32 protein-coding genes are annotated in these 42007 nt (G+C 54.8%); 13 read left to right on the top strand and 19 right to left on the bottom strand.

Annotated elements, in window-relative coordinates:
* Nucleotides 1-76: 76 nt before the first annotated feature.
* The 10 genes from alr to plsY form a co-directional block, all read right to left on the bottom strand.
* Nucleotides 77-1150, bottom strand: a complete 1074-nt coding sequence (gene alr, locus HQL76_07645) for an alanine racemase (protein ID MBF0109030.1) — start codon at nt 1148-1150, stop codon at nt 77-79.
* Nucleotides 1147-2496 carry a replicative DNA helicase gene (dnaB, locus tag HQL76_07650; protein ID MBF0109031.1) on the bottom strand — a complete coding sequence of 450 codons (1350 nt, stop codon included), beginning with the start codon at nt 2494-2496 and terminating at the stop codon, nt 1147-1149. Before dnaB ends, alr begins: the two co-directional genes overlap by 4 nt.
* 6 nt (nt 2497-2502) lie before the next feature.
* Complete coding sequence (locus HQL76_07655) at nt 2503-3576, bottom strand: ParB/RepB/Spo0J family partition protein (protein MBF0109032.1); 1074 nt, start codon at nt 3574-3576, stop codon at nt 2503-2505.
* Nucleotides 3577-3578: 2 nt separating this feature from the next.
* Complete coding sequence (locus HQL76_07660; GenBank protein MBF0109033.1) at nt 3579-4343, bottom strand: ParA family protein; 765 nt, start codon at nt 4341-4343, stop codon at nt 3579-3581.
* On the bottom strand, nt 4340-4969 hold the full coding sequence (gene rsmG, locus HQL76_07665) for a 16S rRNA (guanine(527)-N(7))-methyltransferase RsmG (GenBank protein MBF0109034.1): 630 nt from the start codon (nt 4967-4969) through the stop codon (nt 4340-4342). Before rsmG ends, HQL76_07660 begins: the two co-directional genes overlap by 4 nt.
* A gap of 101 nt (nt 4970-5070) precedes the next feature.
* On the bottom strand, nt 5071-6894 hold the full coding sequence (mnmG, locus tag HQL76_07670) for a tRNA uridine-5-carboxymethylaminomethyl(34) synthesis enzyme MnmG (protein MBF0109035.1): 1824 nt from the start codon (nt 6892-6894) through the stop codon (nt 5071-5073).
* A gap of 197 nt (nt 6895-7091) precedes the next feature.
* On the bottom strand, nt 7092-9455 hold the full coding sequence (gene topA, locus HQL76_07675; protein ID MBF0109036.1) for a type I DNA topoisomerase: 2364 nt from the start codon (nt 9453-9455) through the stop codon (nt 7092-7094).
* A gap of 68 nt (nt 9456-9523) precedes the next feature.
* The gene (gene dprA, locus HQL76_07680; GenBank protein MBF0109037.1) at nt 9524-10657 is read right to left on the bottom strand and encodes a DNA-protecting protein DprA; all 1134 of its coding nucleotides are present in this window, start codon (nt 10655-10657) and stop codon (nt 9524-9526) included.
* Entirely contained in the window at nt 10644-11588 is a 945-nt protein-coding gene (locus HQL76_07685; protein ID MBF0109038.1) for a hypothetical protein, read from the bottom strand. Before HQL76_07685 ends, dprA begins: the two co-directional genes overlap by 14 nt.
* Nucleotides 11585-12193, bottom strand: a complete 609-nt coding sequence (gene plsY / locus HQL76_07690) for a glycerol-3-phosphate 1-O-acyltransferase PlsY (protein MBF0109039.1) — start codon at nt 12191-12193, stop codon at nt 11585-11587. The genes HQL76_07685 and plsY overlap by 4 nt, the downstream gene beginning before the upstream one ends.
* 204 nt (nt 12194-12397) lie before the next feature.
* On the opposite strand from plsY, the gene HQL76_07695 reads away from it, so the two are divergent.
* Complete coding sequence (locus HQL76_07695; protein ID MBF0109040.1) at nt 12398-13000, top strand: single-stranded DNA-binding protein; 603 nt, start codon at nt 12398-12400, stop codon at nt 12998-13000.
* A gap of 36 nt (nt 13001-13036) precedes the next feature.
* Here HQL76_07695 and HQL76_07700 read toward each other — a convergent pair whose 3' ends face one another.
* On the bottom strand, nt 13037-13717 hold the full coding sequence (locus HQL76_07700; protein ID MBF0109041.1) for a phosphoribosylglycinamide formyltransferase: 681 nt from the start codon (nt 13715-13717) through the stop codon (nt 13037-13039).
* Nucleotides 13710-14744: a phosphoribosylformylglycinamidine cyclo-ligase gene (locus HQL76_07705; protein ID MBF0109042.1), complete on the bottom strand. Its 1035-nt coding sequence runs from the start codon at nt 14742-14744 to the stop codon at nt 13710-13712. Before HQL76_07705 ends, HQL76_07700 begins: the two co-directional genes overlap by 8 nt.
* Nucleotides 14745-14866: 122 nt before the next feature.
* On the opposite strand from HQL76_07705, the gene HQL76_07710 reads away from it, so the two are divergent.
* The 4 genes from HQL76_07710 to radC are packed head-to-tail and all read left to right on the top strand — an operon-like array spanning nt 14867 to nt 18109.
* The gene (locus HQL76_07710) at nt 14867-16012 is read left to right on the top strand and encodes a DUF2066 domain-containing protein (protein ID MBF0109043.1); all 1146 of its coding nucleotides are present in this window, start codon (nt 14867-14869) and stop codon (nt 16010-16012) included.
* A gap of 38 nt (nt 16013-16050) precedes the next feature.
* Nucleotides 16051-16548, top strand: a complete 498-nt coding sequence (locus HQL76_07715; protein MBF0109044.1) for a CDP-alcohol phosphatidyltransferase family protein — start codon at nt 16051-16053, stop codon at nt 16546-16548.
* Between the two features lie 42 nt (nt 16549-16590).
* A complete protein-coding gene (locus HQL76_07720) occupies nt 16591-17328 on the top strand; it encodes a hypothetical protein (GenBank protein MBF0109045.1) in 738 nt (245 codons plus the stop codon).
* 46 nt (nt 17329-17374) lie between these two features.
* Nucleotides 17375-18109 carry a DNA repair protein RadC gene (gene radC, locus HQL76_07725; GenBank protein MBF0109046.1) on the top strand — a complete coding sequence of 245 codons (735 nt, stop codon included), beginning with the start codon at nt 17375-17377 and terminating at the stop codon, nt 18107-18109.
* A gap of 715 nt (nt 18110-18824) precedes the next feature.
* Here radC and HQL76_07730 read toward each other — a convergent pair.
* From HQL76_07730 to HQL76_07745, 4 genes are all read right to left on the bottom strand, one after another.
* On the bottom strand, nt 18825-20042 hold the full coding sequence (locus HQL76_07730) for a DUF4340 domain-containing protein (protein ID MBF0109047.1): 1218 nt from the start codon (nt 20040-20042) through the stop codon (nt 18825-18827).
* Between the two features lie 3 nt (nt 20043-20045).
* Nucleotides 20046-22955: a Gldg family protein gene (locus HQL76_07735; protein MBF0109048.1), complete on the bottom strand. Its 2910-nt coding sequence runs from the start codon at nt 22953-22955 to the stop codon at nt 20046-20048.
* Nucleotides 22952-23881 carry an ABC transporter ATP-binding protein gene (locus tag HQL76_07740; protein MBF0109049.1) on the bottom strand — a complete coding sequence of 310 codons (930 nt, stop codon included), beginning with the start codon at nt 23879-23881 and terminating at the stop codon, nt 22952-22954. The genes HQL76_07735 and HQL76_07740 overlap by 4 nt, the downstream gene beginning before the upstream one ends.
* A gap of 230 nt (nt 23882-24111) precedes the next feature.
* Nucleotides 24112-25161: an IS110 family transposase gene (locus HQL76_07745; protein ID MBF0109050.1), complete on the bottom strand. Its 1050-nt coding sequence runs from the start codon at nt 25159-25161 to the stop codon at nt 24112-24114.
* Between the two features lie 357 nt (nt 25162-25518).
* Between HQL76_07745 and HQL76_07750 the strand changes: the two genes are divergently transcribed.
* Together HQL76_07750 and HQL76_07755 are read left to right on the top strand one after the other, a co-directional pair.
* On the top strand, nt 25519-26364 hold the full coding sequence (locus HQL76_07750) for an ABC transporter ATP-binding protein (protein MBF0109051.1): 846 nt from the start codon (nt 25519-25521) through the stop codon (nt 26362-26364).
* Nucleotides 26365-26372: 8 nt separating this feature from the next.
* Entirely contained in the window at nt 26373-27065 is a 693-nt protein-coding gene (locus tag HQL76_07755) for a hypothetical protein (protein MBF0109052.1), read from the top strand.
* A gap of 70 nt (nt 27066-27135) precedes the next feature.
* Here HQL76_07755 and HQL76_07760 read toward each other — a convergent pair whose 3' ends face one another.
* Together HQL76_07760 and HQL76_07765 are read right to left on the bottom strand one after the other, a co-directional pair.
* Nucleotides 27136-28143 (bottom strand): radical SAM protein, encoded by a 1008-nt coding sequence (locus HQL76_07760; protein ID MBF0109053.1) that lies wholly within the window; start codon nt 28141-28143, stop codon nt 27136-27138.
* A 388-nt stretch (nt 28144-28531) separates the two neighbouring features.
* Nucleotides 28532-30856, bottom strand: a complete 2325-nt coding sequence (locus HQL76_07765) for a methyl-accepting chemotaxis protein (GenBank protein MBF0109054.1) — start codon at nt 30854-30856, stop codon at nt 28532-28534.
* Nucleotides 30857-31167: 311 nt separating this feature from the next.
* Here HQL76_07765 and HQL76_07770 point away from each other — a divergent pair, with 311 nt between their 5' ends.
* A complete protein-coding gene (locus tag HQL76_07770; protein MBF0109055.1) occupies nt 31168-33789 on the top strand; it encodes a bacteriohemerythrin in 2622 nt (873 codons plus the stop codon).
* 57 nt (nt 33790-33846) lie between these two features.
* Here HQL76_07770 and HQL76_07775 read toward each other — a convergent pair whose 3' ends face one another.
* Nucleotides 33847-36465: a leucine--tRNA ligase gene (locus HQL76_07775; protein MBF0109056.1), complete on the bottom strand. Its 2619-nt coding sequence runs from the start codon at nt 36463-36465 to the stop codon at nt 33847-33849.
* Between the two features lie 586 nt (nt 36466-37051).
* On the opposite strand from HQL76_07775, the gene HQL76_07780 reads away from it, so the two are divergent.
* The 5 genes from HQL76_07780 to HQL76_07800 all read left to right on the top strand — a co-directional run.
* Complete coding sequence (locus tag HQL76_07780) at nt 37052-38752, top strand: FAD-binding protein (protein ID MBF0109057.1); 1701 nt, start codon at nt 37052-37054, stop codon at nt 38750-38752.
* Nucleotides 38753-38828: 76 nt separating this feature from the next.
* Complete coding sequence (locus HQL76_07785) at nt 38829-39815, top strand: 4Fe-4S dicluster domain-containing protein (GenBank protein ID MBF0109058.1); 987 nt, start codon at nt 38829-38831, stop codon at nt 39813-39815.
* A gap of 25 nt (nt 39816-39840) precedes the next feature.
* Nucleotides 39841-40725 carry a CoB--CoM heterodisulfide reductase iron-sulfur subunit B family protein gene (locus HQL76_07790; GenBank protein ID MBF0109059.1) on the top strand — a complete coding sequence of 295 codons (885 nt, stop codon included), beginning with the start codon at nt 39841-39843 and terminating at the stop codon, nt 40723-40725.
* 144 nt (nt 40726-40869) lie between these two features.
* A complete protein-coding gene (locus HQL76_07795; protein ID MBF0109060.1) occupies nt 40870-41064 on the top strand; it encodes a hypothetical protein in 195 nt (64 codons plus the stop codon).
* Between the two features lie 97 nt (nt 41065-41161).
* On the top strand, nt 41162-42007 hold an 846-nt coding region (locus HQL76_07800; GenBank protein MBF0109061.1), incomplete at its 3' end, for an Rpn family recombination-promoting nuclease/putative transposase.

The following is a 42007-nucleotide window of genomic DNA, read 5'->3' on the forward strand; positions in this document are numbered from 1 at the left end:
CCATCTTGGCCCATTTCGAGGCCGTTGGGAACGGGGCGGACCATACCATTAGACCCCTTTTTTCTTTCAATAATTTTTATTTTTTTCTATAGCGGCGCCTGATTCTGTTTCCCAGATTGCAAAGAATTTCATAGTTGCTTTTTTCACTCCAACAAGCGACATCTTCCGCCAAAATTTCTTCATCGCCGCAGCGACCGATCAGAATCACCCGATCCCCCACCCGCACATCTGGAATGCCCGTGACATCCACCGTCGTCATGTCCATGCTGACCCGTCCAACAATGGGGGCGCGCTGTCCCTTGATCAGGACATACCCGCGGTTGGACATCCGGGTGGAAAGGCCATCGGCATACCCCATGGCGATCACGGCGATGTGCATGCCCGCCTCGCTGCGAAAAGTCCGGGAATAACCGACCGCTTCCCCCTTCCCGATCTTCTTGACCTGAATGATCCGACTCGACAGACGCAAGGCGGGAATCAAATCCTTGTCCGTTTCCCGAAAAGGGGTTACCCCCAACAATGCCAATCCCGGACGAACCATGGCACAATGACTGTCGGAAAAAATCATGGTGGCGGCACTGTTGGCCATGGACACCTCATGACAATCCGCCACCTCCTTGACCCGCCGCAATTGCCGATCCATCTCCTCCTCGTCCTCGTCGTTGGCGGAACTGAAATGGCTGAAAACCCCCCTGAGACGAATGTTCCCGGCCTCGCGCAATTGCCGAAGTATTTTTTTTCGTTTTTTGTTGATCCCCAGACGATTCATTCCGGTATCGATCTTGAGATAACAATCGAGTTTTCCCTTCCATTGCAACAGATGGGGAATGATCGTCGGTTCGAAGACCACCGGGGTCAACCGATGGTCCTGAATATCTTTCAAGGCTTCGACACACAATCCGGAAAGCAGTATGATTTCAATGGACCCATTCAGGCGGCGCAACGCCAGACCTTCCTCGACGCTCGCCACACAAACCGTCCGCAATCCCGGAAGGACCTTCACGATCGCCTCGATCCCCAGACCATAGGCATCCGCCTTCAAGACCGGGGCGATTCGCACCCCCTCCCCGGCCCGATGTTGCAGCAGCAGATAATTTTGCCTGATGGCATCCAGATCGATCCGCAGACAGGCACGACGATAATTTTTCATGGATTGAATTCCCTGTCTTCCAGGTTGTCGAAACGGGTAAATTTGTTGACAAACGCCAACTTGACGATTCCAACCGGTCCGTTGCGATGTTTGGCGATGATCACTTCTCCCAATCCCTGAAGACTGGGATCATCTTTTTTGTAGTATTCCTCGCGATGGATGAACATGACCACGTCGGCATCCTGTTCGATGGAACCCGATTCGCGCAAATCCGACAGGATTGGTTTTTTATCGGGACGGTCCTCGACCTTGCGCGACAATTGCGACAGGGCGAGTACGGGAATATTGATTTCCTTGGCGATCCGTTTCAATCCCTGGGAAATGTTCGTGATCTCCTGCACCCGGTTTTCCATCCCCTCCTCGCCGCGCATCAATTGCAGATAATCCAGGACGATCAATTGAATGTTGCGTTCTTTTTTCAGTCGGCGCGCCCGCGCCAACAGGGCATGGATCGACAGGGCGGGTGTATCGTCGATGTAGATGGCGGTTTTGGACAGACGATCGGCGGTGGAAGTCAGTTTTTCGTACTCTTCATCCCTGAGCATGCCCGAACGCAGATTGTGGGCATCGATGCGACCGACCGACGAGATCATCCGCGAGACAATCTGTTCCCGGGACATCTCCAGCGAGAAGATCCCCACCGGACAGTCCCCCGACATGGCGGCATTGACGGCAATATTGATGGCAAAGGCCGTTTTTCCCATCGAAGGGCGACCCGCCAGGATCAACAGATCCGAGGGTTGCATCCCCGAGAGCATCTGATCCAGACGGGTAAACCCCGTGGTCACCCCGGTGACCCCCTTGCGCTCCGACATCAGCCGTTCCACCTTGGCGATGAACGGCATGAGGATCGATTTCATGGTGCCGTAGCTGGATTGCCTTGACTTGAACTGATCACCGACATTGAAGACACGGCCCTCGACTTCATCGAGAAACGAATTGATGTCAACCTTTTCGGCAAGAATTTTTTCGTTGATCTCCTTGAGTTCGTCGGTCAGAAAACGAAGAATTCTTTTTTCTTTCAGGATTTTGATATAGGAACCGATATTGTACGAGGAGGGGGCCGATTCGATCAGGCTCAGGATGTAGAGTTTCAGTTCTTTTTCCGCCTCCCCGGTGCGTCCCATTCGCGCCACGAGGGTCACCGCATCGACAAAACTTTCCTTTTCGATGGCCTGAAATATTTCCCGATAGAGTTCCTGGTTCAAGGGGACGAAAAAGTCGTCAGCGGTCAATTCGCCGGTGATGGTGTCAAAATTGGTGTTGTCCATCAGCAACGAACCGAGCACCGATTTTTCGACACTCAGCGAAAACAGGCGTTCCAGCCGCGCATCCTGTTCATCCATGGTTCATCATCCGGAAATGGTCACATTTTGCAGCGCATCGACGAGGCGTTGCAGGGTTTCATCGTCGTCGCACTCGAAAACGACCCTCCGTTTTCCTCCCGACCTTTGGAACGTCATCCGTATGCCAAACCGGCGACCAAGATGATCCAACGATGCGACATAGGGAGGTGGTGACGTCATGGCATCGGCATCCGGCAGTTGCAATGGAGGTAGTTCCTCGACGACGGATGCTGGTGGTGCAATGGTTGCCTGTTCCAGGGGTTTATGATCGGAAGATTCCGGATCGGAGGATTCGGAAACGAAAGATTCAAGGTCGGGAGTGTCGGAACCGGAACCTTCAGGATCGGGGGGGGATGCGGCGGAAATGATCGCCCCATCGGCAACGGGCGCCAATGATTCCGTCGTTTTGCCACCCATCAATCGTTCGACCTCGCGTACCGAAAGATTTTCCCGAATGATTCTGGCGACGGTTTCTTCGAGAAACGGTTCGTCATCGATCCGGGCGATCAAGGCCCGGGCGTGTCCGGCGCTGATCCGCCCCTCTTCAAGATGTTGCAGAATCGAGGGTGGAAGTTTCAAAATACGCAGAATGTTGCTTACCGCCATACGGCTTTTTCCCACCGAATCACCGATCTGCTTGTGGGAATAATTGTATTCGTTGACCAGGCGTTCAAAAGCGCGGGCCAATTCCACCGGGTTGAGGTCTTCCCGTTGTATGTTTTCCAGCAGGGAGATTTCCAGGGTTTCGGCATCGTTCAAATCCTTCTCGATGACGGGAATCTCGCGCAGGCCGGCGATCCGGGCGGCACGCCAGCGGCGTTCGCCGGCGATGATCTGATGGGTCCCGTCCGCCAGTTTGCGCACGAGTACCGGTTGCAACATCCCTTTTTCCTTCAGGGAGTTGGCCAGTTCGAGCAATTTTTCTTCATCGAAAAAGCGGCGCGGTTGATTCATGTTGGGACTGATGCGGTCGATGGGAAGGGTTGATGGTTCCCGCGTCCGTCCAAGCCCCATTCCCATCCCTTCCTCTCCCAGAAGGGAACCCAAACCACGTCCCAATCGACTTGAAGGTGCCGTCATCGTCATCCCCTGTTCGTCGCGATCAGATGCAACGCGATGTCCTTGAACTGTCTGGAGGCCACCCCCCAGGGGTTGTAACAAACCCCCGGTTTGAAATGGCTCGGCGCCATGTTGACCTGATGATCATAATCGATGGTCCAGGCAGCCACGGGTTGCGCCAGCCGATTCTTGAATTCCGTGATGAACGCTTTTTTTTCCTCGGATCCATCAAACATGTTGAACAAAATGGCCTCCAGGGAAATGGTTTTGCCAAAATGATGGTTGATCCGTTCGATGGTATCCCGGGTTTGGACAAAACCTTCGATGGAAAAAAATTCGCATTGCACGGGAACGATCACCCCGTCGCAGGCGACGAGGGCATTGAGGGTCAGGAGTCCCAGGGAGGGGGGACAGTCGAACAAAACAAACTCGAACCCATCCCTATGGGACGCCAGGGCCTGTTGCAACACCTGTTCGCGACGCGGGTGGCCGACCAGTTCGATTTCCGCCCCCACCAGATCGGTGTCGGCCATGATGAACTGGAACCAGGGGACATGAATCGTCCGCAAGACCGAGGGGAAGGATTGCGCTCCCGACAACAGGTGATAGATGGTCCCAAGGCCCTGATCCTTGCCGACTCCGAGGGTGGTGGTGGCATTGCCCTGGGGATCCAGGTCCACCAACAATGTTTTGGCTCCCGCCGCCGCCAGGCAGACGGCAAGATTGACGGCGCAGGTCGTTTTTCCGACCCCCCCTTTGCGATTGATCACCGCAAGCGTTCGGCTCAAGGGCATTTCCCCTTTTTTCTGGTCAAGGCGATGATTCGATTGCCCGTCATGACCTCCTCGTACAGGATTTTCGGTGGTTCATAGGAGGCGGAGATTTGATCCTGCAAAAATTTCTCCTGTTCCAGGGCATGATTTTTTCCCTTGAAGGTCAGATAGGTCCCTCCAGGGGCCAACAAGGGGAGCGCCTCGTTCGCACCAAGGATCAAATCGCCAAGACCGCGACTGATGACGGTATCGAATTCCATCGGGATCACCCGGGCCGCCTGGCCGGCCGTTCCGTGAAAGGTCGCAACATTTTTCAATCCGATCAGGGCGATGACATGGTTGAGAAATCGTATCCGCTTCTTGCGGGGTTCGATCAGACGAAGATGTTCGATTCCCTGGGCCAACAGGGCCACCACCATTCCCGGCAAACCTGCTCCCGAGCCGATGTCGGCCAGGTATTTTGTGGCATGAAGATGCTCCAGGAGGAGTGCGCCATCGCGAAAGTGCCGGTCATAAAGGGTTTCCCGGGTGCATGGGCCGATCAGGTTATAGGTTTTCGACCATTGCAGCAACTCCCCGGCATAAAGGTCCAAACGCCTGCACGTTTCGGGGTCAAAACGATGATGAGGAAATCTTTCCATGGCGTGGGAAACAATATTCAAAACCAAAACCCTGGGGGCAATCCCCCGTCATTCCCTGCTACGGCGGGAACCCCTTTTTTTTCAATAACTATTCATGAGTTTCAACGTTTCAGGCGCAAATGGATCAACAGATTGGAGATGGCGGCACTCGTCATTCCGGGAATTCGTTCCGCCTGTCCCAAGGTTTCCGGTTGAACCCGGTTCAATTTTTCCCGGACTTCCGTGGACAATCCCGCCACCTGCCACCAATCCATGCCCCTGGGTATCCGAATCGCATCCAGACGCCGATCCTGCCGCAAACTTTCCTTCACTTTTTCCCAATAGCCACCATAATGACAATCATTCATCACAAACGCCCGCACGTCGCCTGGAATATCTCCCAAACCGAATTCTTCCAGCAGCGATTCCTTGTCGCAATCCGCCACCGCCAACCATTGCAGTCCTGTCTTGCGCCCTCCTCCCGCCACCGGGCGTTCCGACAGTGTTTCCAGGCGTTGTCGTACCTTTTGAATCATTTCCTGTTTGGCATTGAAGCGTTGCCAACGCTCTTCATCCACCAGACCCAAACGTCGCCCCAGGGGGGTCAAACGCTCATCGGCATTGTCAGGCCGCAACAGGATGCGCGCTTCGGCGCGGGAAGTAAACATGCGGTAGGGTTCGTCCACGCCGCGCGTGACAAGATCATCGATCATCACGCCGATGTAGGAGGATTTGCGATCGAGCACCACCGGATCGCGACCACCCAGCCTGAGCCAGGCATTGATGCCCGCCATCAATCCCTGGGCTGCCGCCTCCTCATAACCGGTTGTACCGTTGATTTGTCCCGCGGTAAACAATCCGCCGATCCCCTTGACCTCCAACGACGGATAAAGGCTCATGGGATTGAGGGCGTCGTACTCGATCGCATAGCCAGGACGGGTAAAGCGTGCCTGTTCCAAACCGGGAATGGAATGAACCACGGCCTTTTGAACTGCCAGGGGGAGGCTCGTGGAAATACCGTTGGGGTAGATTTCCGGGGAATCCAATCCTTCGGGTTCGAGGAACAGGGTATGTTCCGACCGATCGGGAAATTTGTTGATCTTGTCTTCGATCGAAGGGCAATAGCGCGGGCCGATTCCCTGGATCTGACCGTTGAACAATGGCGCCTGATCGATATTGTCGCGAATGATCCGTGCCGTTTGCGCCGTCGTCCGCGTCAGATGGCACCGGGTCTGTGGCAAAAAAGGGACCTTGTGCAGAAACGAAAACATTTCCGGCAAATGGTCGCCCTCCTGCGGTTCGGTCCGGGTCCAGTCGATGGAGGCGGCATGCAACCGGGGTGGGGTTCCGGTTTTCAGCCGCATCATATCCAGACCCATGGCGCGAAGATGTTGGCTCAGGGCATTGCTTGGGGCGTCCCCCAGGCGACCGCTGTCAAACTGGTGGCTTCCGATATGGGCCTTGCCTGCCAGAAACGTCCCGGTTGTCAGAACCACTGCCCGGGCCGTGAATTCCAATCCCTGGGTCAAGGCGACTCCGGCAACTTCTCCACCCTGACCCGGAAGAATTCGCGCCACCTCTCCCTGAAACAGGGAAAGCCATTGAAGTTTTCCCAGTATTCCCAGGGCGTTGCGACGATAGAATCCCTTGTCCATCTGGCCGCGGTGTCCACGCACCGCCGGTCCTTTGCGCCGGTTCAGGAGACGAAAATGGATTGCCGAGCGATCGGCGATGGTGGCCATGATCCCTCCCATGGCGTCGATTTCGCGGACGATATGTCCCTTGCCGATGCCACCGATGGCGGGATTGCAGGAGAGGGCGCCGATGGTATCGATGTTTTGGGTGATCAGCAGGGTATGGGCGCCAAGACGGGCAGCGGCATGTGCCGCCTCGATTCCCGCGTGACCGCCGCCGACCACAATGATTTCAAAATCACCGAAGCTCATGGTTCATCGAAGTACGGGTTCAATGATTGAAAGAAAAAAGGGGTCTAATGGTATGGTCCGCCCCGTTCCCAACGGCCTCGAAATGGGCCAAGATGGATTTCAGTCAACCATCAAACAGAGAACGGAGCGAACCATACCATTAGACCCCTTTTTTCTTTCAATAGTCTCGATCCGGGGAAGTACCTTTTTTCTTTCACTTATGAAAGCTCGGAATCACTCTCCGGAGTTTCCTGTTTTTCCCGATAATCACACCCTTCACGAACACACAAATGTTCGACACCCCAACGTTTGGTGATTTTCTCGGTCACGAATGGAGCGGCACATCTGGGACAGGGAATGGCGATCGGCTTGTTCCACAAGGCATTTTTGCATTCCGGATAGGCGGAACAGGAATAAAAAATCTTGCCACGGCGCGATTTTTTCTCCAGAAACTGCCCCTTTCCACACAAAGGACAGGTCACCCCGGTAGATTTTGGTTTTTCCAGCGGCTGGTTGTTGCGACACTCGGGATAGCCGCTGCACGCCAGAAACTTGCCGAACCGCCCCTCCTTGATCAACATGGGTTTGCCGCATTTTTCACATTTTTCCTGCGAAACCTCCGGCTCCGCCCGAACCTCGTCGCTGGCGCCGTCTTTTTTGATGTTGCGCGTAAAACGACACTCGGGATAATTGGAGCAGGCGAAAAACTTGCCAAACCGCCCCAGTTTGATCAACAAAGGCTGGGAACACTCAGGACAGGTTTCATTGGTGGTCTCCGAGGTGAAATCGGCACGGCTGGTGGTTTTTTCCTTGTCCTGAACCTGGACGATGAACGGATTCCAAAAACTTTTAAGAAGTGGCACCCACTCCTTTTCGCCCCTGGAGATGGCATCCAGATCGTCTTCAAGATGGGCCGTGAAATGAAAATCGACATAGCGGTTGAAATGTTCCACCAGAAACCGATTGACCACCATGCCGACATCCTCGGGAAAAAACTTTTTGCTCTCCAAACGGACATAACCGCGATCCTGAAGCGTCGTCATGGTCGGAGCATAGGTCGAGGGACGCCCAATGCCATAGCTTTCCAGGGCCTTGACGAGGGTCGCTTCGGTATAGCGTGGCGGGGGTTCGGTGAAGTGTTGCAGGGGTTCGATGCGCTGCATCGACAAGGTTTCCCCTTTTTCGAGGGGCGGCAACATGCCCCGGTCCTCTTCCTCCTCGTTGCGGTCCTGGGCCGACACTTCATCGCGTCCCTCCAGGTAGACCTTCATGTACCCGGGAAAACGAACCGAGGAACCGGTAGCGCGAAACCGATACGGGGCCTCGGGAGAGGAAGAACCAACCGACAGGGTTGCCGCGACATTGTCGATTTCAGCATCGGCCATCTGACAGGCCACGGTCCGTTTCCAGATCAATTCGTAGAGACGAAACAGATCTTTTTCCAGTGAATGACGCAGCTTGTCCGGAGACAGGGCAGGATTGGTAGGCCGGATCGCTTCATGGGCCTCCTGGGCATTTTTTGTCGAAGATTTGAATTTTCGTTCCGACTTGGGAAGAAATTCGCGACCAAAACGTTTTCCGACCACCTCGCGAAGCGCAGTCACCGCCTCCTGGGCCAGATTGACCGAATCGGTCCTCATGTAGGTAATCAGGCCGTAGGTATCGGCAACGCCAAGCGATTCTTCCTTGATCTCGACTCCCTCGTACAATTTTTGCGCACAGACCATTGTTTTTTTCGCCGAAAACCCGAGCTTGCGTGACGCTTCCTGTTGCAGGGTCGAAGTGATGAAGGGGGGAGAAGGTTTGCGACGGGATTGCTTCTTTTCCAGTTCCGCGACCGTCACATCCTGTCCGGCGATGGCCCGGACAATCGCTTCGGCCTGTTCCTTGTCGGCGATGTCGAACTTGTCAAGTTTGATCCCCTGAGCCACCTGCAATCGGGCGGGAAAGGGATGGACATCCCGGGTCCCCTTTTTGGCGACCTGTGCCTCGATGCTCCAGTATTCCCGCGTTTGAAATGCCTGAATTTCCGCTTCACGCTCGCAAACCAGGCGCAGGGCAACCGATTGCACCCGTCCCGCCGACAGGCCACGGCGCACCTTTTTCCACAAGAGGGGACTCAGATTGAACCCGACCAGATAATCCAAGGCCCGACGCGCCTGCTGGGCATTGACCAGATTCATGTCCACGTCGCGGGCATTGGCGATCGCTTCTTCGATGGCCCGCCGGGTGATTTCATGAAAGACGACCCGCTTGACCGCCTTGTTTTTCAAGCCGATCTTTTTTTCCCTGAAGACCTCGAGGACATGCCACGAAATGGCCTCTCCTTCGCGATCAGGGTCGGTGGCCAGCAATATTTCCTCGGCATCCTTGACCTCCTTGACCAGGGCGGTCACATGCTTGCCCGATTGCTTGACGACCTCGTAATGCATGAAAAAATCGTTTTCCGGATCCACCGAACCGGTTTTCCTGGGCAGATCGCGGATATGGCCGTAGGTTGCGACCACGGAATAATCCTGTCCCAGGAATTTGTTGATGGTTTTGGCCTTGGCAGGCGATTCGACAATGACTACGGAACGCATGGTACAATCGACTCGAACCGATTGGTTGAAGGTTGACGGGTGATCACTCTCAAGCGGATCGGACCCGTTCAGGACGTTGTGTCATGCGTTGCGGTATTTTGCAAGGCGAACCAGTTTCCCGGAAGGCGAATCACGATTCCCGCCAGTTCCAGTTGCAAAAGGATGCTGGATAGCGCCGCGACTGTCAAATGACTCTTTCGGGCCAGTTCATCCGCCTGAACCGGTCCGGCGCTCAGACTTTGGAGCAATCGGCCCATGGAACCGTCCGGATCCAGTGTCATGGGATGTTGCGGTTCCCCGCCGCTTGCCGCAACCGGCCATTTCATTTCCAGGAGGATGTCCCTGGCATCCTCGACCAGGCCGGCGCCTTCGCGCAGAAGACGGTTGCTCCCCTTGCAGCGCCAATCCCCTGCCACCCCGGGAATGGCGAACACTTCCCGTCCCTGTTCCAATGCCAGACGGGAGGTGATCAACGCCCCCGATTTTTCACCCGCTTCCACAACGACGACGCCATGTGTCAGACCACTGATGATTCGATTGCGCGCGGGAAAGCGAAAAGGTTCGGGTTTGGTACCCAGAGGCGCCTCGGTGATGAGGGCCCCCTGGGCGATGATGGTCTGGGCCAGTTGATGATTGGCCGCGGGATAACAGATATCGAGCCCGACCGCGGTCACGGCGATGGTCGTTCCCCCGCCATCGAGCGCCCCGCGATGGGCAGCGGAATCGACCCCCAACGCCAGGCCGCTGACAATGGCAACCCCGGCCTGCGCCAGGGACCGGGATAACCGGTAGGCCATGTCCAAGGCCTGGGGGCTTGCCCGGCGGGATCCGACCACAGCCATCATGCGCGGCGCGATCAGGGTTGACGGATCGCCACGTATGTAGAGAACAGGGGGTGGGTCGTGAATCTGGGCCAACAGGTGGGGATAATCGTCATCACCCAGGGTTGTGATTCTGGCCCCGATCCGCTGCAACCAGTGCAGTTGATCGGCGACCGGTTCGGCGGGAATCTTCCGGCGAAAGCCAAGAAGGTTCTCCAGCAAATGCGGTTTGATCCCCGGTATGGCGCGATATTCCGGTTCGCTGGCCTGGACCACCGCCTGGGGATGACCAAAATAACCCAATAATTTTCTGATGCCTACCGGCCCCAGACCGGGAATCTGGATCAAACGCAACCAATCGATCAGATCATGGGTTTTCATGCCATTCCCGCGACACGAACCGCGTCCCGACCCGGTCACCTTTTTCGACAACATCATTGGAACGGATGATCAAGGCCAGAGAGACCTGGGCAGCGATACGAAAAAGAACAACCTCGGCCACCGGACGCGAATCGATGCGAAAATCCTGAACGGCGGAATCGTGCTCCGTTTCATGCAACGACATCGATGGCCGTGTTCGATGAACCGGGAGGATCAATCCGGGAAAAACCCGGTCTTTCGTCCCCAATCCGACCGCCACGACCTGGCCCTCTCCTCCAATATTCAAGTTATTTTCAATATGAAGGATGGGTCCCGATCCATTGAAACCAGGATCCGATTCAAGTTTCAGGGAAGTTTTTTCGTTGAGAAAGGAATCGACCCGGTCACCAGCCATTATTTCCTTGAAGGCCCTGACCACGACCGCGATCGATCCCTCCGGGCCCGTTTCGATGATTTCGACGATTCCCAACGTTTCCGAAATCCGTCCCAGAATTCGCCCATCTTCGGGATCGCGCAGGATCTCTCCCGGTCGATGGACCGTCAGCAGATCGCCACTCCGAAACCGGTCCGAGGCCTCGATGACCAGACGTTGACCGACCGAAGCGGTTTCCTTTTCGACGATGCCGACGATCCGATGATTCTTCGGGGCTGGTTCATCCAGGATCCAGTTTCCCTTGAAAAGCTGGAGTTCGAGGGCGGATTGGATCGTTTGCAGCTGGGGGTCGGGATCGACGACCGCGGGGCGCGTGACGATTTCCGGTTTCAAGACGACACGCGGCAAATTTTTTCCGGGATGTCTCGTTCCGTCGGCCCCGGAAGTGATTCCCGGCAGGACGAAAAGGACAAGGAAACCAAGAAAGGCACATCCTTTGAAGTGTCCCGTGGCGCGACCGACCGGGAACATGGAACACCAGTTCTTGCGGTCACTCATGAAGTTTGCCCTTTTTTTCCGATCCGGGGTTCGGTTCCATGGAGCAATCGGCTTATATTTTCCCGATGGCGCCAAAAAATCGCCGGCGTCACGATCAGAGATACCATCAAAGCCTCGGGTTTGTCCAAAACATATTCCAGGATGGGGAGGACCATGAAAGCGATCAGGGCGGCGAGCGAGGAAAATTTCATGACTGCCGCCACCACCAACCAGGTCAAGAGGATGCTCACACCCGCCACGGGAGTCCATGCCAGAAAAATTCCCAATGCCGTGGCAACCCCCTTGCCTCCGGAAAACCCCAGATAGATTGGATAAAGATGTCCCGCGAATGCAGCCAGAGCCAATGCGGGGACCAGGCCTGGAATTGGCGGAAAAAGATGAATGCCGATCGCCACCGCCACGCCCCCCTTGGCCATGTCCAGGAGCAATGCCAGAAAGGCCGCCTTTTTTCCGGTGGTACGCAGCACATTGGTGGCGCCAATGTTGCCGCTACCCTGTTTGCGAATGTCTCCCGAGCCGAACAACCATCCCATCAACAGTCCAAACGGGATGGAACCCAACAGGTACGCACTTGCAACAAGCATTCCATGGGGCCAGATATTCATGAAAATCCTGATCGGTTGGTGTTTTTCTCGATACTTCCGGGAATGCGTCACCACGGATGGAGACGGGCATGGTGAAAGATGCAATGTGCCGTCAAGGCTTCTTTTTCTTCTTGTTGTTTTCTGTTACAAGGAGATGGTTCGGGTTTGCTCGTCGCACGCCAGGTCTCATGGCACACCCAATCACCCCTTGATGAGGATTTTGGCATGTCTCGATCCTTAAACAGAGTCCAATTGATCGGTCATCTGGGCGCCGATCCCGAAATGCGTGCCACCCAGGATGGAAAAGCGGTTGCCAATCTGAGAATTGCCACCTCGGATACCTGGAATGATGTCCAAGGTCAAAGGCAGGAACGGACTGAATGGCATCGTGTGGTTGTCTTCGGTCGAACCGCCGAAGTGGTCCAGCAATATTTGCGCAAGGGTTCACAAGTTTTCATTGAAGGAAAGCTGCAAACACGCAAATGGACCGACAAACAGGGGATGGAACGTTATACCACGGAAATCGTCGCCGGGAACCTTGGCAGTCAGATGATCATGTTGGGTGGTGGTGGCAATCGCGGTCAAGGTTCCTATTCGTCGGGATATTCCAACGCCCCCGCGCCGCAGGATCCTTTTGCGGGTGGCCCTGCCCCGTTCGATGCGAATGATTTTGGCCCTCCACCTGGAGGTTTTGGCGCGGCGCCATCTTCCGAACCAATTCCTGCCCGCGCCCCGTCTTTTGGAACCTCCGTGGGAAAATCGAGCGCCCCTGTCCAAAGTCCCGCAGCAGGAAACATTCCCAGTTTCGACGACGACATTCCCTTTTGATCGTTGTAGAAGCGAAAATTCGTCCAATATAACCGATCAGGCGGGTGGTGGATGAATCCACCCCTTCTCGCCTGCCAGGACCATTTCCCGATCCTGTTCCGGACCCGGGGTCATTTCCACCCTGCCATCGATCAACCGTAATTTTTTCTGGGCAAACCAGCGCACTGCAAGGGGATAGATGCGGTGTTCCTGCCTCAGGATTCGGTCCGACAGGGTGTTTACATCATCGTCGGGAAGAATGGGCACCACCGCCTGGATCACGATGGGACCGGTATCGACGCCATCATCGACAAAGTGAACGGTGGCCCCGGAAAATCGGGTGCCCGATTCCAAAGCCCTTTTTTGTACGTGCAAGCCGGGAAAGGCGGGCAGGAGGGCGGGATGGATGTTGAGAACGCGCCCTGAAAACTGGTGTACAAACCATGGGGAAAGAATGCGCATGAATCCGGCGAGACAGACCAGTCCGACGGCGTGTCGTGTCAAGAGTTCCGCCAGGGTTTTTTCAAAGGATTCCCGTCCACCGAATTGATCATGATCGACCACAAAAGCGGGGATCCCGGCCTTGCGTGCCCGTTCCAAGGCATGGACCTCTTTTTTGTTGCTGACGACGACCGCAACCCGCGCCGGAATGAATCCGCTGGCACAACCATCGATAATGGCTTGCAGGTTGGATCCACCACCCGAAACCAGGACTCCGATATTCAATAAATCAGTCAAGGAACACCACCCTTTCCATCCCCTCCCCTGTCGATGGTTCGATGGTACCGATTTTCCAGCAGGTTTCGCCCATCCCGTGCAACAGAGTCACCGTCCTTGACGAAAATTCCGGAGCGACTGCCAGGATCATGCCGACGCCACAATTGAAGGTGTGCAACATTTCCGCCTCGGCAATATGGCCCAATTGCTGCAGGTAGTTAAAGATTCCTGGCCGCGACCAGGATTTTTTATCGATGAAGGCGGTGACACCTGGTGGCAGGATTCGGGGAATGTTTTCCTGAAATCCTCCTCCGGTAACATGGACGATCCCTTTGACGGGGACTTCTTTCAACAATTGCAGCAGAGGTTTGACGTATATTCGGGTTGGCGTCATCAATACCTTGGCCAAAGTCTGTCCTTCGAACGAGGCATCCAATCCAGGGCCGTTTTCGGACAGAATCAGGCGGCGAATCAAGGAGTAACCATTGGAATGAGGTCCCGAAGAGGCCAAGGCGACCAGGTGGTCTCCGGGTCGTATGTCATGACCATCGATGATGGCATCTTTTTCCACCATGCCAACGGCAAATCCGGCAAGATCAAATTCACCATCGGGATAGAAATCGGGCATTTCCGCGGTTTCACCGCCGATCAAGGCGCAACCCGCCATGAGGCATCCCTTGGCGATTCCTTCGATCACGGTGGCTGCTTTTTCCGGTTCCAGTTTTCCTGTAGCGAAATAATCGAGAAAAAACCAAGGTTCTGCCCCCTGGACGATCAGATCGTTGACCGACATTGCGACCAGATCGATACCCACGGTATCCAAAGCGCCCGTAAGAAAGGCAAGTTTCAATTTGGTTCCGACGCCATCGGTGGAAGAAACCAATACCGGATCACGATAGCGCGACCATTGAGGGTGAAACAGGGCGCCAAATCCACCCAGATCGGAGCGAACCTCGGGACGTCTTGTTGCCGTGACCGCCTTGCGAATCAGGGAGACGACGCGGTTTCCCGCATCGATATCGACGCCGGCATCTTTATAGGTGGTCATAAGGGATCGCTTTCGCAGGTTTTCATGTGATCGCAGGGAAAAAATTTGGTAGCTTTCAAGCCATGTCACATTAAACGTTCAACGGATTGGATCGGCATTGGAACCGGAAGGGAATATACCCCATGGCTTGTCACGTCAAGTTTTTGAATTATCGGAATGTTTGTTTCCTTGTCCTCTTTTTTTCGGGATTGTTCCTGTTTCCCGTTTCCACGATTTTCGCCCAGAATGGAGATTCATTTTATGTAGTCAAGGGAATCATTGTACATGTTCCCCAGGGAAACGATCCGGCGAAAAACAGCAGTGCCATCGGCTTGCTGGAAGCGCAAAAAATTGCCTTCAAACTTTTGCTGGAAAAAATGTTGTCGGCTCGGGAGCGCAAGGATCGCCATTTATTTATCAAGGAAGTTCAGCGAAACATCAAGGATTTGCTTTCACGATCGATCATTGTGTCGGAGCGCCGTACCACCCGCGACCTGGAATTGACGGTCACGATTCATTTTGATGAAAAGAAGATTCGAGAAGTATTTTCGACTGCGGGTGTTTCGATCTGTCAAACCTCCTATCCATCCACGTTATTGTTGTTCGAGGAAAGGTCCATTGCTGCACCGTATTACAAATCGTTGACACAGGCTTTTGAAAGGGCTGGCCATCAGTATGGCATTGAAATGGTGCAACCTTTGCGAGATGTCGAAGACCTGGCGACCCTTGCCTTGTCGGAAAATCCCGCGCACTTCAATGAATTCAATCGTTGGGCCAGTGGAAGGTACAAAACGGTCAAAACCTGGAAGATTTCCGTGGAAGAGGAAGATGGTTCGGAATCGCGGAAAGGTGAGAATGGTCCATGGATCCGGCTGAAGGTGGTGGAAATTGGTGATGATGAAGTAACATATTATTTTACAAGGTTTACTGAACCGAAGAATGATGAAAAAAATTCCGTGAAGGGAAAAAAATGGAATGAGAAGATTTTGCTCCTGGCGCAACGGATCATTGATCCGTGGATTGTATCCCATATCATGGAGCCTGGAGACAATGATCATATTGACATTTCGGTCATCAATTCCAACAATCTGGATACCCTGGATGAATTGATCGAACGAATGAAATCACTTTCGGGGGTGGACAGTGTATCGTTTCTGGAAATGAGCAGCACCGATGTCAAACTCAGGTTGGAATATCAAGGAAGTGAAGCGGAGGTCAAAAAAGGGTTGGAAGCCCTTGGAGCCAGTGATCAAGGTGAGGGATTGGACATGATCATCAATCTGCCATGAATCTACCGAACATACTTTCATTCATCCGAATTTTTTCCGTGCCCCTGTTTATTTGGTTGGTACTCAACAATCAAATACACTGGGGTCTTTTTTTATTTGTCATGGCGGGAGTCACCGATGCCCTGGATGGATACATCGCCAAAAAATATGGAAAAATAACCGAACTTGGAAAAATTCTTGACCCATTGGCGGATAAAATTCTGTTGACTTCAAGTTTTGTGACCTTGAATGTCACTGGTTTGATTCCATTATGGCTTACCTTGATTGTCGTCACCAGGGATTTGTTGATCATTGCCGGGGCGATGGTATTTCAAGTTTTGACTGGATCTTTAAAAATGGAACCATTGACGATCAGCAAGGTCAATACGGTCATGCAGATTATTCTCATTGCCGTTGTCATGGGAAACGAAATCATTCCTGTCTGGACAGGTATCAGGAATTTTCTCTTCCTGACCGTCATGGTAACAACCATTTCCTCCGGATTCATTTACATTTTCCTTTGGACGAGGAAAGCTGTCGAGAGGGAAAATTCTTGAATTTAGACAGACGACAAAGAATTCATTGATAAAGAAACGGCCATGTTTGATACTGAAGGTGAGCAGCTCTTTCTTTTGTTCAACTTTATTCCGGATGATCATTTTGGAAATTTTCTTGTGGAAGGCAAAAACAAAGTCGCTCTTGATTCTGTAATTCAATTTATCGATGATACGGACAATCCAGGTGCAATGGTTGTGGTTGGTGAAACAGGGACTGGGAAGACGCATTTATTACGTGCGGCGATTCGTCGATGGAATGACCGTTCAGAAAATGGAATCTGTTTTCATTGTTCCGAATTGATTGAAAAAATGGCTGTCCGTCAAGAAAAGGAAATTGATTTTGGAAGGCTGAATCAATTATTGAATCATCGCATGATTTCCCTGGATGGTTTGGAGGAATTGGATCAAAACGAATTGGGTCAGGAAATGATTCTTTATTTTTTCAATCTTTTTCTTGACCATGGGGGCAAGCTGTTATTCGCATCGCGAATTCATCCTGTTTCCATGAAAAGGTTGCGACCTGAATTGCGCAGCAGACTGCTTTGGGGAAATATTGTTGAATTGTCACCGATTAATGATCAATTTCTTGGGCGAATCATGAAAAAAATTGGCCTTGATCGAAGTATTGATCTTTCTGACGATCTGGTCAACTATCTTGTATTAAGGTTGCCGCGATCGGTTGCAGCTTATGCCAAGGCTATTGAAGTTTTAGACTGGCAAAGTTCGAAAATGTCGCGCAATATTTCCATTCCACTGGCAAAGGAACTGTTCCAACTGTGATTAATTTATTTGATGCACCTTTTGGAAGGCTCATGAGGTGTTTCACGTGAAACCTCCTTCCCCTCCTTTTTCCGACAAACCAGCACCTTTTGACAGCTCTCTCCATGAAGGCCATCGCCAGCGTCTTTTGAATCGCTTGGTCAATGAAGGAATTGAAAGTTTTCACGATCATGAGGTTTTGGAACTGTTACTCTTTTTTTCCATTCCAAGGAAAGACACGAATAAAATCGCCCATTTGCTTATTAATCGCTATGGCAGTCTTTCCCATGTTCTTGATGCCGATTTTGCTTTATTGAAACAAGAATATGGCATTGGTGAAAAAAGTGCCTATCTACTCTCCGCTTTGCCCCCTATTTTCCGAAGATATTCTTTGGATAAGCTGAACAAGTCAAATGCGCCACTTCGAGACCCTGAATCTTCAGTCCGTTTTGTCCAGCCCATTCTTGCAACTCGATCCGAAGAGGTATTTTTACTTGTCGCTTTGGATAATCAATGTCGGGTTCTTTCAAGCAACATTGTTTCCGAAGGGACGGTCAAACAGGCGTTCGTTTACCCCAGACATGTTGTCAAGGAGGCGTTGAAGGTCAATGCCAGCAATGTTATTTTTGCCCACAACCACCCTTCGGGAAATGCCAATCCTTCCAAAGCGGATGTCAAATTGACTGATTTACTGGTTACGGTTTTTCATGCGATGGACATTAAAGTTCTGGATCACATCATTGTCGCCAAGGATGAACATTTCAGTTTTGCCAAGGAAGGGATGCTCGCTTCTTCTTCTTGACTGGGGATTCATCATTTTTCATTTATAGGGAATTATAGAAGAAGAAGTGTCTGTGAATTGTGGATTTTTTTCGTATTATGTTGATTATAAATGTAAATTTCATTCAATCTCGTTTGGAGAAACATTGAATCATTTTTTTGACAGGATCAATCTTTCAACTTTTTCCCTGATCCTTGTTCAATTTTGTACAAATTGTTGAAAAAAGGTAACTGCCCAGGTACTCTCTTGGTTCAATTATTGAAAGAAAAAAGGGGTCTGGGGGATTGCCCCCAGGGTTTTGATTTTGTTTTTGACTTTGTTTTGGACTTTGTTTTTTACGCGCTATTTCACCCGAAGCGGTTTCTCGCATGGTTTTTGCGAGAAACCGCGCAGGCGCGCGCTTTGGTCTGTCTTTCTTCGCGTTTTTTGCGAAGAAGGACAGACGCATTGCCGGTTGTAAGGCCTGAAAACTTGCAATGCGTCCCGATCTTTTCGCAAAAACCGCGAAAAGATCGGGACCAAGGCGCGCGCCTACGCAAGATTCCCGCAAAAACCACGCGGGAATCTTGCTTCGGGTGAAAGGGCGCGTGGAAAAACAAAATCAAAAACAAAGTCAAAACCCTGGGGGCAATCCCCCAGACCCCTTTTTTCTTTCAATAATTGAACCCAGAGGGTACCTGGGCCGTTACCTGTTTTGTAATGAACCTATGCGCCCATGCGGACGATTCCACGCCGTTCATCGTGTTGGTGTCTCGGATCCCTTTTCGGGCGAGATGGCGGGGGGAGAACCATCCGGCGCAACACTCGTGGAAGCCCCTGAGGTCGTGGACGGATCCGGGGTAGGAGCGGGTGAAGATTCACCGGAGTGGGCAGGACCTTTTTCATCATTTTGTGCCGCGTCAGGGACCGTCATATGTTGGGGATTGGCGGCGGATCCGGCCTCGGGCGGTGTCGCGGCGGCAGGTCGGTTCGGAGATGTGATCAGGGTTTCCTTGAGCGGTTTTTTCAGAAACAGTTCGCCTACGTATCCCGCGATACGAAAAACTTCCTCCCTCGTCGTGGATTGAATCAGGTACAGGTTTTTCTTTTCGACCCGCGCCACCTTGAGGACCGTCTTCGATCCATTTTTCCGCTTGATGGATAATTCCAGCGTCGATTGTTTCAGTGCCTCTTTTCCTTCGGGGTCGAGCGTTTCCAGACCATCGATGCGCAACTGGGCGAGTGTGCGCGCCAGGCGTGCCAGTTCTTCCTGGTTGGGGGTCTCTCCCTGTCCGAGTGGCGCGATGTTCCATGAAATTTCTTTTTTCTGGCCTTCTTCCTTCTTTTCTCCGGCCTTGCCGTCCTTGTTCGCGGTTTCCGCCGCGGCCACGGGGGTGATGGTCCGTCCAGCCACTTCGATGGTTTCGATCTCCTCCGTGGTTATGGCCAGAATATCCTTGTCGATCCAGTCATCGATCTTGACCGGGGCCTGATGATTGGCGAAAGCGACCGTCCGGATGGCGTCGGATCCTTCCACCCGGGCCTGGACCAGTCTCATGCCTGGGGAGGTCCCGAAATAGAGGGTCGCCTTGGGTTGGCCCTTTTGCGAAAGGACAATCTTGCGCTCAAATTCCTTCTCGGCCACCTTGAACCGTCCCTGGGCCGTGGCCGAGGTGGCCACGGGCAATCCCTGTTTCAATGCTCCCAGGCTTTCAAGGAGGTTTTCGACCAGGTGTGCGTTGGCCGGGAAATCCTTTTGCTCCGGAAGAACCCAACGTCCCTCCTTTTGCGCCAGAACGACCGTTTCCCCTTCGCCGCCCTGAATGGAGACGCCATCGATTTCGCTCTTCTTGAAGGAAGCGAACGGCATATCGGGGGTCTGGTTTTCCAGATCGGGGCCTGAAAAGGCCAGGGCAATGGCCAGAGCCAGTTGCAGGCCAAGAAGGATGGACAACAGACGAATGATCTTTTCCATGGCTCACACCTCCGCCAGCAGCGACTGGTAACGTGATTGTTCCCTCATCCTGGCCCCGCGCCGCCAGAACCAGACAATCGCCAGTCCGAGAAAGGCCAGGCCATAATGGACATATTCAAGAACCATCCGTTCCGACTCCTCCATCTGTTCCAGGGTCCGGCTGAAGTGTCCCCGGGAACGAATGCCGAGCAGATCGCGGTCCTCCAGGGACCAGTCAACTGCATTTTGTATCAGTTCCAAAGGTTTGGAATAGATCGTCCCCATCCCCTGGGAGGCCAGATCCAGGATGTTGTCCTCGGCGAATCCCTGACTCGAAATCAGGATGATGCGCGCCGACTCCCCCGACTTTTCGATGACTCCGGAAAATCTTTGTTTCTCGTCTTCTTTTTTCTCATCCGGTTTTTTCTCGGCAGTGGCCGGATCCAGGGTGGCGTTCGGGTTTGTCGGGTCCTTGGCCGGGTTCTCTTTCTTCAGGAGGGGGGATGGCTTGCCCTTGAAAAAGGAGTCGAAGCGCCCTTCGACGAGGGTGGCGATGACCCGGGATTTGGGTTCATCGGTAGTGGAGAAACCCAATTCGGGAAACATCTTGTAGTTGGGGATGACCTCCAGGGAATCGGAGGTCCATGAATGAGGTGAGGTCTTGAGCAGTTCGATCACCGAACGATTCTTGTTCTTTTCCGGATCGACAAGGATGGGTGCGGGCCAGTTGACCGTCAATTGTCCCAGACCGGAGGTGATGGGGGTGTGTTCGTTGAGTCCTCCCCGGCGAATGTCGGCAAAATAGCCGTAGGGCATCATCCGGACCTCCTGGACGGTGATTGGTCCCAGTTGGCGTTGCACCGGGATGGGCAGGGCATCGTTCTGGGCATCGAGGATCATCGTTTCTTCCAGGGTGATCCCGTGGTGGGCCAGCCAATCCTTGAGACCGGTATCGACCTTGGAAGCGGTCAGGGTTCGTCCGACATCGACATCGAAGGGAGCGGCAGTCATGATGACGCTTCCGCCCCGCATCAGGAACTGGTCGATGGCAAATACCTGTTCTTCCTTGAGGGCGCTGGGCGCGAGGACCATCAGCAGGTCGGTATCCTCGGGCACCGCGCCTGTGGTCAGGTCGTTTTCGACCACCCGGGCATTTTCGCCGAGAAACTCCTTGATGCGCGTGTATTCCTTGCCCGGCATTCCCGGATTGAAGGATCGTTCGGGCACCACGAGGGTTACCGTCTTGAGAAATCCGGGGGCGAGTCGTTTGATGGCCGCCTCGATCGATTTTTCGATGGCCTGCCGGGTCAACTCCTGCGGCAGCGGGACCGGAATGGCCTCCGTTCCCGCTTCGATGACCATGTAGAACCAAAACGGTTTGGGATCCAGAAGGCTTGCGATCTGAGGTCCGAAACCAAACCGTTTTTCCAGTTCCTGGCCCAACCGTCCACCATCCGCTTCGGGATTTTTGAATTGGCTCGAAAACCGTTTGCCCGATTTTTTTTCGAGTTCTTCCAGAACGTTTGTCAATACCGCCTTGAATTCGATCAGGCTTTTCGGCAGTCCCGCATCATCGGACATGTACCCCGAGAAGGTGATGTCGCGATTGATCGATTCAAAGGGATTGCCCCCTCCCTGGAAGGCGGTCATCGTTTTGCGAATGGCCCCGGTGATGGCGTACTCCGGGTTTTTCAAATCGACATCGAGGTCCTGTTCGTTGCCCGCCTTGATTTCGATGAGGTCGCGATAACCGAGGACTTCATACTGGTCGCCATAGGCGATGACGATGTCGAAATAGGCGTTGACCACCGACGCCTGATGGCGATTGGCCATCTGGAAGGGAACGGGACGGATGCCATAACGGGAAGCGGCCTCTTCCTCCAGTGCCGAATCCTCCTGGGGATCGACGAATTCGACCCGAATCCGGTTGTTTCCCGCCACGGCGTATTCTTCGAGAAGGTCCTTGAGTCTTGGGACCAGGGGGGCGAGAAGCGGATGGGTCTTGGCGGAAAAATAACCGCGAATCAGGAGGGGTTCGTGCAACCGTTGCAGATAGCTGCCCGTGGCGGGGGAAAGGGAGTAGATGGATCCCTGGGTGATGTCGGCGCGGGCCCAGCCGATGGAGGTCAACCACAGATTGCCCGCGATCAGATTGGCCAGTGCCAGGAGGGTCGCCAGACCCCAATGGCGATGGCGGATTGTCGGTGGATTTCCCGCCCAGCGAAGTTTTTCGAGGGAATACAGATTCAGGATCAGAAAGACGCCGACGATCGAAAGGTAATAGTACAGATCGCGAAAATCCAGAACGCCGCGGGTGATGGATTCGAACCGCGATCCGGTCCCGAGGAGGACCAGGATGTTGGCGATGGAATGACCGAAAAGATTGGTCAGGGTCGGCGAGCCGATAAAATAGAACGCGCTGCACATAAGCATCGTCATGATGAGGGCGACGATGGGATTGTCGGTGCGGGTGCTCATGTACAGGCCGATGCTGACGTAGGCGGAGGCGAGAAACAGAGTGGCCAGATAACCGCCCAGGACTGGACCCGGATCCAGGGGACCGATGAGGGCGATCGTCAGGGGAAGCGGCAGGGTCAGGGCCAGGGCGACGCCGACCAGTCCCATCGCCGCGGCGAATTTACCCAGGATCAGGGAAATCGGAGCGGTGGGGCTGGTCAGGAGGGTTTCCAGGGAACCGGAGCGCCGCTCTTCCGACCAGGAACGCATGGTCAGGGCGGCAACGAGAAAAATCAGCAGAATGGGCATCCAGGAGAACAGGGGACGGACATCGGCGATGTTGCGGGCAAAAAAGGTTTCCACCCAGAAAAAGACGAACAGCGTGATGGCAAGAAAGGCCCCCAGAAAGAGCAGTGCCGCCGGAGAGGCGAAGAACAGGGAAAATTCCTTGCGTGCGATCCGTTGAAATTCCTTCATTTCATCCCTCCCGCCGTTTCGCGAATGGCATTGGCCTCGGCAAACACCGTTTCCAGGTCCCGACGTTGTGGTTGCAGGGCATACAGGGGAATATTGTTTTCGGCCAGGGTCCGGGCCACTCTGGGGGCGGTGTCGAAGGAGGCATCGAGGATGTAGCTTGAACGTTCCCCGGTGGGGGTGGCGATTCGTTCGACCGAGGTGACTCCAGGGATGGCGCCGAGAAGCGACTGTCCTTCCCGGTCGATGGTGACCAGGAGTCGGGATTCGGACTCCAGGGCATCGAGGCGGGCATCGACGGCCAGGCGTCCCGAACGAAGAATCAGCACCCGGGCGCAAACGGCCTGAACCTCCTGGAGAATGTGGGTCGAAACGATGATGGTCGCCTCCCGGGCCAACTCGCCGATGAGGGTGCGCATTTGGCGAATCTGGGTCGGATCGAGGCCATTGGTTGGTTCGTCGAGGATGATGATTCGGGGATGGTGGAGAATCGCCTGGGCGACGCCGACCCTTTGACGATACCCTCGGGAGAGGGTGTGAATCGGGGCGAGCGCCTTTTCCTTGAGACCGGTGCGGGCGATGGTCTCTCGCAACGCCCTGGGGCGATCATCGTCGGCGAGGCCGTGGAGCGTCGCCTGGAAGTCGAGAAAATCGATGACCGTCATCTCGGGCCAGATGGGACAGTTTTCGGGCAGATAACCGATCCTTTTCTGGATTTCCCGTGTCGATGGCCCGATTTCCAGGCCGTCGATGACGATGCGGCCCGACGTCGGTTCGAGAAAACCGGTGATCATCCGCATGATGGTCGTTTTTCCCGCCCCGTTGTGTCCCAGGAGACCGACCACCTCGCCGCGCTCAATATGAAAGGATACGTCATCCACCACGGCCAGCTCGCCGTAGCGTCGGGTCAACCCTTTGACATCGATCACGTTGCCTCCTCCCTTGTCTTGACTGAAAATGAAGAAATGCACAACCCTTCCCGCGCCCGAACCGGTCGAGAGTTAAACATTCGATCGTCTCTGCGCAAGGGGTCAGGGAAAGATTTTTGGTAACGATTCCGGTTCCCCGAGTTTGGTTTCAAATTATTGAAAGAAAAAAAGGGGGTCCCGCGCGGGAATGACGGGGGATTGCCCAAGGGTTTTTATTCGCAAGAGTCCGTTCATGATTCCTCTGCCTCCGCAACCTTGAAGGTTTCCCCTTTGGCCAGCAACGCCCAAACGATGCGTGCGTTTTTCGCTGCCAACGCCACGGTTGCGACATTCCAACCCCGACGTTTTTCCAACTTTGTGACCCATCGGCTGAGTCGATCTTTCTTTTCCCTGGCCTGGATCAGTGCCGACCGGGCCCCATGAAGCAACAACATTTTCAGGTAGGCGTCTCCTTGATTCCCGATCCTCGCCAGACAGGTTCCTTCTTCCGTGGAATGTTGTCGCGGAACCAATCCAAGCCACGCTGCCATTGCCCGACCGTTTTTGAATACGCTCACATCCCCGATCGCGGCAATCAGCGCCGTGGATGTCAGTGGATCGATACCGGGAATCGTCTCCAACATCCGACAGGATTGGTTTTCTCTGCTGATGTCCTTGATTTGACCATCAAAACCGTGTATTCGCCTGTCAAAGTGCAACAATTGATCGTTCAATTGCCTCAGTTCATCACGAAACCACTCCGTCAAGCCGTTTCCGGTATCATTCAAAATTTTTGGAATCAGGCTCCGGACCTGGTCTGGTCCAGTCGGTATGACGACTCCATAGTCCATGAGGAGTTTATAAATCATGTTGTTCAAGGCCGTTCGATGGGAAATCGTCTTGTTTCGCATCCGATGCAGACTTTTGATATCCTGTTGTTCGAGCGATTTTATCGTCACAAATCGCATCATGGGCTGTTGAACCGCTTCACAAATTGCCGCGGAATCCAACCTGTTGTTTTTCTTGTTCTTGACGTAAGGTTTGACACGCTGTGCGACCATCATTCGGACGTCATGGCCCATGTTTTTCAACTCCCTGGCCACATGGTGCGCACCGGGGCACGCTTCGATGCCTACCAGACAGGGCTTCAAGTTGGCCATGAATTCAAGCATTTTCGCACGGGAATAATGCTCTCGAAAAACCGGGTTCCCCTTGGCATCGACCCCATGCAGGTGGAATGAATTTTCTCTGGTGTCGATGCCAAGGACCTTGATTTCTTTTCTTGTGCTATTTTTGCCCATGGTGCGCTCTGTTTTCCGTTCGGATTTTCAGGGTTCGAAATTGGCAACGTTTGGCGGTTGCACGCCTCAATCCTTGAATCGCTTCTCTCCCTTGCCTTGACTGAAATGAAGAAATCCATGATCCTTCCCCATGCCTGAACCGGTCGAGGATCATACATTCGACCGTCTCCACGCAAGGGGCCAGTGAAAAAATTCTGGAAACCAGGTTGGGTGGTTCTGATGGTACGATTCGCTTCTTCAAGTGGGCTTGAAAATGTGCCAGGATAAAATTCAATCGAACCATCCGAGCTTCCAAAAGCGAGAGAAAATAAAACATAAGGTTCTTAATGTTGCGATAGATATTTGTACAATAAATAGATGATCATGGTAAACGGTCACGGTATCGACGGCAAAGATCGGCAAATGACGGGCCAAGGTTCATATATTTTGGCCACGGAAGGTCTGACCGTTAAATTTCGCTCGGAATCGGGATGGTTTTCGGCTGTTGATGATCTTTCATTCAAATTGTGTCAAGGGGAGGTTCTTGGCGTCGTCGGTGAGTCGGGTTGCGGGAAGAGCGTAACCTGTAAAGCGCTTATGCGGCTTCATGATGATGGAGTCCAAAGTGGTAAGATTTTTTTGGACAACATCGATATAGCTACATTAGACGAGCGGTCACTGAGTCGAATACGCGGCAGACGTATTGCCATGATATTCCAAAACCCGATGTCGTCTCTCAATCCGGTTCTCTCGATCGGACGACAGATGACCGAGATCATTCGGCACCATAAAGGGATGAGCAAGGAGGAGTCCCGGAAGGACGCTACGAACTTGTTGGTTCGCATGGGCGTTTCCAATGCCGAAGATCGGCTTTCACAATATCCCCATCAACAGAGCGGGGGCATCAATCAGCGTATCGCCATTGCCATGGCGCTTTCATGCAACCCAGATGTGTTGCTTGCCGATGAGCCGACGGCATCGTTGGATCCGACCATCCAACTACAGATTCAGGATCTTTTTCGAGAGCTGAAGGGACGATTGAGCATTCTGCTGGTCAGCCATAATCTTGGAACAATCCACGACCTGGCCGATCGGGTGATCGTAATGTACAAGGGTATGATCGTTGAAGAGCAGTTTGCCGGGGAATTTTTCGAATCACCGAAGCATCCATATTCGAAGGCATTGCTGTCGGCTATTCCGTTCTTGAATCGCGGGGGCAGTTGAATTTTCTCATGCTCAATTTGGCGTCCCTCCCAGACAAAAAGGTCAGATCTGCAATTTCGGCAGTCGTTGATCGCAATGGATTGCAAACCCTGTTGGGTTTGCAAGGTAATGTGACGACAGACATTTATCCTCCGGCACTGTTTCCGAAATTGTCTCGTCGCCAGGAAATCTCTGAACAACGGCATGATGACGATAAATCGCTTCGCACAACGCCGCTCCGGTTGGTTGCATTCGAAGACGTATTGTCTCGTGCCATCGCAGAGCAGGTTGCAAGGGATGCAAGGCGTGTGGGCCTTCCGATTGAAATCCAGTCAGTCCCCTTTCCAGTACTCGTCGATCGGCTGAATAAGGGTGATTACGACCTGCTCCAGCTGTACTGGGGACCGTTCTATGCCGACCTCCGCCACTTTCTCGCACCGTTTCTAAGCAAATCATTTCCGCCATCAGGAAACAACTTCAACCGTTACAGAAATCCCGCAGTGGATTTACTTGTCGATGCCAGTCAGGCCCTGGCAGACCATGACGCTGATTGTTTGTTTTCCAGCGTGCGCGACATGATCCTCCGCGACGCCCCGATCATCCCACTTTATTTCGGGAATCTGGTCCGTGCATCGAACGGAACATTTGCCATGCCCCTTCATCCTCTCGGCTACCGTCCATACAAATTGGCCGTACCCATCAATGAGAAACCGAAAGGCTGAATCACCTGCGGAAACTCAATAATCCGTCATATCACATCGTTTTCAGAGTTGATCAGCACGGCCAACAGTGTCAGGCGGCAAGGTCCATTCGTGTTTTTCGCAGAATATCACCGATCCCTGTTTGACGCACATGACCGATTGCTCGTGACGCGGCATCGGCATGAAACATGTCGGCGCAACGGACGACATAGCCATCGTGGGTTATGCGAATGGCGTTGACGAATGAAGGATCACAAGGCTGATAATTAAAGAACACGACATTGTTGCGAGGCAGGGAATGCTCGGTGACCAACACCCCATAATCATCCACCAGCAGCCTGTCGATGTCGATCAATCCAGCCCGTGTCAGTTCGCGAGCAAACTCTGGAGTCGTTGTCACGTCGCTCTTTACATAGACATGGACCCCGCTACAGGAGGCAAGAGGGGTTTTTGATTTTTGGACCAGCTCGGCGGCAATTTCCACCTGCTTCGCGACAGGCAGGTACAGGTCATTGCCAAATGTGGGTCCCACGTAGGGGGAAATCAAAAGCCGCCCAAATTTGAGACGCCCCATCATCTGCAAGAGATCAGGCAGGCAAGATGCGTTGTGCGCACCGAGGGTAAAGCTGATGAAAACCCGTTGTCGCAATTCGTCGGAAAGACGCTCAAGGTTGGCCACCGTCCTGTCATACGTTCCTTTCCCGCGGAGGGCATCGTGGACGTCGCGATTACCGTCGATACTTACGTCCATGTAGTCCGGCATCAGATCGTCCAGATCGCGACCGATCTCTGGAGTCAGCCTGGTTAAATTGGTTACCAATCCAAAGCGCAGGTTTGCAACCGCATGCCGGCGATCCCGAAGATGACGCAAAACCACCTGTGTCTTCGTCCAGCCAACCAACGGTTCCTTGCCGACAGCACCGAAGGTCAGCGCACCAAGACCGATGAGATCATCGAACACGTTGGACCATAGTTCTTCGCTCAATCCCCGGCCAACCGTGTCATATCCAACATAGCAATGTCGGCAACCAAGGTCGCAGGCATTGTTGACAAAATACGAGACATCAAGCGGAACACTTCTGGAGCGATAGAAGTCCATCGACAAAGCCGTGTCCAAATGGAAAGGTCGCAAATTTTGCGATAATCCGCCATTGCTTCCAGATATTCCAAGTGCCATTATCGCACTCCTAGGATGTTATGGTATTGATTAGGCTAACGTAGTCCCTAACTGAACGTCTGTCTTCCTTCGCAAAAAACGCGAAGAAGGACAGGCCAAGGGGCGCGTCTTACGCGAATTTCCGCAAAAACCGCGGGAATTCGCTTCGGGTGAAATGGCGCGTGGAAAAACAAAATCAAAACCCTGGGGGCAATCCCCCAGACCCCTTTTTTTTCAATAGTCCCAAACCGGGGAGGTCCCTGGGCAGTTACGGATTTTTGAATCCGCCGAAAAACGATGATGGCGTTGGGGACACGGGCTGTCGCACGCCTCAAACCTTGAATCGCCGCAGTTCCTGATCCAGCATTCCGGCGATCCGTTGGGCGTCGATGGCGCCGTCGGTGACGGTGGCGCTCAAGGCGAACATTCGTTCCGCCGCCTTGAGGACCTCGCCCATGTGGTTGGTCAGTTCCACGGCCTGGAAAACGGTTTCGGCGACGGCATGGGTGATCTTTTCACCATGGTCCGAGGTTTTCTCCACCGAGTGGGTCATCCCTTCCACCCCCAGGGAGGCGGAGGAGACGTTCCGGGTGACCTCGTTGATGCCCAGGGCGATTTCCTGAACGCTGCGTCCGACCTCGTTGACTTCGTTGGTGATGTCTCCCATCAGGTGCGACACCGATTCGGTTTCCCGGGCGACCTCACCCATGGAACGGGTGATTTCGTTGACCGAATTGGATTGTTCGAGCATGGCATCCAGAATGTCGCCATTGGCCTGACGGATCCGTTTGACCCTTTGATTCATCCCTTCCATGGCGTTGTTGACGCTGTTGGTATGATCCTGGATGAGTTGAATCTTGTTCTGGATCTGTTGGGTCGCATCCCCGGTTTGCCGGGCGAGGTCCTTGACCTCGTTGGCCACCACCGCGAATCCCTTGCCCGCATCACCCGCGCCCGCGGCCTCGATGGCGGCATTCAGGGCCAGCATGTTGGTCTGCTCGGCGATGTCGCGGATCAACCCGACCACCATCATGATTTCCTGGGCCGATTGTGCCAGCTTGGTCATCACTTCGCCATTGGATTCGACGGCGCGATTGGCCTCGTCCGATTCGGCGGCGGCGATGGCGCACCGTTCCTTGACGCCGTTGAGCGAGGCGTTCATCTGTTCCACCGCCGAGGCGATGGTGCCGATGTTTTCGCTGGAGCGCTCGGTGGCCTCGCGTACCTTGATCATCCCCTCGGACTGATTGCCGGCGGCATTGGCGACGGTGCCCAGATTGGCGGAGGCCTCCTCGGCGGCGGCAGAGATGGTGGCCATGTTATGGTTGATGTCCTGGGCCGACTTGAGCACTTCGGTCATGTATCCGGACATCGCCTGGACCGCCTCCTCGACCCCGGTCATGTTGTGGTTGAGGTTCCCGGCGATGGTGTTGACCGTTTCCCCCTTTTGACGCAGTTCACCCGCCCCCGCTGAAAGCTCGGCGGCAACCTGGTTCAATTCATTGGAACTTGTCGTCAACGGACCCGAATTCCCGACGATCCCCGCGATCAGATGCCGCAGATTGCCGACCATGGTCGCCATCGCCCCGATCAAAATGCCAAACTCGTCTTCCCGATGTTTCGCTTCCATGGCAATGGTCAGATTGCCCTGGGCAAGATGTTCGGTCGTGGCGACGATCGCGTGCATCGGTTTCAGGATCAGCCGTTGCAGCAGCGAAAACAGGCCGATACCGACGATGCAAACCAATATGCCGATGAAAATGATTTTGTGGACGATCCGTTGCCGGGCATCCGCCAACAGATGGGTCACATCGTTGAAGACCCGGATTTCACCGATTTCCTGATTGCTGAAGTCGCTGATCGGAAAACGGGAGGCCATCCATGTCTTCCCATCGATCGTCATGGGGGTTTCCAGGGCCTGCTCCCTGGTCAATAACAGCAGGGGGCGGACATAAGGTTCGGAAAAACTGTAGAAAAGGGTATCGCCGATCACTTCATCCGATTTGCTGTCGGCGAAGCGTTTGGCGGCGTTGAACACCGATTCCTTGATGCCGATGGCAAAATCAAGTTTTGTCGTCTCCCGGGCGACCGAAAAGACCTCCGCCAGGCTGCCGCCGAGTTCCATCGAACCAAGGTGACGATCCCCCTGAAACACCGGATACACCACCCTGAGACCAGGACCCCCACGTCCCACCTCCAGGCCGACGACCGGTTTTTTGGACTGGTTCGTCACGATGACCGTCTTGCGAAAGGAAGAAAGGTCGTCGCCGAATTTGGCCGGTTCGTGAACGCGCAGAAAACTGATCGCCGGCGGCAGATGAAACTGGAATTGGTTCATCTTGTACTGGGGCAGCATCCGGTCCTTGAAGAAGGGAAGGGTCATGTCCAGGAGGGACTTGCGATCCTGGGCGGCGAAGGCGGCGATGATCCCCTTGTCGTTGAGCAGGGATTCGATGACCAGGGATTGATCCTTGCCACGGACATTGATCTGGCTGTGGATGATTTCACGGAATACATGGGCCGTCTCCATCGTCTGACGCTGAATCGACTGTTGCGCTTCCTGATGGCTCTGATAACTGAAGACGAACCCCATGAACGTCAGGGACACGAGGATGACCAGAACGACCTTGAATCGTAAACCGTGATGCCATTTCATGAATCGAAACCCTCATTCGAGAAACGTGGTCGGAATTGCTCCCCCCTGAAGCGAACACATCCGCTTCCCCGAATCATCATCCGTGCAAGTCGGCTTATTGATGGACGCGAATTTGATAAACTTCAAGAAAAAAAATAACACTGTCGGATCGAATGACAGTGCGGGCGCCCGTCGATCTTGCCTGGATATCACCCTCCTGATATGTTGGAGGCGGATTTCGAGAAAGGTATTGCGCGTTATTTTCTCGGTTTGTTTTTGTTCGCGACATCATTCCTCCTTGGATTGATTCAACAAAGGAAAACATGAAGGGAATGGACAAGATCATAAAAACGGGCATCACCAGGGGGATGTTCTGGATCGAAGTGCCCGAGGCGGGACTGCGCGTTCTCTGCGGCTGTCCGGGAGACAGCGTCAAGCATTTGATCAAGCGGGGGCTGATCGTTACCAAGGAAAAAAACGGGGTCGTCTTCGAGACCGGTCCCAACGCCATCCTTCTTTCCGACGTCATGGTGCAAAATGGCGAATTTTCCAATCTGGCCGAATTTCCCGTATTGCAGATGCTCTACAAGCAGGGGCTGATCCTGCCGAATCATCCCAACAATTCCGGGGAAAAACCCCTGTTGATCGGGATGCCGGAACAGGTCACTGCCCAGCTGCAATACATTTACCGCGGCAATTACGGTCTGGTTTCCCGGGAAGAAATCATGAAGACCGGCATGGATCGGGTGCGGGCCGACGAGATCATGCGCATGAAGCTCCGTTTCGCCTTTGGCCGGATCCTGCCGACATCGGCGTTTCTCGATACCCGCCTCCTGGCCGGAGAACATGAGCCGGTGGCGATTCGCAACGGGGTATCCATCAAGAGGAAATCGACCAACATTTTCGAATTCGAATATCGCGGTGAAACCGTCGCGGTCGATCTCAACCTGAAGGAGGGGGACCGGTATCCACCACCCTATCCCCTGGGATTCCAGAAAATAAAGCGGGAATATTTCGGCGTGATCCATTCGGGGGACGGGGATGGATGGGATACCAATCGACCCGGCATGTCGAGCATTCTCATGTTCCAGGGGCGTCTGTTCCTGATCGACGCCGGTCCCAACCTGGCCATCAATCTTGCCGCCCTGGGGATCGGCCTGGAAGAGATCGAGGGGGTGTTTCTGACCCACATTCACGATGATCATTTCGCCGGGATCACGACTTTGTTGCGGGCGGGTCACAAGATCAAATTCTATTCCACCCGGCTGGTGCGGGCGACGGCGGAAAAAAAAGTGGCCGCCCTTCTGTCGATGGAGGAAGAACGGTTTCGGGATTATTTCGAGATTCACGATCTGGCCCTGGATGCCTGGAACAATGTCGATGGCCTCGAAGTCAAACCAATCCTGTCGCCGCATCCGGTGGAAACCACCATTCTGCTGTTCCGGGCGTTGTGGGTCGGGGGACACAAAACCTATGCCCATTATGCCGACATCGTTTCCCTCGATATCCTCGAAGGGATGGTGACGGAGGACGACAGCAAAAACGGGGTGACCCGGGCCTTGTTCGAGCAGGTCCGGGCCGAATATCTGCAACCGGTCGATATCAAGAAAATCGATATTGGCGGGGGAATGATCCATGGCGTCGCCCGGGATTTTCTGGGAGACCGATCGGGCAAACTGCTCCTGTCCCATACATCCCAGGAGCCGACCGCGGAAGAAAAAAGGATCGGTTCGAGCGCTTCCCACGGGACTGCCGATATACTCATCCCCGCCGCCACCGATTTTTCACGGCACAGCGCGTTTGGCCATCTGCGCTCCTACCTTCCCGATGCCCCGTTCGATCAGATTCGCATCCTTCTCAATTGCCGCCCGGTATTTTTCAATCCCGGAGAAATCATCCTCAAGGAAGGGGAGGTTCCGGCCCATATTCTCCTCATCCTTTCGGGCATGGTCGAAAGCATCCATGCCACCGAAAACACGATCAGCCAGCTTTCGGTCGGCACCCTCGTCGGCGAGATGGTGGCCATGCACCATCTTCCGGTCGAGTCAACCATCCGCGCCTCCGGGTATGTGCAGGCCCTGGAAATTCCGTCCCAGCTTTACATCGAACTGATCGAACGAAACGATCTTTTCCGCAAGTTGGAGCGGACCTGGGACCTTCGTTCGTTTCTTCTTTCCACGAGTCTGTTCGGCGAAGGGGTGTCCCATCCGGTATTGGGCCGGATCGTGGATACTCTGGAAATACGGCGCTGCCAAGCGGGGGATTTGTTCACCTGCCGCGATCTGGGAGCCCTCAACATGGTCCGCTCGGGGCGTTTCGCCCGGTTGGTGGGCGGGGAAACCATCGACATCCTTGGCGAAGGTGACTTCTTCGGCGAGGAGGGGGCGGTGTTCAACATTCCCTGCCTGTTTCGCGTTCAGGCGATCGAAGCGGCGGAAACGTTGCAAATATCCGGCGAACTCGTCAAGGATATTCCGATCGTTCGCTGGAAACTTTTCGAGTCCTACCTGAAAAGGGCGCAACGAATCGTCTATTCCGGCAAGGGCTCCGCCCGGCTCGCCTGGAAGGATGAGTTTGGCATCCATAACGCCCAGATGGATACACACCATAAGAAACTGGTGGAAATCGCCAACAGCATCATCGAGATCGTCCACTCGTCACAGGACAGAAACTCCCTGGAACGCGCCTTCGAGGGATTGGTGGATTATACCCACTACCATTTCGCCTCCGAGGAAAACCTTATGGAAGAATATGGCTACCCGGAATTGGAACGACATCGCGCCATTCACCGCGCCCTGGTCTCCCGGGTCCTGGACTACAGGGAAGAAATCGCGTCCAGGGAGACCCTGGACGGGGTCGATTTTGAATCATTCTTCCGCGATTGGATCGTGGGGCACATCCTGAACGAAGATCGCAAATACTCGGTGTTTCTCAACGAACGGTGCGTTTTTTGATCCGTTTCATTTCGATGCGCCAGGGGGCCAGGATCATGTCTCCGGCCCCCTGCGCCATCATTTGGCGACAATGTTGACCAATCGACCGGGAACGACGATGGTTTTCACAACGGTCTTTCCCTGAAGATGGTGACGAACGGTGGCCTCGCCATGGGCCGCTGATTCCACGACGGCCTGGGACGCATCGGCAGGCACGGTGATCTTCGCCCGCAGTTTGCCGTTGACCTGGACGACGATGGTCACTTCCTCGCGGACCAGGGCCTGGGGATCGGGCCGGGGCCAGGGGTGATGGGCCAGGGAATCGGTGTGTCCCAGGCTTTCCCAGAGTTCCTCGGTGATGTGTGGCACCAGGGGATGGAGGAGCAGGATGGCACTCTCGGCCAGTTCCCTGAAGAGGCCCAGGTCCCGGGGATCGGTCCGGGTCAGGGGGCGCTCCGCCAGATGCCGGGTCCCGGCATTGACCAGTTCCATCACCGCGGCGATGGCGGTGTTGAACTGGAATCGTTCCAGATCGCGGCTGACCTTTTCGATGGTTTCATGGATTCGGGTGCGCAATCCCTTGAGTTCGGCATCCTCCGTCGTGGGGACCGCGGCCTGGGTGTCGCGGACCATGGGGGCGATCTCGCGGACCATCCTCCAGAGACGGTTGAGAAAACGCCAGGCCCCGTCCACGCCCGAGTCGCTCCACTCCAGGTCCTGCTGCGGCGGCGCGGCGAACAGCATGAAAAGACGTGCAGTGTCCGCGCCATATCCCTGGATCAATTCCGCCGGATCGACGACGTTGTGCTTGCTCTTGGACATCTTTTCGTTGCGCCCGACGACGATGGCCTGGCGGCATTCGTGACAGACCGGTCCGCCGTCGTCCCCGGTGACGACCTCCGTGGGATAGCGCCAGCCATGGGTGGGACAGCGCAATGTGTCCTTGCGGACCATCCCCTGGGTCAGGAGCCGGCGAAAGGGTTCGTCCACCGCCACCCATCCCTCGTCCCGCAACGCCTTGTGGAAGAACCGGGCGTAGAGCAGGTGCAAGACGGCGTGTTCGATGCCGCCGATGTATTGATCGACCGGCATCCAGTAATCGACCCGTTTCCGGTCCAGGGGTCCTTCCCGATGGTCGCGGCAACAATAGCGCAGAAAATACCAGGATGATTCCATGAACGTATCCATGGTATCGGTTTCGCGTCGGGCCGCGCCATGGCATCGGGGACAGGAAACACGGGTGAAGGATTCCAGATGGTCGAGCGGATTTCCCTGGACGGCCAGATCGACCTGTTGCGGCAGACGGACGGGAAGATCCTCCTCGGGGACCGGGACAACCCCGCATGCCGGGCAGTGGATCATCGGGATGGGATTGCCCCAGTAGCGTTGTCGGGAAATTCCCCAGTCGCGCAGGCGGTAGTTGGTCTGACGTTTTCCCAGCCCCAGACGCTCGAATTCCTCGATGACCCGTATTTTGCCGCTTTCGTTGTCCAGGCCGTCGAAGGGGGAAGAATGGACCATGGTTCCGGGGCCGGTCCATGCCTCTTTCAGTCGAGCGGCCTCCAGGGGCGGACCCGGAGGTTGAATGACGACGCGGACCGGCAATCCGTGGGCCCGGGCAAACTCGAAATCCCTCTGGTCATGGGCCGGCACCGCCATGACCGCTCCGGTCCCATAATTCATGAGGACAAAATTGGCGATGTAAACCGGTATCCGTTCCCCGGTCAGGGGATGAATCGCCCGGTATCCGGTATCGAACCCTTTTTTTTCCAACCGTTCGAGCAGTTCCTCGCTGGTACCCGTTTTCTGGCATTCGCGGATGAACGCCGCGGCCTCGGGATTCTCCAGGGCCAGCCGCCGGGCCAGGGGATGCTCGGCGGCGATGGAACAGAAGGTGACCCCCATGAGGGTGTCGGGACGGGTGGTATAAACGGGCAGGGTTTCGCCGAGACCTTCGATGCGAAAGGAAAACTCCAAGCCCTGGCTGCGTCCGATCCAGTTGGCCTGCATTGTGCGGACGGTGGCGGGCCAATCGGGAAGGTGTTCCAGGCTTTCGAGAAGTTCGTCGGCATAGGCGGTGATCCGGAGAAACCATTGTGACAATTCCCGTCGTTCGACCAGGGCGCCGCTGCGCCATCCACGGCCCTCGATGACCTGTTCGTTGGCCAGGACCGTCCGATCCACCGGGTCCCAGTTGACCAGCGATTCCTTGCGGTAGACCAGTCCCCGCTCGTGGAGCTTGAGAAAGATCGCCTGTTCCCAGTGGGCGTAGTCGGGATCGCAGGTGGCGAGTTCCCGGTCCCAATCGTAGGAAAGTCCCATGGATTTCAATTCATTGCGCATGACGGCAATGTTGCCATGGGTCCAGGTGGCGGGGTGGGAGTTTTCCTTGCGCGCCGCGTTCTCGGCGGGCATGCCGAAGGCATCCCAACCCATGGGATTGAGGACGTTTTTGCCCAGCATCCGTTGATGACGGGCGATGACATCACCAATGGCATAGTTGCGGACATGCCCCATGTGAATACGCCCCGAGGGGTAGGGAAACATCACCAGGCAATAGAATTTTTCCCGGTCGGCCCGTTCGATCGCCCGAAAGGTCTTGTCCCGCTCCCATCGTTGCTGCCATTTGGCTTCGATGGTCTGGGGATTGTAACGGAGTTCGGCGTTGTCACTGGGATTACGGTCATCGGCGATCATGGCGGCCTGGGGGTGCGGGTTGAGAGAAAATGTGAACCGGGCGCTCGTGATCCCGATTCCCAAGGATCTGGATGAACAGAGCTTATTGATTAACACAGGCAAGCCGATCAGGCAATCGAGGATAATACGGCTTGGGTCCTGTTGAAAAAAGGCGCTCGCCTCTCCCGGAGCGTTTTGACATGGGGATCGGTCGTTGCTATAGTCTGTTCGATGACGGCATCACGAGATTCCATGGCGGTTGCGGCCACACGGGTGTGGGAGGGGGGCCATGTGAATTTTTTACAATCAAAATATTTTCAGCAGCCAAAATTTTTTAATCGTTATTGTCGTTTCCAGCGCGGATGGAGTATGGTGGGTCCCGACTTGGTCGTGGCTGGGGGCTTCAAGGGCCCTCATGAAGGGAATCAAGTACATCGCAATCGAGGGAAATAAACGCGATGCGCCTTCACGGGTCTGGCCATGAGGCGTGGCCAATGGACGAGAAAAGGGATCGAGGCATTTATTGGGTTCGCCGTCGTGAACCCGGATTTTGGGTCGGTCTTTGGAGAAATGTGGCTCTCCGAAAGACGCAATGTTGGGAGGAACTATGAATAGCCATGACCTGGTCATTGTCGGGGCCGGATTGTCGGGCATGCGAGCCGCCCTGGAAGGGGCGAAAGCGGGAATCGACGTGGCGATCATCAGCAAGATTCACCCTTTGCGCAGTCATTCCTGCGCCGCTCAGGGTGGAATCAACGCCGCCATCAATCCAGAGGATTCACGGGAATCGCATGCGTTCGATACGGTCAAGGGGGCGGATTACATCGGTGACGAAGACGCCATCGACCTGATGTGTCAGGAGGCTCCGGAATGTATCCTCGAAATGGATGCGATGGGGACCCCCTTTTCCCGTTTCGAGGGGGGCATCATCGCGCAGAGGGCGTTTGGCGGGGCCAGTTTTGATCGGACCTGCTATGCCGCCGACCGCACCGGTCAGGTGCTGCTGCACACCCTTTGGGAACAGTTGGTGAAGGCGGGGGTGAAGGTTTACGAGGAGGTCAGCATTTTCAAGGTGGCCGCGGACAAGGAAGGTCACATTGTCGGCGTTGTCTGCTACGACATGAAGACGGGCGAGGTGTTTCCCGTTCGCAGCCGCGGACTGCTGATGGCGACCGGAGGTTATGGCCGGGTCTACATTTCCAACACCAATGCCACCACCAATACCGGTGACGGCATGGCCTTGGCGATGAGGGCCGGGGCGCCGCTGTCCGACATGGAGTTCGTTCAGTTCCATCCGACGGGACTTCTGACGACCGGGGTTTTGGTGACCGAAGGGGCCCGTGGCGAAGGTGGCATTCTCATCAACTCGGAAGGGGAGCGGTTCATGGGGCGGTACGCCCCCAAGAAGAAGGAACTGGCCTCCCGTGACGTGGTCGCCCGGGCGGAACAGACCGAGATCATGGAGGGCCGTGGCGTCAACGGGGCCATTCTTCTCGACCTGCGCCATCTTGGTGCGGAAAAGATCATGGATCGTCTGCCGCAGATTCGCGAGCTGGCCATGGATCTGGAAGGGGTCGATCCGATTCACGCGCCGATTCCGATCCGTCCGACGGTCCATTATTCGATGGGGGGCATCCGGACCGACAAGTGGGGTGAAGCCCCGGTGCCGGGTCTGTATTCCGCGGGAGAGGCAGCGTGTGTGTCGGTCCATGGGGCCAACCGCCTCGGCGGCAATTCGCTGTTGGACACCATCGTTTTCGGCAAGATCACCGGCCACTATGCGAGCACCGCCCTGGCCAAGGAAAAAGGAAAGGCCTTCCGCGATTTCCCCATGGAGGCAGTGGAAGAGGTGAAAGGGGAGATCGAAGCGCTCAAGAAGCGGAAGAATTCCGGACTGCGCCCCTCGCAGTTGCACGAGAAGATGGCCACCGCCATGAATCTGCACTGCGCCGTTTTCCGGACGCCCGAATCGCTCAAGGCGATCGAAGCGATGATCCCGGAATGGCGCGAGGGCTACGAGAAGGTCCATCTGGACGACAAATCCACCGTGTTCAACGTCGATCTGTTGCGTGCCTGGGAGCTGCGCAACCTGATCGATCTGGCGGAATGTATCGTTCGCGGTGCCGTTGTTCGCACGGAGTCGCGGGGCGCCCATTTCCGGACCGATTTCAAGGAACGTGACGACGTCAATTGGCGCAAGCACACCATCAGCAAGTGGGATGCCGCCAACAAGAAGGTTGTGTTGAGCTATGAGAATGTCCGCACCGTGGGAAATCCCAAATACGAGCCCATGGCCCGGACCTACTGACATGGATCAGGGACGTGTCGCCCGAGGGGATTGCTGATCGGGGCACGACCTTCCGCAAGACCATTTGGAGTCGGTTATGGCTGAGAAGACCTATACGTTTCGAGTTCAGCGCAACAAGGTCACGAGCGACGGCAAAGTGGAGTCGCGGTGGCAGGATTTCAAGTTGTCGGCCGAACCCACCACCACGGTTCTGATCTGCTTGGAGCAGATCAAGGGCCATCAGGATGGTACCCTGACCTATCGCATGTCCTGCCGTTCGGCGATCTGTGGCTCCTGCGCCATGAAGATCAGCGGTCGCACCCGCCTGGCATGCAAAACCCATGTGGAAAAAGTGGCGGACGCCGACGGGGTGATCCGGGTTTCTCCGATGACTAACCAGCCGATCCTCAAGGATATGGTGGTGGACATCCGCCCGTTCTATCGCCATGTTCACAAGATCAAGCCCTATCTCCAGGAAGGAACGGAGAAGGATACCAACGTGGGACGGTCTTCCTATGACCAGGTGAACCACGTGACCCAGTGTATCATGTGTGGCAGTTGTTATTCCGACTGCACCATGGCGGAAGTGAGCGACAAGTTTGTCGGGCCGGCGGCGTTGGCCAAGGCGTTCCGCTTCGTCTCCGATCCCCGGGAAGGGAAGAAGACCGCAAGGTTGCGGGAGCTTTCCGAAGAAAACCAGATGTGGAGCTGTTGTCGTTGCGCCCAGTGTGTCGAGACTTGTCCCAAGGATGTCAAACCCATGGAGGCCATCGTCAAGCTGCGGGCGCGTGGCATGCAGAAGGGGTTTGTCGATGGGCCGGGGCCAAGGCATGCCCTGGCGTTCCACGGGGATATCCAGAAGACGGGTGATCTCAATGAGTTCACCCTGATGCAACGGACCATCGGGTTCGTTGGCACTCTGGGTGAGATGGGGATGGCGTTGCATTTGATGAAGAAGGGGAAGATTCCCTCGCCGTTTCCGCACAAAATCGAAGGTGTGGAAGAGTTGCGTACTATCTACAGGATTCTCGAAGAGAACCCCTTGGATGTCGAAACCAAGGCCAAAGAGGTGGCTCCCGAATAGGGGCCGGTGTCTGGGAGAATAAAACATGTCTCTGGAATTTTCCTTTTATCCTGGTTGCGCCGGCAAACAGGTGCAAAAAGAGGCCAAAAGCGCGGCTCATGCGGTGGCGCGTGAGTTGGGGATCACCCTGCATCCCATGCCTCGGGCTTCATGTTGCGGCGCGGTGAGTCTGCGGGAATCGAAGCTGGCCTTTTCGCTGGCGGTCGCCGCTCGTATTCTTTCGGAGGCGGAAGCGGCGGGGCGCAATCTTTGTACCATCTGCAACACCTGCCTCCAGACCCTCAGTCATGCCAACTTTCGCTTCAAGCGGGAACCGGATGTCCTGGAGAAGATCAACGGTGTCCTCAAGAAGGCGGGGGTTCGTCCTTATGGGGCCACCATCAAGGTGCAGCATCTTCTCTGGGTGGTGACCGATCAGGTGGATCCGAAACTCTTGAAAAGCAAGATCACCCGTCCGTTGAAAGGGCTCAAGGTGGCTCCGTTCTACGGTTGTCACAACCTGCGCCCTTCGGAAATCTACGAATCCAAGGCGGGGGATGAGGCGGATCATCTGGACCGGTTGATCACGACCTTGGGCGGAAGCCCGGTTTCCTATTCCGGTTCCAGGAAGTGTTGCGGGTTTCATGTCATGCTTTCCGACCCGACCGAAATGCGGTCCATGGTGGCGAAAAACTGCCTGGATGCCAAGGGGGAGGGGGCGGAATTGATGATCAGTCCGTGTACCCTGTGCGACATGTCCCTGAATGCCTATCAGATGCCGGCGGAAAAGGTGGTCGGCAAAAAGATTGACATGCCGGAGATGAACTTTGCGCAACTTCTCGGCACCTCCATGGGACTCGACCCTGCGGAATTGGGGATGGAACGCCTTCATGTCGATCCGCGGCCTGTCCTTCAGAGCAAGGGGGTTTGAGGACGGATCGTGACTGCCAGGGGGATGATGGCCTCTGGTTGAAGTGGTACCACTCGTTCGGCCATTTGGGAGGGTGATCCTTTCGAATGGCCGAACCCGTTTTCAGGACAATGTTGTTGTTCCGGGAACATGAAGGAGACCCTCATGCAATGGACCAGGGAAAAACCCAAGGAACCGGGATGGTATTGGTGGCAACCGATTCCCAACTATACCGAAGCGGTTCTGGTCAAACAGGGATTTGCCTATCAGGTTGGCGTGGAACAGGGAAAACAGGTTGGATTGATGGCTGGGCATTGGTGGGGTCCATTGCAGGCTCCGCCACGTCGGTTGGGCGATTGATCAGGAGACAAACTATTGAAAAAAATGGGTTTCAATGGATTTTTCTCAGGGTTTTTATTTTTCCTTTTTTTGAAAATGCTGCTTCGATGGGTTGACCATGACGAATATCAGTCACCCGCACGACCGGTTTTTAAAGGTTCTGCTTTCCAATCCTAAGATGGCGGGAACTCTGCTGCGTGAGCGCTTGCCAAAGGAAGTGGTGGCGGTGTTGTCCGATGATCCGCCAGAATTGGTGGAGGGTTCGTTCGTCGATGAGGCGTTGCGTGCCCATTTGACGGATCGGCTCTACCGGGTCAAGACGGTTACTGGTCGGGTGGCTTTGCTGTACGTGCTGATCGAACACAAAAGCTTTCCCGACGTGCGTATCAGTTGGCAATTGTTAAACTACATGATCGAGGCGTTGAAACAATGGGAACGCGAGCATCCAGAATGGGAGCGACTTCCGGCCATCGTCCCCTTCGTGTTTTACCATGGCGCGACAGCATGGCGCGTGCCGGACGAGTTCCTGGCTTTGGTGGATGCCGAAGAAGACTGGCGTTCCTACCTGCTGAACTTCCGTTTCACGGTTTTGGATCTGGGCCAGATCGACGATCGTTCGATCTCCCGCCAGCCGGTTTTGCGTGCCTGGCTGCTGGCGGCAAAATACGCAACTCGCGATGGCCAGCAGATTCAGGTAAAAGAGTTGCTGGTCGAAGCGCTGATTCAAATCCCGAATGAAGATTTCCGATTTCTGATGCGCTATGTGGTCGAAACCTACCGCAGCTACGACGAGCCGACGGTGCGTGAAATCATTCGCAGGGTACATCCCGAGGAGGAAGTCAATATGATGTCCCTATTTGCACAGGAAATGATTACAAAAGGGGAACAGAAGGGACGACGGGAGGGACGACGGGAGGGACGACAGGAAGGACGACAGGAGGGACGACAGGAGGGACGACAGGAA

It is taken from the genome of Magnetococcales bacterium (genome assembly GCA_015228815.1).
GTDB lineage: Bacteria > Pseudomonadota > Magnetococcia > Magnetococcales > UBA8363 > UBA8363.

Bases quoted from the DNA above. Each gene is read 5' to 3' on its own strand.
- alr (MBF0109030.1), bottom strand. From the start codon at position 1,150: ATGAAAAATTATCGTCGTGCCTGTCTGCGGATCGATCTGGATGCCATC.
- dnaB (MBF0109031.1), bottom strand. From the start codon at position 2,496: ATGGATGAACAGGATGCGCGGCTGGAACGCCTGTTTTCGCTGAGTGTC.
- HQL76_07655 (MBF0109032.1), bottom strand. From the start codon at position 3,576: ATGACGGCACCTTCAAGTCGATTGGGACGTGGTTTGGGTTCCCTTCTG.
- rsmG (MBF0109034.1), bottom strand. From the start codon at position 4,969: ATGGAAAGATTTCCTCATCATCGTTTTGACCCCGAAACGTGCAGGCGT.
- mnmG (MBF0109035.1), bottom strand. From the start codon at position 6,894: ATGAGCTTCGGTGATTTTGAAATCATTGTGGTCGGCGGCGGTCACGCG.
- topA (MBF0109036.1), bottom strand. From the start codon at position 9,455: ATGCGTTCCGTAGTCATTGTCGAATCGCCTGCCAAGGCCAAAACCATC.
- dprA (MBF0109037.1), bottom strand. From the start codon at position 10,657: ATGAAAACCCATGATCTGATCGATTGGTTGCGTTTGATCCAGATTCCC.
- HQL76_07685 (MBF0109038.1), bottom strand. From the start codon at position 11,588: ATGAGTGACCGCAAGAACTGGTGTTCCATGTTCCCGGTCGGTCGCGCC.
- plsY (MBF0109039.1), bottom strand. From the start codon at position 12,193: ATGAATATCTGGCCCCATGGAATGCTTGTTGCAAGTGCGTACCTGTTG.
- HQL76_07695 (MBF0109040.1), top strand. From the start codon at position 12,398: ATGTCTCGATCCTTAAACAGAGTCCAATTGATCGGTCATCTGGGCGCC.
- HQL76_07705 (MBF0109042.1), bottom strand. From the start codon at position 14,744: ATGACCACCTATAAAGATGCCGGCGTCGATATCGATGCGGGAAACCGC.
- HQL76_07710 (MBF0109043.1), top strand. From the start codon at position 14,867: ATGGCTTGTCACGTCAAGTTTTTGAATTATCGGAATGTTTGTTTCCTT.
- HQL76_07720 (MBF0109045.1), top strand. From the start codon at position 16,591: ATGTTTGATACTGAAGGTGAGCAGCTCTTTCTTTTGTTCAACTTTATT.
- HQL76_07730 (MBF0109047.1), bottom strand. From the start codon at position 20,042: ATGGAAAAGATCATTCGTCTGTTGTCCATCCTTCTTGGCCTGCAACTG.
- HQL76_07735 (MBF0109048.1), bottom strand. From the start codon at position 22,955: ATGAAGGAATTTCAACGGATCGCACGCAAGGAATTTTCCCTGTTCTTC.
- HQL76_07745 (MBF0109050.1), bottom strand. From the start codon at position 25,161: ATGGGCAAAAATAGCACAAGAAAAGAAATCAAGGTCCTTGGCATCGAC.
- HQL76_07750 (MBF0109051.1), top strand. From the start codon at position 25,519: ATGATCATGGTAAACGGTCACGGTATCGACGGCAAAGATCGGCAAATG.
- HQL76_07755 (MBF0109052.1), top strand. From the start codon at position 26,373: ATGCTCAATTTGGCGTCCCTCCCAGACAAAAAGGTCAGATCTGCAATT.
- HQL76_07760 (MBF0109053.1), bottom strand. From the start codon at position 28,143: ATGGACTTCTATCGCTCCAGAAGTGTTCCGCTTGATGTCTCGTATTTT.
- HQL76_07765 (MBF0109054.1), bottom strand. From the start codon at position 30,856: ATGAAATGGCATCACGGTTTACGATTCAAGGTCGTTCTGGTCATCCTC.
- HQL76_07770 (MBF0109055.1), top strand. From the start codon at position 31,168: ATGGACAAGATCATAAAAACGGGCATCACCAGGGGGATGTTCTGGATC.
- HQL76_07775 (MBF0109056.1), bottom strand. From the start codon at position 36,465: ATGATCGCCGATGACCGTAATCCCAGTGACAACGCCGAACTCCGTTAC.
- HQL76_07780 (MBF0109057.1), top strand. From the start codon at position 37,052: ATGAATAGCCATGACCTGGTCATTGTCGGGGCCGGATTGTCGGGCATG.
- HQL76_07785 (MBF0109058.1), top strand. From the start codon at position 38,829: ATGGCTGAGAAGACCTATACGTTTCGAGTTCAGCGCAACAAGGTCACG.
- HQL76_07790 (MBF0109059.1), top strand. From the start codon at position 39,841: ATGTCTCTGGAATTTTCCTTTTATCCTGGTTGCGCCGGCAAACAGGTG.
- HQL76_07795 (MBF0109060.1), top strand. From the start codon at position 40,870: ATGCAATGGACCAGGGAAAAACCCAAGGAACCGGGATGGTATTGGTGG.